Source organism: Paraburkholderia sediminicola (genome assembly GCF_046026895.1).
In the GTDB taxonomy this organism is placed as follows: Bacteria; Pseudomonadota; Gammaproteobacteria; order Burkholderiales; family Burkholderiaceae; genus Paraburkholderia; species Paraburkholderia sediminicola_C.
This window is the reverse complement of sequence record NZ_JAQQEU010000005.1, coordinates 57672-115342: the sequence shown is the minus strand read 5'-3', so window position 1 is coordinate 115342 and position 57671 is coordinate 57672. Positions and strand designations below refer to the sequence as shown.

At 63.7% G+C, this 57671-nt stretch carries 49 protein-coding genes and 1 pseudogene (1 of these 50 only partly in view); 18 read left to right on the top strand and 32 right to left on the bottom strand.

Features of this window, described 5'->3' with window-relative positions; all coding sequences use genetic code 11:
* The first annotated feature begins 68 nt into the window (after window positions 1-68).
* Together PQR02_RS05590 and dinB are read left to right on the top strand one after the other, a co-directional pair.
* Window positions 69-380, top strand: a complete 312-nt coding sequence (locus PQR02_RS05590; protein ID WP_408226669.1) for a hypothetical protein — start codon at window positions 69-71, stop codon at window positions 378-380.
* 560 nt (window positions 381-940) lie between these two features.
* Entirely contained in the window at window positions 941-2086 is a 1146-nt protein-coding gene (dinB, locus tag PQR02_RS05585; protein ID WP_408226946.1) for a DNA polymerase IV, read from the top strand.
* Between the two features lie 133 nt (window positions 2087-2219).
* Here dinB and PQR02_RS05580 read toward each other — a convergent pair whose 3' ends face one another.
* The 5 genes from PQR02_RS05580 to PQR02_RS05560 all read right to left on the bottom strand — a co-directional run bounded on the left by PQR02_RS05580 (window position 2220) and on the right by PQR02_RS05560 (window position 10514).
* Window positions 2220-3674 (bottom strand): heavy metal sensor histidine kinase, encoded by a 1455-nt coding sequence (locus PQR02_RS05580; protein WP_408226666.1) that lies wholly within the window; start codon window positions 3672-3674, stop codon window positions 2220-2222.
* On the bottom strand, window positions 3671-4357 hold the full coding sequence (locus PQR02_RS05575; protein WP_018424874.1) for a heavy metal response regulator transcription factor: 687 nt from the start codon (window positions 4355-4357) through the stop codon (window positions 3671-3673). Before PQR02_RS05575 ends, PQR02_RS05580 begins: the two co-directional genes overlap by 4 nt.
* Window positions 4358-4490: 133 nt before the next feature.
* Window positions 4491-5978, bottom strand: a complete 1488-nt coding sequence (locus tag PQR02_RS05570) for an efflux transporter outer membrane subunit (RefSeq protein WP_408226943.1) — start codon at window positions 5976-5978, stop codon at window positions 4491-4493.
* A gap of 23 nt (window positions 5979-6001) precedes the next feature.
* A complete protein-coding gene (locus PQR02_RS05565) occupies window positions 6002-7225 on the bottom strand; it encodes an efflux RND transporter periplasmic adaptor subunit (RefSeq protein WP_408226662.1) in 1224 nt (407 codons plus the stop codon).
* 37 nt (window positions 7226-7262) lie between these two features.
* Entirely contained in the window at window positions 7263-10514 is a 3252-nt protein-coding gene (locus PQR02_RS05560; RefSeq protein WP_408226659.1) for an efflux RND transporter permease subunit, read from the bottom strand.
* 947 nt (window positions 10515-11461) lie between these two features.
* On the opposite strand from PQR02_RS05560, the gene PQR02_RS05555 reads away from it, so the two are divergent.
* Genes PQR02_RS05555 through PQR02_RS05545 form a run of 3 tightly spaced genes read left to right on the top strand, consistent with a single transcriptional unit; the run spans window position 11462 to window position 12859 of the window.
* Window positions 11462-11872 (top strand): DUF6402 family protein, encoded by a 411-nt coding sequence (locus PQR02_RS05555; protein ID WP_408226656.1) that lies wholly within the window; start codon window positions 11462-11464, stop codon window positions 11870-11872.
* Between the two features lie 13 nt (window positions 11873-11885).
* Entirely contained in the window at window positions 11886-12365 is a 480-nt protein-coding gene (locus tag PQR02_RS05550; protein ID WP_408226653.1) for a DUF6402 family protein, read from the top strand.
* 14 nt (window positions 12366-12379) lie between these two features.
* Window positions 12380-12859 carry a hypothetical protein gene (locus tag PQR02_RS05545; protein WP_408226650.1) on the top strand — a complete coding sequence of 160 codons (480 nt, stop codon included), beginning with the start codon at window positions 12380-12382 and terminating at the stop codon, window positions 12857-12859.
* Window positions 12860-12968: 109 nt separating this feature from the next.
* Here the strand turns inward: PQR02_RS05545 and PQR02_RS05540 are convergent, their stop codons facing one another.
* Window positions 12969-13403, bottom strand: a complete 435-nt coding sequence (locus PQR02_RS05540; RefSeq protein WP_408226647.1) for a VOC family protein — start codon at window positions 13401-13403, stop codon at window positions 12969-12971.
* Between the two features lie 120 nt (window positions 13404-13523).
* Between PQR02_RS05540 and PQR02_RS05535 the strand changes: the two genes are divergently transcribed.
* The 3 genes from PQR02_RS05535 to PQR02_RS05525 all read left to right on the top strand — a co-directional run bounded on the left by PQR02_RS05535 (window position 13524) and on the right by PQR02_RS05525 (window position 15587).
* Window positions 13524-14396 (top strand): LysR family transcriptional regulator, encoded by an 873-nt coding sequence (locus tag PQR02_RS05535; RefSeq protein ID WP_408226644.1) that lies wholly within the window; start codon window positions 13524-13526, stop codon window positions 14394-14396.
* 197 nt (window positions 14397-14593) lie between these two features.
* Window positions 14594-15160, top strand: a complete 567-nt coding sequence (locus PQR02_RS05530) for a LysE family translocator (RefSeq protein ID WP_408226641.1) — start codon at window positions 14594-14596, stop codon at window positions 15158-15160.
* A 70-nt stretch (window positions 15161-15230) separates the two neighbouring features.
* Window positions 15231-15587, top strand: coding sequence for a hypothetical protein (locus PQR02_RS05525; RefSeq protein ID WP_408226638.1), 357 nt, complete (start codon window positions 15231-15233; stop codon window positions 15585-15587).
* Window positions 15588-15615: 28 nt separating this feature from the next.
* Here the strand turns inward: PQR02_RS05525 and PQR02_RS05520 are convergent, their stop codons facing one another.
* The 12 genes and pseudogenes from PQR02_RS05520 to PQR02_RS05465 all read right to left on the bottom strand — a co-directional run bounded on the left by PQR02_RS05520 (window position 15616) and on the right by PQR02_RS05465 (window position 31511).
* The gene (locus PQR02_RS05520; RefSeq protein ID WP_408226635.1) at window positions 15616-17328 is read right to left on the bottom strand and encodes a SulP family inorganic anion transporter; all 1713 of its coding nucleotides are present in this window, start codon (window positions 17326-17328) and stop codon (window positions 15616-15618) included.
* Window positions 17329-17841: 513 nt separating this feature from the next.
* Entirely contained in the window at window positions 17842-18897 is a 1056-nt protein-coding gene (locus PQR02_RS05515; RefSeq protein WP_408226632.1) for a LacI family DNA-binding transcriptional regulator, read from the bottom strand.
* A gap of 48 nt (window positions 18898-18945) precedes the next feature.
* Complete coding sequence (locus PQR02_RS05510) at window positions 18946-20118, bottom strand: ABC transporter ATP-binding protein (RefSeq protein ID WP_408226629.1); 1173 nt, start codon at window positions 20116-20118, stop codon at window positions 18946-18948.
* A 21-nt stretch (window positions 20119-20139) separates the two neighbouring features.
* Complete coding sequence (locus PQR02_RS05505; protein WP_408226626.1) at window positions 20140-21054, bottom strand: carbohydrate ABC transporter permease; 915 nt, start codon at window positions 21052-21054, stop codon at window positions 20140-20142.
* Window positions 21054-21989: a carbohydrate ABC transporter permease gene (locus PQR02_RS05500; RefSeq protein WP_408226622.1), complete on the bottom strand. Its 936-nt coding sequence runs from the start codon at window positions 21987-21989 to the stop codon at window positions 21054-21056. Before PQR02_RS05500 ends, PQR02_RS05505 begins: the two co-directional genes overlap by 1 nt.
* A 10-nt stretch (window positions 21990-21999) precedes the next feature.
* Window positions 22000-23238 (bottom strand): ABC transporter substrate-binding protein, encoded by a 1239-nt coding sequence (locus PQR02_RS05495; RefSeq protein ID WP_408226619.1) that lies wholly within the window; start codon window positions 23236-23238, stop codon window positions 22000-22002.
* Between the two features lie 76 nt (window positions 23239-23314).
* Window positions 23315-24718, bottom strand: a complete 1404-nt coding sequence (locus PQR02_RS05490; RefSeq protein WP_408226616.1) for a GH1 family beta-glucosidase — start codon at window positions 24716-24718, stop codon at window positions 23315-23317.
* 424 nt (window positions 24719-25142) lie between these two features.
* Window positions 25143-26357 (bottom strand): DUF2252 domain-containing protein, encoded by a 1215-nt coding sequence (locus PQR02_RS05485; protein WP_408226613.1) that lies wholly within the window; start codon window positions 26355-26357, stop codon window positions 25143-25145.
* 231 nt (window positions 26358-26588) lie between these two features.
* Window positions 26589-27137 (bottom strand): annotated as a pseudogene (locus PQR02_RS05480) (DJ-1/PfpI family protein); the annotation flags it as partial.
* Between the two features lie 152 nt (window positions 27138-27289).
* Entirely contained in the window at window positions 27290-27700 is a 411-nt protein-coding gene (locus PQR02_RS05475) for a rhodanese-like domain-containing protein (protein WP_408226610.1), read from the bottom strand.
* Between the two features lie 129 nt (window positions 27701-27829).
* Window positions 27830-30394, bottom strand: a complete 2565-nt coding sequence (locus tag PQR02_RS05470) for a DNA-binding protein (RefSeq protein WP_408226607.1) — start codon at window positions 30392-30394, stop codon at window positions 27830-27832.
* 211 nt (window positions 30395-30605) lie between these two features.
* Window positions 30606-31511 (bottom strand): LysR family transcriptional regulator, encoded by a 906-nt coding sequence (locus tag PQR02_RS05465; protein WP_408226940.1) that lies wholly within the window; start codon window positions 31509-31511, stop codon window positions 30606-30608.
* A 300-nt stretch (window positions 31512-31811) separates the two neighbouring features.
* On the opposite strand from PQR02_RS05465, the gene PQR02_RS05460 reads away from it, so the two are divergent.
* Complete coding sequence (locus PQR02_RS05460; protein ID WP_408226604.1) at window positions 31812-33104, top strand: MFS transporter; 1293 nt, start codon at window positions 31812-31814, stop codon at window positions 33102-33104.
* A 34-nt stretch (window positions 33105-33138) separates the two neighbouring features.
* Window positions 33139-34197 (top strand): serine hydrolase domain-containing protein, encoded by a 1059-nt coding sequence (locus PQR02_RS05455; RefSeq protein WP_408226601.1) that lies wholly within the window; start codon window positions 33139-33141, stop codon window positions 34195-34197.
* A 28-nt stretch (window positions 34198-34225) separates the two neighbouring features.
* On the opposite strand, the gene PQR02_RS05450 is transcribed toward PQR02_RS05455, so the two are convergent.
* The 5 genes from PQR02_RS05450 to mdlC form a co-directional block, all read right to left on the bottom strand.
* The gene (locus PQR02_RS05450) at window positions 34226-35794 is read right to left on the bottom strand and encodes a tetratricopeptide repeat protein (RefSeq protein WP_408226598.1); all 1569 of its coding nucleotides are present in this window, start codon (window positions 35792-35794) and stop codon (window positions 34226-34228) included.
* 40 nt (window positions 35795-35834) lie between these two features.
* Window positions 35835-36218 carry a nuclear transport factor 2 family protein gene (locus PQR02_RS05445; RefSeq protein WP_408226595.1) on the bottom strand — a complete coding sequence of 128 codons (384 nt, stop codon included), beginning with the start codon at window positions 36216-36218 and terminating at the stop codon, window positions 35835-35837.
* Window positions 36219-36632: 414 nt separating this feature from the next.
* The gene (locus tag PQR02_RS05440) at window positions 36633-38045 is read right to left on the bottom strand and encodes an MFS transporter (RefSeq protein WP_408226592.1); all 1413 of its coding nucleotides are present in this window, start codon (window positions 38043-38045) and stop codon (window positions 36633-36635) included.
* A gap of 154 nt (window positions 38046-38199) precedes the next feature.
* The gene (locus PQR02_RS05435; RefSeq protein ID WP_408226589.1) at window positions 38200-39651 is read right to left on the bottom strand and encodes an aldehyde dehydrogenase; all 1452 of its coding nucleotides are present in this window, start codon (window positions 39649-39651) and stop codon (window positions 38200-38202) included.
* Window positions 39652-39684: 33 nt separating this feature from the next.
* Window positions 39685-41343, bottom strand: a complete 1659-nt coding sequence (gene mdlC / locus PQR02_RS05430) for a benzoylformate decarboxylase (protein WP_408226586.1) — start codon at window positions 41341-41343, stop codon at window positions 39685-39687.
* A gap of 104 nt (window positions 41344-41447) precedes the next feature.
* On the opposite strand from mdlC, the gene PQR02_RS05425 reads away from it, so the two are divergent.
* Entirely contained in the window at window positions 41448-42365 is a 918-nt protein-coding gene (locus tag PQR02_RS05425) for a LysR family transcriptional regulator (protein WP_408226583.1), read from the top strand.
* A gap of 136 nt (window positions 42366-42501) precedes the next feature.
* Complete coding sequence (locus PQR02_RS05420) at window positions 42502-44562, top strand: putative bifunctional diguanylate cyclase/phosphodiesterase (RefSeq protein ID WP_408226580.1); 2061 nt, start codon at window positions 42502-42504, stop codon at window positions 44560-44562.
* An 84-nt stretch (window positions 44563-44646) separates the two neighbouring features.
* Here PQR02_RS05420 and PQR02_RS05415 read toward each other — a convergent pair whose 3' ends face one another.
* From PQR02_RS05415 to PQR02_RS05400, 4 genes are all read right to left on the bottom strand, one after another.
* On the bottom strand, window positions 44647-45108 hold the full coding sequence (locus PQR02_RS05415; RefSeq protein WP_408226577.1) for a bactofilin family protein: 462 nt from the start codon (window positions 45106-45108) through the stop codon (window positions 44647-44649).
* Between the two features lie 118 nt (window positions 45109-45226).
* Window positions 45227-45637, bottom strand: coding sequence for a hypothetical protein (locus tag PQR02_RS05410; RefSeq protein WP_408226574.1), 411 nt, complete (start codon window positions 45635-45637; stop codon window positions 45227-45229).
* Window positions 45630-46610 carry a M23 family metallopeptidase gene (locus tag PQR02_RS05405; RefSeq protein ID WP_408226571.1) on the bottom strand — a complete coding sequence of 327 codons (981 nt, stop codon included), beginning with the start codon at window positions 46608-46610 and terminating at the stop codon, window positions 45630-45632. Before PQR02_RS05405 ends, PQR02_RS05410 begins: the two co-directional genes overlap by 8 nt.
* 270 nt (window positions 46611-46880) lie before the next feature.
* Complete coding sequence (locus PQR02_RS05400) at window positions 46881-47300, bottom strand: beta/alpha barrel domain-containing protein (RefSeq protein WP_408226568.1); 420 nt, start codon at window positions 47298-47300, stop codon at window positions 46881-46883.
* A gap of 131 nt (window positions 47301-47431) precedes the next feature.
* Here PQR02_RS05400 and PQR02_RS05395 point away from each other — a divergent pair, with 131 nt between their 5' ends.
* Window positions 47432-48724, top strand: coding sequence for an aspartate carbamoyltransferase (locus PQR02_RS05395; protein ID WP_408226565.1), 1293 nt, complete (start codon window positions 47432-47434; stop codon window positions 48722-48724).
* Between the two features lie 22 nt (window positions 48725-48746).
* On the opposite strand, the gene PQR02_RS05390 is transcribed toward PQR02_RS05395, so the two are convergent.
* Window positions 48747-49616 (bottom strand): alpha/beta hydrolase, encoded by an 870-nt coding sequence (locus PQR02_RS05390; RefSeq protein ID WP_408226562.1) that lies wholly within the window; start codon window positions 49614-49616, stop codon window positions 48747-48749.
* A gap of 223 nt (window positions 49617-49839) precedes the next feature.
* The gene (locus PQR02_RS05385; protein WP_408226559.1) at window positions 49840-50616 is read right to left on the bottom strand and encodes an NAD(P)H-dependent oxidoreductase; all 777 of its coding nucleotides are present in this window, start codon (window positions 50614-50616) and stop codon (window positions 49840-49842) included.
* Between the two features lie 89 nt (window positions 50617-50705).
* Here PQR02_RS05385 and PQR02_RS05380 point away from each other — a divergent pair, with 89 nt between their 5' ends.
* Entirely contained in the window at window positions 50706-51599 is an 894-nt protein-coding gene (locus PQR02_RS05380; protein WP_408226556.1) for a LysR family transcriptional regulator, read from the top strand.
* Between the two features lie 37 nt (window positions 51600-51636).
* Here PQR02_RS05380 and PQR02_RS05375 read toward each other — a convergent pair whose 3' ends face one another.
* Window positions 51637-52515 (bottom strand): aldo/keto reductase family oxidoreductase, encoded by an 879-nt coding sequence (locus tag PQR02_RS05375; RefSeq protein ID WP_408226553.1) that lies wholly within the window; start codon window positions 52513-52515, stop codon window positions 51637-51639.
* Window positions 52516-52653: 138 nt separating this feature from the next.
* On the opposite strand from PQR02_RS05375, the gene PQR02_RS05370 reads away from it, so the two are divergent.
* Entirely contained in the window at window positions 52654-53556 is a 903-nt protein-coding gene (locus PQR02_RS05370) for a LysR family transcriptional regulator (RefSeq protein ID WP_408226550.1), read from the top strand.
* A gap of 49 nt (window positions 53557-53605) precedes the next feature.
* On the opposite strand, the gene PQR02_RS05365 is transcribed toward PQR02_RS05370, so the two are convergent.
* Window positions 53606-53965: a response regulator gene (locus tag PQR02_RS05365; protein ID WP_408226547.1), complete on the bottom strand. Its 360-nt coding sequence runs from the start codon at window positions 53963-53965 to the stop codon at window positions 53606-53608.
* Between the two features lie 273 nt (window positions 53966-54238).
* Between PQR02_RS05365 and PQR02_RS05360 the strand changes: the two genes are divergently transcribed.
* The 3 genes from PQR02_RS05360 (at window position 54239) to PQR02_RS05350 (ending at window position 56874) form a co-directional block, all read left to right on the top strand.
* Window positions 54239-55456, top strand: a complete 1218-nt coding sequence (locus PQR02_RS05360; protein WP_408226544.1) for a sensor histidine kinase — start codon at window positions 54239-54241, stop codon at window positions 55454-55456.
* Window positions 55457-55561: 105 nt separating this feature from the next.
* Entirely contained in the window at window positions 55562-55735 is a 174-nt protein-coding gene (locus tag PQR02_RS05355) for a hypothetical protein (RefSeq protein ID WP_408226541.1), read from the top strand.
* Window positions 55736-56157: 422 nt separating this feature from the next.
* On the top strand, window positions 56158-56874 hold the full coding sequence (locus tag PQR02_RS05350; protein WP_408226538.1) for a hypothetical protein: 717 nt from the start codon (window positions 56158-56160) through the stop codon (window positions 56872-56874).
* Between the two features lie 480 nt (window positions 56875-57354).
* Here the strand turns inward: PQR02_RS05350 and PQR02_RS05345 are convergent, their stop codons facing one another.
* Window positions 57355-57671, bottom strand: the end of a protein-coding gene (locus PQR02_RS05345; RefSeq protein ID WP_408226535.1) for an FkbM family methyltransferase. It continues 631 nt past the right edge of the window; the window shows 317 of its 948 coding nt (coding positions 632-948); its start codon lies off the right edge, out of view — the gene reads right to left on this strand; it ends in the stop codon at window positions 57355-57357.

Here is a 57671-nt window from a genome sequence, read left to right as displayed (position 1 = left end):
ACCGCTATGGAAAAATACGAATTGATCGTTTGCGTCGAAATTCCATTCCAATCAAGGAGGAACGGGTCATGAACAAGACAACCAGCACATTAATCGCGGCCGTCGCCGCACTCACGCTGTCGGTCGGCGCTCATGCACAGAGCAACAACACGCTGGCGACCCCGACCACCGTGTCGCCGGCCGCCGTATCGCCGGCCAACGCAACGAGCGGCTACGGCACGCCTGGCACTACCAACTCGGACAGCGGCATGGGCACCGGGTCGCCGAACTCGGGCTTGCCGAATAGCACGAACAATAGCTCGACGGCCGTCACCAACGCTCCCGGGAGTCACAACACGCTGGCGACTCCGAGCGTAGCGTCGCCGGCCGCCGGCCAATAACAGCTGTTGAAGATGACAACCAGGCGTTACTGACGGGCGCGTGAGCAATTCAAGCCCCAACAGATCGATACGTCGACACGCTTAGCGTGTGTGTCGTAACGGACTATCCGTAAGAATTCCGCAAAGCTGGAATTCGAGTCCCCTCATTCGCCACCCATCGTACGAAAGACCGCTGCCCTCATGAACAGCGGTCTTTTCTTTATCCCTGACCTCTTCCTGGCAGCAGCTTGTGACCGACCGATTGGGTGGATGCCCGTAGGGGACCGGATAACACCGACTGGCGCCACAGTTCGCGACTGCAGGAAAAAGTTAATGCGACTGGCCTGCCCTGCCATAACGCGCCAGATGGCCGAATTCGCCCCAACGTTGAATGACTGCTGCGCGGTCAATCGAACCAGGCCAACGCGCCTCGGCAGGTGCACATCTCGTGCTCTTTAGTATCATTCGTTTCATCCATTGTTTTTCTGAAGATCTGCAACTTGCGTAATCATTTCAAAACGGCGCCGATGCACGTCGCGTTGGCCCGACAAAACGATTGATTGCCAGTTATGTCTCAACGCATGCCAGACGATAGGCGCATAGCCCATATTGACATGGACGCATTCTTTGCGTCCTGTGAACTGTCGCAGTATCCCGAATTGCGAGGCGAGGCAATGGTGGTTGCTGGTCGTCGCTCGGATGCTCCGCGAGTCAACCCGGACGGTACGCATGAATTTTCCCGGTTGCGCGACTACACGGGCAGAGGCGTCCTGACAACCGCGACCTACGAAGCGCGAGCACTCGGGGTTCACTCCGGGATGCCCACGATGAAAGCAGCCCGGTTAGCGCCGAATGCCATTCTCCTTCCGGTGAACTTCGATTTGTACCGAACCTACTCGCGTCTCTTCAAGGATGCAGTTCGGTCAGTCAGTCCGACCATCGAGGATGTCGGAATCGACGAGGTCTACGCCGACGTCTCACTCCTGAATGACGAATCGGAGCAAATTGCGCGCGACTTGAAGTCCGCCGTCTTCGAAGCAACGAGTCTCACATGTTCGGTCGGAATCGCGCCAAACAAGCTTCTGGCAAAGTTGTGTTCTGACATGCAAAAGCCAGACGGCGTCACGATCCTGACGCCGGCGGATCTGCAGTCCAGGATCTGGCCAATGGCAGCGGGCAAGATCAACGGCATCGGACCGAAGGCGAGCGCCAGGCTTGCGTCTCTGGGCATAACAACCATCGGCGAGATTGCTGCACGCGATGAGCGATGGCTCATCGAACACTTTGGACGCAGCTTCGGGGCGTGGCTTCGAAGGGTCTCTCACGGTCTTGATGACAGGCCTGTGGTGACACATAGCGAGCCTGTCTCGATGAGCCGGGAGACCACCTTCGAGCAAGACTTGCACGCCGTGCGGCACCGGCAGGAACTAGGTGCCGCATTTACCCGCCTATGCGAACAAGTGGCGCTGGATCTGCAGCGAAAGGGTTATCTGGCTCGGAAAATCGGGATCAAGCTGCGCTTCAATGACTTCAAGACGGTAACGCGTGACGTTACCCTTCTGGAACCTATTGCGGACGCGAAAGCTTTGCGATCTGCGGCGACCCAGTGTTTGAAAAGGGTCGAACTTGCTAAATCCATCAGGCTGTTGGGAGTCAAGGCCGGGAACCTGCAACGTGCGGGCGAAACGACAAGCGACGAGTCGCCTCAATTCACGCTGGATTTTTAGTCTCCACCATACGGCATGCGGCGACCGAATGTCTGCGGCGAGTGAAATCGAATCACAAGCTGCCGCTGCTCGGCATGCGTGTGAGCGCCTTGACGCCGGCCAACACGCAAGCGCCGAAGCGGCGCGCGCCGGTTCAGGCCGACTTGCCTTTCGCCAGCGACGAGTAACCGCCCGCTTCGGCCGTCGCGCCGGCGCTCGGGCGCATCGTTTGCGCGCCGCTGTCGATCTGCGAAACCGCGACTGAAAACGCAAATGTGTTGATCCCGCGTTCGCTATGCGCCGACACGGTGCCCCGATGCATCTCCGCAATCGCCTTCACGATCGCCAGACCCAGCCCATGATTTTCGCGGCTATTGGTACGCGAGACTTCCGCGCGATAGAAGCGGTCGAACAGATGTTCGAGCACGTCCGGCGCAATCGGCTCGCCGGGGTTGGCGACCGCGACGCGCAGGTGATCGCCGTCGCGCACGATCGTCACGCTGATCCCGGCGCCCGGCTCGCAATGCTGGATCGCGTTCATCAGCAGGTTGGCGCACGCGCGGCCGAACAGCGAGCGGTTCACGCGCGCCCGCGCGTCGCCACGCAATTGCGCATGCACCCGCGCCTCTTCGAGCGGAATCTCCAGAAACTCCAGCGTATGCGCGACTTCCGCGGCCAGCGACACTTCGATCAGCCCCGTTGCGCGCTCGCCCTGATCGGCACGGGCGAGGAACAGCATGTCGTTGATGATCGCGCGCATGCGCTCGAACTCTTCGAGATTCGATTGCAGCGTGTGACGCAGATCGTCGACCGAGCGGTTGCGCGTCAGCGCCACTTCGGTCTGGCCGATCAGGATCGTCACCGGCGTGCGCAGCTCGTGCGCGACATCCGCGTTGAACGATTCGAGCCGGCCATACGCGCCGTCCAGACGTTCGAGCGCGCCGTTGAACGAGTTGGCGAGATCGTTCAGTTCGAGCGGCAGCGATGCGGTGTTCAGACGTTGCGAGCGGTTGTTCGGGCTCACTGCGGAGGCGTCGCGCGTGAGGCGCGTGAGCGGCGCGAGGCCCAGGCGCGTCACCGAATAGCTGAGCAGCAGCACGGCGAAACTGCCCAATGCGGAGAGCGCGGCGAGCGCCGAACCGAACACGCGCATCGTGCGCACATTGGGCGAATAGCTCGACGCCACCTGCAATTGCACCGGCGGGCGCGCCCCGTAGGCGGGTATGGTCTGCGTGACCGTGAGCATGTCCTGGCCGCCGCTGGCCGGACTCACGCGCGCGTAGCCGCCGGCCCAGCTCTTCGCGACCTGGCCTTCGACCGGCTTGCCGTAGTTGAAATACGGGTCCGCGCTCGACACCGAGTACACGGTGCTGCCGTCGTGCGGCGTCATGTCGGTGAGTTTTTCGCGGGTCATGCGCCACTTTTCCGGCGTGCCCGCATGAAACACGATGATGCGTGCGATCTGCGTGCGATCGTCGAGCGATTCGCGCAGATGATGTTCGAGCTGCGTGCGCAGGATGAGAACGAGCCCGGTGCCGACCAGCGTGAACACGAACAGCGCGACGAACGCGAACATCAGCGCAAGACGGCGGGCAATGGACCGGTTCATGACGTCTCCGCCTCTTCGCGCACCTCCAGCACGTAGCCCATGCCGCGCACGGTGTGCAGCAGCTTCGACGGGAACGGGCCATCGAGCTTCGCGCGCAATCGTTTGATCGCGGTCTCGACCACGTTGGTGTGGCTGTCGAAATTGACGTCCCAGACGAGTTCGGTGATGGCGGTTTTCGACAGAATGTCGCCCTGCCGCCGCGCGAGCACGCTGAGCAGCTGGAATTCCTTCGCGGTCAGGTCGAGGCGCACGCCGTCGCGCGTGGCGCGCCGGCCGATCAGATCGACGAACAGATCGCCGACCGAAATCAGCGTCGACTCCTGCGAGCGCGTGCGGCGCGCGAGCGCATGCAGCCGCTCCACCAGTTCGAGGAAGGAAAAGGGCTTGGTGAGGTAATCATCCGCGCCTTCGCGCAGGCCGCGCACGCGGTCGTTTACATGATCGCGGGCGGTCAGCATGATGACCGGCGTCGATTTGCGCATGCGCAGCGCCTTGAGCACACTGAAGCCGTCGCGCTTGGGCAGCATCACGTCGAGGACGATCACGTCGTAATCGAATTCGGTGGCCAGATGCATGCCTTCTTCGCCGTCGAGCGCCACATCGACGACCCAGCCCTGCTCTGTCAAACCCGAGCGCAGGTAGTCCACCACCTTGTGCTCGTCTTCAACGATCAGCAATTTCATGCGCGTCCCCAGTCGATCGGAGTGAGCGGTTTAGCGCTTGCTCCGGTCCCATGCCACGTAGTTGCTTGACTCTGCATTATACGAAACGCCTTTGAATGCTTTTGCGGGTGCTGCCGCACCATGGACCTGCGGCTCACCGTGCGGGAGCCATCGCTTCCTTCGTCGCGGCAGGCTGCGCCTCTTTCGGCGCGCCCGCCAGGTCGGCGCCGCCATCCCAGCCGCCGCCGAGCGCCTTCACCAGCGCCACCGACAAAGTCATCTGCTGACCGTGGATCTGCACGTCCTGGCGCTCGATGTTGAGCAGCGACTGCTGCGCGGTGATCACGTCGAGATACGCGACGAGGCCGCCCGAATAGCGGTCGGTGGCGAGCGACAGCAGACGCTGGGCATCGCCCACCGCCTCGTGCGACTGCTTCGCCGCGCCGTCCAGCACCGACAGGCCCGTGATGCCGTCCTGCACCTGCTGGAACGCGTTGAGCACGGTTTGCCGGTAGTTCGCCTCGGTGGCCTTGTAGCCCTCGCTCGCGAACTGGACGTTGGCCGCGCGGCGGCCGCCGTCGAACAGCACCTGACTGACCGTCGCGCCGAGCGTCCACATCAGCATGGGCGCGCTCAGGAGACTGGCGAACTGCGTGCTCTCCCAGCCGATCCCCGGCGTCAGCGTCAGGCTCGGAAAGAACGCCGCCTTGGCGACGCCGATCTGCGCGTTGGCCGCCGCCATCGCGCGTTCCGCCGACGCGATGTCCGGGCGCCGTTGCAGCACGTCGCTGGGCACGCCGAGCGGGATCGGCGGGGCCTTCGCGTCGAGCACCTTGGGTTCGATCGCGAACTGCGGGGCCGGCACGCCGACCAGCGCGGCGATCGCATGCTCGAATTGCGCGCGCAGGTTCAGCAGCAGTTGCGCCTGCACCTGCGTGGAGTCCAGCAGCGACTTCTGCTGCAACACTTCGAGCCCCGACACCGAGCCGAGGTCATGCTCGGAGCTTACGTAATCGAGCGCCTTCTGTTGCAGTTTCACCGACTGGTTCAGCACGTCGATTTCGGCGTCGAGTTCGCGCAGCGAGAAATAGTCGGTGGCGAGGTCGGTGGTGAGCACGAGCCGCGCATTCGCGAGATCGTCCGCCGATTGCTGCTCGGAAGCCTTCGCGCCTTCCACTTCGCGCCGTATCCGGCCGAATAGATCGGTGTCGTAGTTGATCGTCGGCCCGAGCTGCAGAGTGTTCTGCACCGTCGACTCAGTCGGCGTCGCGTAGTTGGTCAGCGGCCGGTTCTGCGAAATCCTGAAGCGCGCCGCCGTGGCACTCAGATCGACTTCCGGCAAGCGTTGCGCGCTGGTGTTCGCGAGCGTCGCCTTGGCCTGCTCGTAGTGCGCGCTCGCGGCGACCAGCGTCTGATTCTGCGCGAGCGCCTGGGTTTCGAGCGTGGCGAGCGTCGGATCGCCGAAGCCGCTCCACCAGTCCGGCGAGATCGGCGCATGCGACGGCGTGGCGAGCCGCCAGAACGAATCGGTGTGCCAGGCGGGCGGCACGTCGGCCTCTGGCCGCTGATAGTCCGGGCCGACCGTGCACGCGGCCAGCAACGTCACGCTCGCGACGCTCGCCGCGCCCGCGAGCGTCGTGATCGCCCGGCAGGGACCCGTGAACTTCACGACGCCTCCTTGCCGTTCTTGCCCGGCTGCGCGACCCGCACGTGATCGCCGTCGGCGATCGAGTCGCTCGGGTTGATGATGATCCGGTCGCCCGGCTCGATGCCGCTTTCGATTTCGAGCGACTGACCGAGGTCCCGCGCGATCACGACCTTGTGCAACTGCACGTTGCCCTTCGCATCGACCACTGCGAGACGCGGACCTTCGGCGCGAAACAGCAGTGCATTGCCGGGCACCGACAGTTCGGCGTGCGCCGTCTGCGGCACCGCGACCTGCACGTACGCGCCGGGCCGCAGCTTGCTGTCGGGATTGGGCAACGTCACTTCGATCTGCAACGAGCGGGTGGGCACGTCGATCGCGCCGGAAATGTGCGTGACCGTGCCGTTGAATTGCTGGCCCGGCAACTCCGCCTGGGTGACCACCACCTTCTGTCCGACCGACACGTTCTGCGCGTAAGCCTGCGGCAATTGCACGTAGACCCGCAGCGGGTCCGACTGCGCGAGCGCGAACAGCGCGCGGCTCGTGCCGCTGCCCGCGTCGATCAGATCGCCGACATCGACGTTGCGTTGCGTGACCACGCCCGCGAACGGCGCGACGATCCGCTTGAACGATTCGAGCTGCTGCAGGCGCTTGACGTTGGCATCGGCCGCGGCCAGGTTGGCGATGTCCTGCGTGTAGGTGCTTTGCCGCTCGTCGAGTTCCTGCTGCGAGACCGCATCGCGTTGACGCAATTGCTGCCAGCGCTCTAGCGAGCTCCTGGCGAGGCCGAGGCTCGAACTGGTTTGCTGACGCTGCGCCAATGCCTGCGCGAGTTCCTGATCGATTTCGGGCGTGTCGAGTTCGGCCAGCAATTGACCCTGCTTCACCTGCGTGCCGATGTCCGCGTACCGGTGCAGCAGATAACCGGTCGAGCGCGCGTAGATCGGCGATTCGACGTAGCCGCGCAAGGTGCCCGGCAACAGCGTGTTGCCGCCGCTTTCGGTCTGCGTCGGGCTCACCACGCTCACGTATTGCGTGGCGTTCTGTTGCGTGGTCGCCTCGACAGCACGGCTTTGCATCATGTTCGCGATCACGGTGCGCAACGCGCCCACCGCGAGCAGCAGCAGCACGATGCAGATGGCGATTTTCGCGCGCTTCCATTCGCGATGGCGTGGCGGCAGCACGTGCCCCCCTTCGGTCTCCCGCGTCGGGATCGCTAGCGATGCATGAGTTTTTTCGGTCATTTCAGTCAGCCATCTCAGTCAGCCGTCGTTTAACTTTTTACGCGGGCGCGGCAGCGCCGTCGTGATCCGGCGCGGAGCCGTCTTTGCGGTCTTTGCTGTCGTTGCCACCGTCGCCGCCGTGGTCCGGATGGTTCGTGTCGTCGTCGTTGCGGTGACGGCGCGCAAGGCGGCTATGAATGCCCGCGAACACGATCGGCACGAAGAACAGCGTGGACACCGTCGCGAACAGCAAGCCGCCGATCACCGCGCGGCCGAGCGGCGCATTCTGCTCGGCGCCCTCGCCAAGACCCAGCGCCATCGGAATCATGCCGATGATCATCGCGAACGCGGTCATCAGCACCGGCCTGATCCGGCTCGCGCCGGCCTCGAGCGCGGCGGTGAGCGGCGGTGCCCCGGCGGACAGCCGCTGACGCGCGAACGAGACCATCAGAATACTATTGGCGGTGGCGACGCCCATCGTCATGATCGCGCCGGTCAAGGCCGGCACGCTCAGATGTGTGCCGGTCAAAAACAGCATCCACACGATGCCCGCGAGCGCCGCCGGCAACGCGCTGACGATGATCAGCGGATCGACCCACGACTGGAAATTCACCACGATCAACAGGTAGACCAGCACGATCGCCACCGCCACGCCCAGGCCGAGGCCGAAGAACGAACTGCGCATGGTCTGCACCTGGCCGCGCACGGTGATCTGACTGCCGCGCGGCAGCGACGCGCGCACGTTGTCCACGAGCTTGTCGACCTGATTCGCCACACTGCCGAGGTCGCGCTTCTCGACGCTCACGTACAGGTCGATCACCGGCCTGATGTTGTAGTGCGTGACTTCCGCGAACTGGGTCTGCGGCGAGACCCGCACCAGGTTGCCGAGCAGTTGCGTCGGCCCGTTGGCCGAGCCCGACACCGGCGTGCGCAACAGTTCGTCGATCGACGACACCTGGTACTGCGGCGTCTGCACCGCGACGTTGTACTCGACCCCGTTCTTGTTGTTGAACCAGAAGCCCGGTGACGTCTGCGAACTGCCGGACAACGAAATCAGCACGTTCTGCGCGACGTTGCTCGCGCTCAGATTGAGCTGCTGCAAACGCGTGCGGTCCATCTGAAGGTTGATCGCCGGTTCGTCGAGCTTCTGCTGGATGTGCGTGTCGACGGTGCCGGGAATCAGCCGCACCTGCTTCATCAGCGTGCGCGCAACGTCGAAGTTGCCCTCCTGATTCGCGCCGGAAATCTGCACGTCCACCGCGGCGGGCAGGCCGAAGTTCAGAATCTGCGTGACGATGTCGGCCGGCTGAAAGAAGAACTCGACGCCCGGAAAGCGCTGCGGCAGGAGGGTGCGCAGCTTGTCCATGTACATCTGCGTCGGCTTGTGGTCCTCGTTCAGCGCCACCTGAATCTCGCCGTCGAGCGTGCCGATCGTGCCCGAGTTGCTGTACGAGAGGTTGATGCCGCTATACGGCAAGCCGAGGTTGTCGAGAATCGTGCCCAGCTCCCGCGGCGGCACGACCTCGCGGATCACCTTCTCGACCTCGTCGGCCAGACGCGCGGTTTCCTCGATGCGCGTGCCGGTCGGCGCGCGCATGTGCAGGCGGATGTCGCCAGCGTCGACGCTCGGGAAGAAGTCCTCGCCGAGCACGAACACGAGCCCCATCGACACCACGCAGAAGCCGAGAAACAGACTGCCGAAGCGCCCGCGCCGCACCAGCAGGCTGCTGAGAATCATGATGTACGCGGAGCGCATGCGCTCGAAGCCGCTATCGAAGCGCCGGTAGAGGCGCATGAACAGATTCGGCTTCGCATCGGGCTTGGGCTTGTGCGCGTGGCCCATCAGCATCATCGCGAGCGTCGGCACCAGCGTGCGCGACAGAATGTACGATGCGAGCATCGCGAACACCACCGCTTCGGCGAGCGGCACGAACAGATAACGTGCGACGCCGGTCAGAAAGAACATCGGCACGAACACGATACAGATGCACAGCGTGGACACGAGCGCGGGGACCGCGATTTCGCCCGCGCCGTCGAGAATCGCATCGTGCAGATTCGTGCCCATGTGCAGATGCCGTTCGATGTTCTCGATCGTCACCGTCGCGTCGTCGACCAGAATCCCGACTGCCAGCGCGAGGCCGCCGAGCGTCATGATGTTGATGGTCTGCCCGAGCGCGTGCAGCATGATCAGCGAGGACAGGATCGACAGCGGAATCGAGATCGCGATGATGCACGTGCTGCGCCAGTTGCCGAGAAACAGCAGGATCATCGCGGCGGTCAGCGCGGCGGCGATCAGCGCCTCGCGCACCACGCCCTGCACGGCCGCTTTCACGAACACCGACTGATCGAACAGCGCGGTGATGTTCAGGTCCGGCGGCAACGCGGCGCGCGCGCCCGGCAACAGCCCTTTGAGCGTATCGACGATCGACAGGGTCGACGCGTTGCCGTTCTTCAGCACCGAGATCAGCACGCCGCGATGGCCGTTCTGCCGCACGATGTTGGTCTGCGGCGAGAAGCCGTCGCGCACGTGAGCGACTTCACGCAGATAAGTCGTCGCGCCGTTGAGCGTGCGCACCGGAATGTCGTTGAGCCCTTCCACCGTAGCGGGCGAGCCGTTCATGTTGATCGTGTATTCCTTCGGCCCGATCTTGGCCGTGCCGGTCGGCAGAATCAGGTTTTGCGCGTTGAACGCGCTGACCACGTCGGAAGGCGTCAGGCCTTTGGCGAGCAGCGCGCGCGTGTCGAGGTCGACCGAGATCAAACGCGACTTGCCGCCATAGGGGTATGGCACGGCCGCGCCGGGAATCGTGACGAGCTGTGGGCGCAGGAAGTTCAGCGCGGTGTCGTTCAACGATTGCTCGGAGAGCTTCGGGCTCGACAGGCCGAGCTGGATCACCGGAATACTGGAGGCCGAGTAGCTGATCACCAGGGGCGGCGTCGCGCCCGGCGGCATCTGCTTGAGCTGCGCCTGTTCGACGGCCACGGTCTGCGCAATCGCGGTCTGGATGTTCGCGTTCGGCTGCAGGAACACCTTCAGGATCGTGATGCCCGCGAGCGATTGCGATTCGATGTGCTCGATGTTGTTGACCGTGGTGGTCAAGCTGCGCTCGTTGACCGACGTGATGCGGTTGGCCATGTCCTCGGCCGACAGACCCGTGTACGTCCAGATGATGCTGACCACCGGAATATTGATTTCCGGCAGCACGTCGACCGGCGTGGTGAACAGCACGAATGGCGTCGCCAGCAAGATCAGAATGGCCATCACGATGAACGTGTATGGCCGCTTAAGCGCTACGTTGACGATCCACATTGAAACGCGCCTGAGAAAGTGCAGGTAGGAAGATGGAGGGAATCAGCACTGATGCTAGATCGGTAGCACCAACGCCTGCATGGCGCCAAAATGGCAGAAATGTCAGGAAGCTTGATGTAAGGAGTTTGGGGGTTCAGGCGTCGAAACTTTTGGCGGTATGCAAACGTTTGTTGAATAGAAATAGCCGCTGTTCGATGCGTGTTGGTGCGCGGGGCGTGTCGCGGCGGCGGTGAAGTATCGTGAAGTGTTCGTTCAGACTGATTTGTGCAACGCAAATATTTCACGCCTGGGGTTGTGAATAAGGCCGGTCGACCTCGATGGTCGAGTTGCACCCTAAAGATTGGATCGGTGTCCAACTTGGGGGGCAGTTCATGATGGATTCGACCCGGATCACGTCAAACAACGGGCGACCGACTTCCACTAGTTCGTCGATCGGCGACACCCTTTGTGTAGCTACCGTTCGTTTCAAGTTCTCTTTCCTCGATTACAGGGGAGACTTTGATCGCGGCTTCCTTTTCGCGAATAAGCGAAAAGCATCAACCAATCCGAAACTGTCAAAATGTGTAGATCACATACAAAATCATTTCGAATGCTGGTAGCGTCGATCAATAAGCCTGTTCGCTCCTAATATCACCGCCCCAAAAATGTCTGCATCAATTGACCGAAGCATTTCCTACTACAAGATCAACAAAATATTTTGTACATGGACGCGATACGATGGCGAAGCCGGTTGTCACATCGTAAGTAACACAGTGCTGTCACTGTAAAAAGCCCCGCCAGCGCTCCGCGGTCAACCAAAACCAGGCCCGAAACCGTCCACCAAATGGCCTACTGCGGAACAGCGCGCCGCGAATACATTTTATTTGATATTGCGCTTCAAGAAATGGCTTGACACCCCTGACCCGCCAAAACAAAAAAATCCCATCTAAAAAAAAGAATCCGAAGCGGTGGCACCGTTTGATATTCAGGAGATTCCCGACGCGATGCGTGCCATGTATATGCCGACTGGGGCTAAGTTGATGGAAAAATGGTTTACGGGGGAATTGAACTGCTCTCCCGACGATGCCGCCGAACATGCAATGATAAATCAGAACGGAAAGCCCTATCCGCCTGACATGATAGATACCAAGACCATAAAAATGGATTGGATTTTAAACTTCTCGCGTGCAAAGAAGCAATACGAATTTTTGATTAACACCGCCATCTATAGCGATTTGGCAAGGGTGAAAATTCTGGAGAAGCTAACGCCCTACGCAAGGCGCGGGTATGTCGATCTGAATGCCTGGCAAGAGTGCCCCGACTTGCCATCGCTACACGAGCGCTTCCAATTTCAACTGAGCGGTCGATGGCACGCTTGAACAGAAATTCGCGATGTTCATCGCGGAACAATCGCGAGGAACGCCCGACGATCTAACAGCAGCGCTTGGTTCCTTCAATTTCTACGCGGCAATTGCGGGTGCACGCATCGAGCCCGGAATCATAACGGTGACGCATATCGTGGTGTACGTGAAAGACAACTATACTTTCAACACAAACGCAAATGAAACATCGCAATACCTTGGTCATTGGAACCGCAAAGGCGTTATCGTCGTTCCCACCTTTGTTGCGGCCCAGGTTGCGAACATTGACTGGTTGGAATTCCCGGTCGCAGTCTACACATCTGGCCCGAAGTATAGGGTCTACTATCCCGTGAAAAACAGCACGTTCAGAACGTGGCAAATGAAGCACAGGCAGGGCGGCGACTTCATCATTTACAGCGACTGTGTACCGATTCTCCTCAAGAACCCTAACACCATTTATTACAAATTAACGGTCTTGCGCTGCATACACAGTCAGTGGGAATGGGCGTGATGCTTGTGTGCATCATGATCATCGTATCGTTCTGTTTTCTATTGGTGACACGCTACGTCTTCTCCAGGAAAACTGAACGGAAGGCGAGATTAGAGAAGGCCGGAAGAAGGATCGCCATAGTGGGATCACTTTTTCTTCTACTCGTATTGGCTCTCAAATATCAGGCCGATGCCAGAGCACGCACCAACGCGCCTGTGTCGGGTCAGAGCATATCGACTCCAGACGGTGGCTTATATCTCGCGACGTACGCTTATCTAGGCCGCGAGGAAGTTTTGCTTAGGCTCTATCGAAGAAACGATATGGCATTGATTGCCGAGCGCACTTACACGGAACTCGACGAAGTTGGGCTTGTGTGGAACACGGACAAACTTATTTACGATACTTCGGCGTTTGATGGACACGGGCTATATCGACTTGCCGCCTCCGCTTTTGGATCGAATCCTTGCCCAATTCCCCTAGCGAGGGGGCAAGATGCGTCCACGTTCGGCGATTGAAAAAAATCGCCCGGTTCGTTGAGCGCGAGCCCAAGACGCGTCGCAAAGCTTCGCGACGCGCCTCGTGCCCGCGAACGCAGCACCGCAAGCTTCGCGGCGCGGCCAAAACCTACTTTGCGAACAGCGACGACATATCCGCGAACGCCTTGAACTCCAGCGCGTTGCCCGACGGGTCGAGGAAGAACATCGTCGCCTGCTCGCCGACTTCGCCCTTGAAGCGCACGTGCGGCTCGATGATGAAGTCGATGCCCGCATTGCTCAGCTTGTCGGCGGCGGCCTGCCATTGCTGCATCGACAGCACCGCGCCGAAGTGACGGACCGGCACCGCATCGCCGTCGACCTTGCTGGTCTGACGGTGGCCGATCTCTTCCGGCGCGAGGTGCGCGACGATCTGATGCCCGTAGAAGTTGAAATCGACCCACGCGTCCGAGCTGCGTCCTTCCGGACAGCCCAGCAGTTCGCCGTAGAACTCGCGGGCGGCGGCGAGGCTATGAACAGGAAACGCCAGATGGAACGGCGGCAAAACGTTTTCGGCAACGCTCATGATGGTAAGACTCGCTGGTAGTGGGAGTGGTGTACGTGTGGGGCAAATTTTAACCATGACCAAAATTGGTGGAAAGCGATATATATTTGACCTCACCATCACCAATTTCGATCAATCAAAATGTTCAGCGAGCTGAAGACCTTCATCGCCGTCAGCCAGTACGGCACCTTTTCGGGCGCGGGCGCGCGCATTGGGCTCACGCAATCGGCGGTGAGCGCGCAGATGCAGCGGCTCGAAGAGGAACTCGGTTTCGCGCTGTTCGACCGCACCGGCCGCTCCGCGACGCTCAACGACGCGGGCCGCGAAACGCTCGCGCTCGCCGAGGAAATGATGACGCTCTATGCGCGGCTCTCCGAACGCGGCGCGGTCGCGGCGGAAAGCGGCATGCTGCGGGTCGGCGCGATCGCCTCCGCGCAAGTGTCGTTTCTCCCCGACGCGCTCGCGCGATTTCGCGACGACCGGCCCGGCTGGCGGATTCGCGTCGTGCCCGGCGTGTCGCTGGGGCTGCTCGGGCAAGTGGATTCCGGCGAACTCGATCTGGCCGTCATCATCAAGCCGCCGTTCGCGCTGCCGTCCGAACTCGAATGGCGCACGCTCGTCACCGAGCCGTTCGTGCTGCTCGTGCCGAAGCAACTCGCGCGAAGCCAGCGCGGCTGGCGCGAGCTGCTCAAAAGCGAGCCGTTCATCCGCTACGATCGCACGTCGTTCGGCGGCAGGCTGGTCGACCGCTTTCTGCGGCGCTCGCGACTGAACGTGCGCGACGTGATCGAGGTGGACGAACTGCAGGCGATCGTGCAGCTGGTGGCGCGCGGTATTGGCGTAGCGTTGATTCCGAGCACCGTGGGGCTTGGCAAATGGCCGGCGAACGTCGTCGCGCTCGGACTCGGCGACGCGACGTTTCAGCGTGAGATCGGGCTCGTGCAGCGTCCGCGGCATAGCCGGCAAGCGGTGGCGGATGTCTTGGCCGATTGTATTGGGGCAGCGGCAGTGTAGGCTGACGCGCACGCATGCCTGATTGTCCTGTTGCGCGGTCCGTCAACTGTATCTGTGAGATTCGCGCGATGACGCGCAGAATCGTCGCGCGCGTATCGAACCGCACGTCGAAGCGCGCGTTCCTCCCATGTTTGTTCCGCGCCCGCGCCATCCACAAACTTGCCGCCAGCGCCAACTGCCACCCAGTGCCATAGACCATGATCGCCAGCCCCATTCTCAGCGCCGATGTCCTGATCGCCTACAGCGCCTACTTCGTCGGCACCGCAAGCCCCGGACCCAGCAATCTCGCGATCATGTCGCTCGCGATGAGCGCGGGCCGGCGCTCCGCATTGGCGTTCGCGCTCGGCGTGGTGTCGGGCTCGTTCTCGTGGGCGCTGCTGGCCTCGCTCGGGTTATCGGCGCTGCTCGCCAGGTATTCGGAGGGTCTGGTGGCGATCCGGATCGCCGGTGGGTTGTATCTGCTATGGCTCGGCTTCAAATCCGCGCGTTCCGCCTTCGGCCCCGGCAAGCTGCCCACCGGCGAGGCGCCGCCGAGCGAGCCGCTCAAGCGTCTCTATCTGCGCGGCCTGCTGCTGCATCTCACCAATCCGAAAGCGGTGCTGGTCTGGCTGTCGATCGTCTCGCTGGCCGTGTCGCCCGCAAGCGGCACGTCGCACACGTTGCCGGTGGTGCTCGGCTGCATGGCGATCCGGCGCTGGCTCGACGGCTCGCTCGCGCTGATGTTCGGCATCGCGGGCATCAAGATGCTGACCTCGAAAAGCTAGCGCGCGTTCGGTGCGCGCCGCCGCTCTGCGATACTGTCGCCGTGACGAACGAAGTGGACCAGCCAACACGATGAGCGGCAGCAACGATGTGAACCGGGCGGCGAAACGCTCGCCCTTGCAGAAGCGCTGGTATCTGGCGGGCACGGCCGTGCTGCTCGCGGCGCTGATCGCGGCGGCGCTGATCTATGCGAACGCCCCGCCGCCCGACGAGGCGATCGCCCGCTACAGCGTCGTCGATCCGCGCTATCAGATCGAATTGCAGCAAATCGGCGGCAATGCGGCGGTGCTGATGGCGCAGCTTCATCAATGGTTCGACGGTCTGTGGCACGGTACCGCGCTCGCTTACACCGTCGCCGTATTGGGCATCGCGATCGCCGGTGCATGCTTTTTCATCGGCCACTTGTTCGCCGACGACCCGCAGCACTAGCCACCGCTCCCCGCGAAAAAAATTTCCGCTACGGCGCGTGCTTCACATGCGCATCCGGCTTCTCGATACCCGTCGTGAGCAGCGCCTCGTGCAGCGTGCCGAAAATGCAGCGCTCCTCGACGATCGGCGTGATGCCATGCCGATCCATGTCCGAGCGCAGATATGGGTTCACCCGCGCGAAGATCACCTCGATGCCACCCTGCTTGAGCGCGTTGCACAGCTCGCCGACGGAGCGCGCCGCCGAATAGTCGAGATCGGTGATTGCGCTCGCGTCGACCACGAACCAGCGCACCGCGCTCGGCGCGCGAGCGACCAGACGGCGGATATCGTCGACGAAGAAATGATCGTTCGCATAGAACAGGTCGGCGCCGAAGCGGTAGACGATCAGCCCCGGCGTGGTCTGGATACCCGGCGCGGCGGGCACCGGCACCCAGATGCCGTCCTCGCCGGGGGCGAGCACCATTGTGTGAGGCCGGTAGCTGTGCCGCACGTGACGCAGCAGCGATAGCGCCACCGCGACCAGAATGCCGTGCTCGACCCCGATCAGCACCACCGCCGCCGCCGTGAACAGCGCCAGCGCGAATTCGCCGGGGCTTTCGCGGCGAATCGCAAACAGCGTCTTCAGATTGATCAGGCCGATCGCGATCGTGAACACGATGCTGGCGAGAATGCAGTGCGGCAGATAGCGCAGATAACGGCTGAAAAACAGCAACACCACGACCACCACCGCGGCGAACACGAGTTGCGCGAACTGGCTGCGCGTGCCGGCGAGATCGGCCATGGCGGTTTGCGTCGGGCTGCCGTTCACCACGAACGCGCCCGATAACGCCGCTGCCGCGTTGGCCGCGGCGATCCCGAGCAGATCGGCGTTGGTGTCGACCGGCTCGTGATAGCGCTCGGCGAACACGCGGCTCGCGGCGGCGCTTTGCGCGACGATCATTACGAAACACGAGGCCGCGACCGGCAGCAGATCGAGCATCTGCTGCCATGTCACCGAGGGCATGCTCAACGGCGGCAGTCCGCCCGCGACGGGCCCGAGCACCGAGATGCCACGGGCCGCGAAATCGTAGAGGTCGCTTGCCGCGATCCCCCCGACGACGGCGATCAACGGCACCGGCAAGCGCGGCAAGAAGCGCTTGCACGCCAGAATCGCGACGACCACCAGCAACGAAATGGCGAGCGTCGGCCGATTGATTAGCGCGGCCTCGTGCACCACGAGCAGCAGTTGATCGATGCTGCGCGCGGCGTGTCCGGGCACGCCGAACATGTCGCCCAGCATCGCGATGCCGACCTGCAGGCCGACGCCGGTGAGAAAGCCGACCAGCACGGTACGCGACAGGAAGTCGGCCAGAAAGCCCAGTTTGAAGATGCGCGCGATCAGCAGCAGCCCGGCGGTGAGCAACGCGACCATTGCGGCGAGCGCTGCGTATTCGGCGCTCGGCGCCGGCGCCATCGTCGAGAGACGGCTCGCGAAAATGGTGGCGGTCGCGGAATCGGCGGCCACCACCAGATGCCGCGACGCGCCGAAAAACGCGAACGCGACAAGCGGCAGAAAGACCGTGTAAAGCCCGGTGACGGCGGGCATGCCGGCAATGCGCGCATAGCCGAGCACTTGCGGAATATCCATCGACGCGAGCTGCACGCCGGCCAGCGCATCGTGCACCGCCCCGGCACGGCTCACAGGAAGAACGCCTTTCAGCACGCCGGCGCGCGCCACGATATTCGTCAGGAAACCCCGCATACGCGATACCGCCCCAAACTTAGGTTATCGCGCATCGTGCCGCGACTCGGCACGCGAAGGCAAGACTTGAAGGCTGATCAGCCGGGAGCAATGGCCCACGGCCTGACAATTCAACGCTTGAAGTGACCTGTTTGCGGATCGACGTGCCGCGCAAAACCGAACAGCGCCGCGATGCAAATGGGACAAGCAACCAGAACGACGGCCAACATCACACACCCCGTAACAAAATGCTACGGGCAAGTTTAAGGGTTTGCTAAGTGAATTGAATAAGGGAAAGTAGCAAAGCTCTGTTGCGGAGAATTACAACAATTTTTCGAAACGCCTGGATCTGCTTGCGCGGCAGAGGCTGAAACTCGCCGGAAAACGGCGGAAAAACCACCAATAATCAAGCGGCAAACCGTTGCGGTCCGCAGCGCACTTCGTGCGTGAAAAGCCGCGCCGTCCCTCTTCACGCGGCAATTGGAGGAATACTTCGAGCGAAGCCGTAAGCCATGCAGGCAACCTGTAAGCAGGCTACGCTCCGCCGCGCCTATGCCCCGCCTTCACCGGCGAACCCGTTGCGCCCGGCGCCGGACCCACCGACTCGCGCATCGTCACGCTCACCGGAAACTCGCGGAAGATCTCCCAAGTGGTCCGGTAGCACTGGTTGATCAGCCAGCGCACTGCGTTCTGCGTCAGCTCCGCAGTCGGAATGTGCACCGACGTCAGTCCCGGCGCCGCATAAGCGGCCGAGTAATCGTCGTCGTAGCCGATCACCGACATCTCGTCCGGCACCGCAATGCCCGCCTGGTGCAGACGCGCGAGCGCGCTCACCGCCATCGTGTCGTTCGCGCAGAAGAGGCCGGTGACGCGCCGCTTCGAATCGAGCAGCTTCTGCGCGGCGGCGTAGCCGCCTTCCGGCGAGAAGTCCGATTCGATCAGCGTGACGTCGTCGCGCGCAATGCCTTCACGCGCCAGTTCGGCGAAGAAGCCTTCGAGCCGCGCCTGGTTGTCCGACGAAGTGAACGGCCCCGAAATCACCGCGATGTCCCGGTGCCCATGATCGAGCAGCGTGCGCGCCGCCAGCTCGCCGCCGCGCGGATGGTCGGCGCAAAACGACGCCTCCGGCAACTGCTCGAACGCGCGGTTGAGAAACACCATCTTCGGATGCATCGCGTGCAGCATGATCAGATCTTCGTCATGCAGATCGTGGCTGATCACCACCACGCCGTCGCAATCGCGGCCGATCAGAAAGCGTACCGCCTCGATCGCCTGTTCGCGCGGCGACACTTCTCCGCAGCCGGTCGCCACCACCACGTGACGGTGCACCGCGCGCAGTTCGGCGTCGGTCTGCTTGAGAATGGTGCCGTAGTAGGAGCCGAAAAAGGTCGGCACAAAAATGCCGATGATGCCGAGCGACTGCGTCGCCATGGCCCGGCCGATCGACGACGGGCGAAAGTTCAGCGCCTCGATCGCCGCCTTCACGCGGGCGGCGGCATCGGCCGAGATGGGTCCTTTACCGGAAATGGCCCGCGAAGCAGTGGACATGCCTACGCCGGCCAGTGCCGCGACATCCTTGAGTGTTGCCACGCGGTTCTCCGTCATGCCTTGTTGATTGCAACCGCGCCGTCTCCAGCGCTACAAACGCGCGCCGCTCGCCTCCTCGAACAGGCAGACGTGGGCGGCTTCGAACGAGAATGTCGCGCTATCGCCGAGCGTGAGCGGCGCCCTGCCCTGGTCGATCGACGCGATCTGCTCGCCATGATAGTCGAGCCAGATGATGCGGTGGTTGCCCATTGGCTCCACCAGCGACACTTTTGCACGCTCGCTCGAACCCTCGGCGAGCCGCACGTCTTCGGCGCGCACGCCGAGCACACAGGGCACAGGGGGCAGCCCTCGCGCCGGTGTCTGCCTGAACGGGTAAGCCGACACGTCCAGTTGCCAGTGCGGGGTGCAAAAGTGCAGCGCGCCGTTGCGCTCTTCGAGCGAGCCCGTGAGCAGGTTCATCGCGGGCGTGCCGAGGAAGGTTGCGACGAACAGGTTGTCGGGGCGCGCGTAGACTTCGGCGGGCGTGCCGAACTGCTGGATCACGCCGCCGCGCATCACCGCGATGCGGGTGGCGAGCGTCATCGCTTCGACCTGATCGTGGGTCACGTAGATCATCGTCGCGCCGAGGCGTTGATGCAGCTGCTTGAGTTCGCGGCGCAGTTCGGTGCGCAGCTTGGCGTCGAGATTCGACAACGGTTCGTCGAACAGGAACACGTCGGCTTCGCGCACGATCGCGCGGCCGATCGCCACGCGCTGCCGCTGGCCGCCCGACAGTTGCGCCGGTTTGCGCTTGAGCAGCGGGCCGAGTTGCAGCATCTCGGAGGCGCGCGCCACGCGCCGCGCGATCTCCGCCTTCGGCGTGCCGTTGATGCGCAGCGCGAACGACAGATTGCGCTCGACGTTCATGGTCGGATAGAGCGCATACGACTGGAACACCAGCGCGATGCGCCGGTCTTTCGGGTCGGCCCACGTCATGTCTTCGCCGGCGATCTCGATGCTGCCGTCGCTCACGTCGATCAACCCGGCGATGCTGTGAAGCAACGTGGACTTGCCGCAGCCCGATGGACCGAGCAGCACGATGAACTCGCCGGCCTGCACGTCGAGATCGAGGTTCTCGATCACGGTGTTCGTGCCGAGGCGAATGGTCAGATTGCGCACCGCCACGTTGGCCGGATTCGTGAGATCCGCCGCGTCCGCCACGCCGGCCCCGCTCACTCCGTCGCCCACGTCAGCCGCATTTGCCACACCAGCCATGTTTGTCATGCCGTTGCCTTTGCCCTATCCCTATCCCTTGACAGCGCCGGACGCAATGCCGCGCACGAACCAGCGCCCCGAAATGAAATAGACCGCGAGCGGTACCATCGAAGTCAGAATGGTCGCCGCCATGTTGACGTTATAGAGGCGCTCGCCGGTCGTCGTATTGATGATGTTGTTCAGCTGCACCGTCATCGGCAGGTTTTTCGTGCCGGCGAACACGAGACCGAGAATGAAGTCGTTCCAGATGTTCGTCACCTGCATGATGAGCGCCACCACGATGATCGGCGTGGACATCGGCAGCATCAGTTGCAGGAAGATGCGCCAGAAGCCGCCGCCGTCGATCCGCGCCGCCTTGAACAGCTCCTGCGGAATCGACACGTAGTAGTTGCGAAACAGCAGCGTCATCACCGGCATGCCGAAGATCGTGTGAATCACGACGATGCCCGGCAGCGAACTGAACAGATGCACGCTCGCCAGCACCCGCACGAGCGGATAGACCATCACCTGAATCGGAATGAACGCGCCCATCAGCAGCACGCCGAACAGCACGCCCGCACCGCGCGGCCGCCAGAACGACAGCGCGTAGCCGTTCACCGCGCCGACCACGATCGACAGGATCGTGCTCGGCACGACGATGCGCACCGAGTTCCAGAAGCCGACCCGGATACCGTTGCAATCGAGCCCGGTGCACGCGGACTGCCACGCGGCGCTCCATGCGTCGAGCGTGAAATGCGTGGGGAACGCCAGCAGATTGCCGAGCCGGATTTCGCTCATCGGCTTGACCGAGGTGACGAGCATCACGTAAAGCGGCAGCAGGAAGAACAGCGCCGCCGTCAGCAAAAATGCGTAGATGCCGAGGCGCGCCGGCGTGAAAACCGTGCGCCGCCGCTTGCGCGCGTGGCTCGGCGCGGCGCTTTTCAGCGGAGAACCGAGCGTGTTCATCACACCTCCTGGCGCTTGGCCGCGCGGCTGCGGGCATAGAAGAACGGCGTGAGTATCGCGAGCACCGTCGCCAGCAGCACGATCGACGCCGCCGAAGCGAGGCCGATATTGGCGCGCCCGAACAGATAATCCATGATGAACTTGGCCGGCACTTCGCTGGCGGTGCCGGGGCCCCCCTGGGTCATCGCGACTACCGCGTCGTACAGCTTCACGACCATCACGAACAGCAGCACGAAGGCGGTGGATATCGACGGTCCGAGCATCGGCACGACGATGCTCGCATACACGCGCCAACGCGGAATGCCGTCGATGCGCGCGGCCTTCCACAGTTCGTCGTCGATGCCGCGCAGGCCCGCGAGCAGCAGCGCCATTACGAGGCCCGACGCCTGCCACACCGTCGCGATCACGAGGGTGTAGATCACCCAGTCCTGATCGACGATCCAGTCGAAGCGCGCGTGCACGAAGCCGAGCTTGTGCAGCACGGCTTGCGCGCCCAGCTGCGGATTGAGAATCCATTGCCAGACGAGTCCCGTCGCGACGAACGACATCGCATACGGATAGAGAAACACCGTGCGCAACGCGCCTTCGGCGACCACGCGCTGATCGATGAAAATCGCCAGCAGCAAACCGATCACCATGCACGCGACGATGAAGCACGCGCCGTAGATCACGATGTTTTGCAGCGACAGCAACCAGCGGTCGTTATGGAAGAGCCGCACGTATTGCGTGAAGCCCGCGAAGTCGCCCGAAGGAAACGTGCGCGAATTGCTGAGCGACACCCGCGCGGTCCAGACCATCGTGCCGAGATACGCGAACACGACGGTCAGGACCATCGGCAGCAGCGCCAGCCACGCCGCGATGGAAATACGCTTCCCGAGCGGCTTGTGGCGGGGCTGGTCGCCCCGCCGGGCGGCTGGCAGCTTGAGCGCGTGCATTGCCGGACGCCTAGCTCTTCAACGCGCTGGCAAACGCTTTCTGCGCATCGTCGACCGACTGGTTCTTGTTCCAGAAGTTGGTGACGACGTCGATCAGCGCGCCTTGCGTGTCAGGCGAGAGCAGCATTTCCGGATTCGGCAGCTGACGCGACTTGTCCTTCATGATCGCTATGCCCTCCTTCGCGCAGATGTCCAGACTGGCGGCGTCCACGTCGGGGCGAATCGGAATCGAGCCCTTCTTCGCGCTGAACGCGACCTGCGCGGACGGCGAGGTCATCACCGTGGCCAGCAGGTTCTGTGCCTTGATCGCATTGGCGTTGTCGGTCTTCGGGAACACGAACACGTCGCCCGCGACCAGATACGGCGAATGCGGACCGAAGCCGGGGAAGCAGCCGAAGTCCTTGCCCGCGCTCTGGTTGGCCGCCGAGAATTCGCCCTTGGCCCAGTCGCCCATGATCTGCACGCCGGCCTTGCCGGAAATCACGAGCGCGGTCGCGTCGTTCCAGTTGCGGCCGGGCGAGCCCGGATCGACGAAATCGTGCAGACGCTTGAACGACGTCAGCACTTTCTTGAACGCATCCGACTTCACCGCGTTCACGTCGCGGTCGCGATACACCTTCATGTACAGATCGGGGCCGCCCACGTCGGCGAGCACCGCGTCGAAGGTGATCTTCTCCTGCCACGGCTGGCCGCCGAATGCGAGCGGAATCACGCCCGCGCTCTTCAGCTTGCCGAGGTCGGCGATGAACTCGTCGTAGCTTTTCGGCTCGGCGGCGATGCCGGCCTTCTGGAACACCGGCTTCGAGTAGAAGAACCAGGCCGGCATGTGGATGTCGACCGGCGCGGCATAGTAGTGGCCCTTCACCTTGATGCTGTCGATGATCGACGCCGGGAACACGCCGTTCCAGTTTTCCTTCGCGGCAACGTCGTCGACGTTGTTCAAGAGGCCCTGATCGATCAGGTCGTGAAACTGCTTGGACGTATTGAACTGCGCGGCCGTGGGTGGATCGCCGCCGACGATCCGGTTGATCGCCGTGGAGCGCGCCTGATCGGCGCCCGCCACCGCGTTGTCGACCCATTGGCCGCCGGCCTTGTCATAGGCATCGGCAAACTGGCGAATCGCGGCCGACTCGCCCCCCGAGGTCCACCAGTGAATCACGTTGGCCTTCAGGGGCTCCGCATGCGCGACGACGCCATATAACGTCAGTGCTGCAACCACGCCTCGCAAGACCATTTTTCTGCTGTTCATTCCGTCTCCTCCAGGCTTTGTGCCCGTGTTCAAGTCGACATACAAACCGGCTCTCTCTCCGCTGTTGCCCACTCCACTACGCCTGTGCCTTACGCTCCTTCAAAAACCTGGCTACCAGTTCCCCGCTGCGTTTGAGCGTGCGTTTCTGCGTGTTGTAATCCACATGCACGATGCCGAAACGCCGCTCGTAACCATACGCCCACTCGAAGTTGTCCATCAGCGACCACAGGAAATAGCCGCGGATATCCACGCCCGCCTTGATCGCCTGATCGACGGCGGCCAGATGGCGTTTGAGGAACGAAATGCGCTGGTCGTCGTCCACGCGGCCGTCCGTCACTTTGTCGTCCGAGGCCATGCCGTTTTCGGTGATATAGATCGGCGGCAGGTTCGCGTAAGTCCCCTTGAACCCGGTCAGCAGATCGCGCAAGCCGTCGGGGTGCACCTCCCAGCCCATCTGCGTGCGCTCGACACCTTCGAGCGGCACGTCCTTGAAACCGTGCGCGCCGTCGCTCGCGACGTTCGTGCGGAAATAATAGTTGATGCCGAGGAAGTCGAGCGGCGTTGAAATAACTTTCATGTCGCCGTCGAGCACGAGCGGCTCGGTGCCGGGCCACAACTCGAACAGTGCCTGCGGATATTCTCCCTTGAGCAGCGGATCGAGAATCCACGCGTTGTGCTGAACCTCGAACAACTCCGCCGCGCGCTGGTCGGCGGCGCTGTCGCTGTTGGCCGTGCCGCGGCCGATGTTGGCGACGATGCCCTTTTGCGAGCGCGGATCGTTGGCGCGCAGGATCGGCAGCGCAAGACCGTGCGCGAGCAGCAGATGATGCATCGCTTGCGTCGCGAAGCGCTCGTTCGCGAGGCCCGGTGCATGGTGGCCGTTGCCGTAGCCGAGATACGCCGAACACCAGGGCTCGTTGAGCGTCGCCCAGGCGTCGACGAGACCCGACAGTTCACGGCTCATCAGGTCGGCGTAATCGGCGAAACGGTACGCGGTGTCGCGGTTGAGCCAGCCGCCGCGATCTTCCAGATGCTGCGGCAAGTCCCAGTGATACAGCGTGGCGAAGGTCGTGACGCCCTTGTCTTTCAGACGCGTGAGCAGGCGCTTGTAGAAGTCGATGCCCTTGCGGTTCGGCGCGCCCGCCGCGTCCATCACGCGCGGCCATGCGATGGACAGCCGATAGCCGTCGAGGCCGAGCCCCACCAGCATGTCGACATCCGCTTCCCAGCGATGGTAGTGATCGCAGGCCACCGCGCCGGTGTCGCCGGCCAGCACCTTGCCGGGCGTCGCCGAGAAGGTGTCCCAGATGGACGGCAGGCGGCCGTCCTCGTGGATCGCGCCTTCGATCTGATACGAAGCGGTGGCCGCGCCGAGCAGGAAATTCTTGCGCCACAGCGACGAGTCCGCAAGCGGCGTGAACGGATCGGCGAGCGATTGGGGGGAGACTGGTTCGATGACTGCGGATGTGTCGTTTGCCACGGCTTCTCCTACGCTGAGATCGGTGGAACCTGGTGGGATGGAAGACGCCGCGCCGAGCTCGTTACACGCTTGAGTGGAAGCGCTTCCACATGAACCAGCGAACGATATCAGCGGCGGATTCTTCGCAGCAATCGGGGTTTGTCTGGAGCGGCACTGGCACCGGTGGCGGCTTGATGCGGAGTGCATCCGAGTGGTGATCCGAACATGCCGACGCGATTTGTTTTGCGGCGGTTTTCGGCGGCCTCACGATGGTTTCTCTGCGGCTTCAACCATAGTTACGGCGTGCTTACGCTTCGATTACGGCTTGATTGCGCAACGCGTTCCGCCTCGTGTTACCTGCGCGACGCAGTGCGCGAATACGCGCTGCACGACGCGTTGAACGCCGACCGCCTGCTTCACGCCGCGAACACCCCAGCGAATCCGCTCACCGCTTCCCCGCCAACTGGAACGCACCGCGATCGTAAGCCTCGCAATACGCTTTCCAGTCAACCTGCACCTGTGCTTCGCAGCGCGTCGCGATCTCGATCAACGGCAACTGCCAGTCGCGGCGATTGCCGAACGCGATCAAGTCGTCGGCGATCGACGATTTCTGCCGGCCGCCGCTGCGCAGATGCGCCCACGCGCTCAATTCGGCCATGCTGTTGACCACTTCTTCGAGCCGCGGCAACTTGCCGTTCCAGTCGCTCAGCGCGACCCGGTCTTCCGAAGGCTGCAGGCTGCGCAGCACATACGAGCGCTGGTTGAAGTCGACCGCATGCAGGAATGCCTGCGACACCGCCTGATTGCGCCGCTGCACTTCGACGACGCGTTGCGCCTCGGTCTGCCACTTCGGCTGCGGCGTGTGCAGATGCGGCGCGAGCGACGAAGGCAGCGCCTCTTTCAGATCGATCAGAAAATTGCCGTCCGGAGAGCCTTTGCCTTCGACCAGAATCACGTAGCGATCCACGCCGAGGCTGCCGGTGCCGGCGATCCGCCGCGCCACGTCGAGAATGCGATAAAACTCGGGATTGGGCTCGTCCGCCGCGAAGCGCTGCATGAACTGCGTGACGGCAGAACGCTGCGCGTCGCTCACCGGCAGCGCCTTCTTGCCGTCCACTTTCAGCACGCGGGTCTTGCCCTTGAGCACCGTGCGCCGGTCGAGATGCGCGGCGCGCGTGCGGCTCGCGAGCGCGTCGAACAGATCGCGCACCATGCCGACCGACGTTTCCGGCTCGATCCAGCGCGCCTTGCCGAACGCGAGCGCCGCGCCGTAAGCCTCCACCGCGGTATGACAGAGCGCGAACGCCTGCGCGCGGCTGAGTTTGAGATCGTCCGCGCCGACCAGCACGCTCGTCAGCAGGCGCACCAGCTCGTACAGCGCGGGCGCGAGACAGGCTTCGTCGAAATCGTTGTTGTCGAAGTAGATCAGCCGATTGTCGGCCTTGTAGCTGCCGAAATTCTCCAGGTGCATGTCGCCACAAATCCACACCGGCGGCGCGTCGTCGAACACCTTTTCGCGCGGCAGGCGCTCGTAGAACAGATGACAGGTGCCGCGCAAAAACACGAACGGCGAGCCGCGCATGGCCCGGTATTTCATCGCGAGCCGTTCGGGATCGCGGCCAGCGTTGAAGCCGGCGATAATTTTCTCGATGTCGGGCATGGCGGTTCCGTTAGGCGGCTGCTTGACGGGGCTTCGAGCGTGAACTTCTTCAGTGAGGCTGCTTCAGCAGGCTCGATGCCAGTGCATCCTTCACTGTAGACCACATCGCTTTCTGCATGCTGCCGGTTCAGGCTTTCAAGGCTTCGGCCTTGCAGGCCTGTATGGGCGCCGTCAGGAACCCGTCATCAGGTAGTAACGTCCGTCGGCGCTCACGTTGAAGCCGAAACCGCAGGCCGTCGCCGAGCCGTGCGTGCGCACGTCGAGCGTCTCCGGCGCGGAGAGCTTGAACTCGATCAGGCATTTGTCGTACGTGATGATTCGCCCTTCGTCGACATACAGCGCATCCGGCTGCACGCGCAATTGCGGATAGCGCTGCTGCAATTTCGCGGCGTAACGCCAGTGGGTCGTGACGGTCTTGCCGTCGAGCACGCCAGCGGCCGCCAGCACGAACACGCCCGAGCAGATCGAACAGAGGCGCGCGCCGCGCCCATACGCGGCGCGAATCTTTTTCAGCAGCGGTTCGGGCGGCGCTTCGTCCGCATCGCGCCAGCCGGGGATGACGATCGTGTCGGCGCGCTCCAGCAGCTTCAGCGTGTGAGGCGCGGCAATCGTGATGCCGCCCGCCGCGCGGATCGGCCCGGCTTCGCCGGCGCATACCGCGAAGCGATACCAGTCGACGCCGAGTTCGGGACGCTCGAGCGCGAACAGTTCGGTCACACAACCGAATTCGAAGGTGCAGAGCCGGTCGTAAGCGAGCGCGACGACGAGATGATTGTGCATGGCGCGATGTTACCGGTGTCCCTGCATCAGAGAGGCAAGAAAAAATGCAAAAGACTCGGAAAAGGATCTGGTGTCGCTAACCGTGGACCGACAAAAATGACATGCAAACACATTCGCAAGAGGCGCATGCATCTTGCGAATCGCGCCGCGGATCAGGTTGCATTGCCAACAGCCAACGGGAAACCTTCGTCGAGCCAGCCCGTGACGCCGCCGATCATGACCTTGACCGGGCGGCCGAGCTGAGCAAGTTTCATTGCGGCGCGCGTTGCGCCGTTGCAGTGAGGGCCCGCGCAGTACGTGACGAAGAGCGTATCGGGCGGATACTCAGCAAGCTTCGACGCCACAATCTTGCCGTGCAAAAGATTCACGGCGCCTGGAACATGGCCGCGTGCGAAAAGCGCGGGGCGACGCACGTCGAGCAGGACGAAATCGACGGAAAGCGGGTCGTCGTTTTCAAGTGACGCATGTACGTCGGCGCAATCTGTTTCGAACGACAACGACGTACTGAAGTGAGCCAGCGCCGCGCCACTGTCGGCGGCCGGAACGGCTGAAACCGGGGACATACGGATCTCCTTGTGCGGGTATCGTTGCAACGCATTGTCCCGTTCTCACGTTCGATAGGCTAGCGGCGTAAATGACGTATTCCGGTAACATCACGCCACGCCGCCCCATAGTCGAACCGATCTCCATCATCAGCTTTCCACTTTGGAAATAACCGCCGTGGCCGGGTCATATCGGTAACCCTTCTGGGCGAGTCGTTCGGCCATCGTCGCGCCAATCAGTTTTTGCTGCGCGTCGCGGGATGCCAGCTCATGATCCGGCTTGAGCCGTTCAAGTTCAGCCGAGAGCCGTCGTAGCAGCGCCACCTCTCCTGTGCTGCGCGCGTCGACGAACAATATCTTCTCATTGGCCGAACCGAGTCGCTGCTTCAGATCCTTTGCATGCGCGACCCACTGTTCAGCCAATGCGCGAAGCTCGTTGAAAGCCTTCTCATGCGCTTTGGCTTCGGCCGATAGTTGACGCCGCAACGCGGCTACTTCGTCCGCTCTCGCAGACTCATCGCGTTGTACTTCCTGGAGGCGCGCAGCATTGAGTTCCGCGAGGCGTTGCTCAAGTCCGGTTGCTCGTTGCTCGGCGGCGTCTGCTCGTTGAGCCGCGGCGGTGACTTCCTGCGCGACGCGGGCCGCTTCTCCGATCGCGGCTGCCTTTGCATCGGCCATGGCGCTGACCTCTTTGCGGGTTGCCTCGAGTTCCCGGGTTACGCGCTGCAGTGCACCGAGATCGACCGACGCTTCGTCCAGACGCGCCGCAGCAGTCTGGCGCTCCAACGCGAATGCATTGCGCACATCGTCCAACTCCTGCACGCGTGCGGCGTCGAGTTCCGTGTAGCGTTGCTCAAGCCCTGCTGCTCGTTGCTCGGCCGCGTCTGCTCGTTGAGCCGCGGCGGCGACTTCCTGCGCGACGCGGGCGGCTTCATCGATCGCGGCAGCTTTCGCGTCAGCCATGGCGCTTATTTCTTTCCGCGCCTCCTCGAGGTCGCCGGCTACGCGCTGCAATTCGCCGAGATTGGCCGATGCTTCCTCCTGCCGCGCCGCCGCTGTCTGGCGCTCGACTGCCAACGCATCGCGTGCATCGTTCAGCTCCTGCACGCGCCCGGCGTCGAGTTCCGTGTAGCGTTGCTCAAGCCCTGCTGCTCGTTGCTCGGCCGCGTCCGCTCGTTGAGTCGCGGCGGTAGCTTCCTGCGCGACCCGGGCGGCTTCATCGATCGCGGCTGCTTTCGCGTCAGCCATGGCGCTTATTTCTTTCCGCGCCTCCTCGAGTTCGCCGGCTACGCGCTGCAATTCGCCGAGATCGACCGACGCTTCATCCAGACGCGCCGCAGCAGTCTGGCGCTCCAACGCGAATGCATTACGCACATCGTCCAACTCCTGCACGCGTGCGGCGTCGCGTTCCGTGTAGCGTTGCTCAAGCCCTGCTGCTCGTTGCTCGGCCGCGTCGGCTCGTTGAGCCGCGGCGGTGACTTCCTGCGGGACGCGGGCGGCTTCATCGATCGCGGCTGCTTTCGCGTCAGCCATGGCGCTTATTTCTTTCCGCGCCTCCTCAAGCTCCCCTGCCACGCGCTGCAATTCGCCGAGATTGCCCGATGCTTCCTCCTGCCGCGCCGTAGCAGCCTCGCGCTCGACCTCCAACGCGTTGAGCGCATCGTCCAACTCGGTCTGCCGCGCGGCGAGTTGCGCGCGGCTCTCGTTCAGTTGCGCCTCGGCGGCTTCAGCGCGCGATGAAGCCGCGCCCGCTTCCTCGGACCATCGCTTCACTTCGTCAGACATCGCCCGATAGGCTTCGCCCAAAGCCGCGGCCTCCTTCCACGCCTCATCGCGCTTGCGCGTGATCCGCGCTATCTCGTCGTTTTTGCTCGAAACGGCCGCGCTCAATGCATCACGCGCAGCACGTTCCTCATCAAGCGCCGCCCTGGTTTTTTCGAGTTCGGCAAGTTCCACCGACGCGCGCTGCACCATCTCTTCCACTCGCGCCTCGGCCGCATCGGCGCGGTGGGTCGACGTCGCGAGTTCCTCTTTGAGACGCGTGGCGGCGTCCTCCGAAGCGCGCTGCGCGTGCGTGAGGCGGGTTATCTCGTCATCTTTGCTGGCAATAGCCGCGCCCAACTCGGCACGCGCCGCGCGTTCCTCATCGAGGGCCGCGCTGGTCGATTCGAGTTCGGCATGATCGGCCGATGCGCGCTGCACGAGCTCTTCCACTCGTGCCTCGGCGGTTTCGCCGCGATGTGTCGACGCCGCGAGTTCTGCTTCGAGTCGCCGGGTAGCTTCCTGCGAGGCGCTGTGGGCATCCGTCAAAGCAGCGAGACGCTCGCGCCCGGCTTCGACTTCTTCCACCACCCGCTGATACTCGGCAAGGGCTTCGCGCCGCTCCGCGAGCATCGTGTCGAGATGCTGATGCACGACACCCAGGCGCTGACTGGCTGCCCTTTGCGCGTCGTCGTGAGCGGCCGACCAGAGCCGGCCGGCCGCGCTCATGATATTTTCGGCGATGTTTTCCGGTAACGCTTGAGCCTGAGGTTGCGCAAACTGTGGCTGACGCGCTTCGCGCCAGCGGTCGAGCGCCGCGGCGATGGCGACGATCGAACCGCCACGGACCTCGGTCCAGATTGTCACCGGAGATACGTTCCGACCTTCTTCGACCATGCGATCCGCAATGCCAGCGATCCGTTCATCCGTGATTGCGTCTGCGTCCGTCGACATAAGTGCCTCTAAATCCACGTGGCCCAACAAGAAAATGGAGCTTTCAAATGCATCGGCCCATTCAACGAGATCTGAAATGATAAAGGAATGGCATTAGACCATTAGATGAACGGTGTTGCCAGAATGAGTCGCGGCCATAAAAACGGTTGATGTTCGGCGCAACAGGCATGCCCTCGATTCCCGTGCGCGCCAGATTCGGGTTCGCGCCGCTTCAGTCGAGAAGCGCGGGATCATCGATCGCGCCCGTCAGCCGTTCGACGAACGCCTGCACCGCATGCGGCAAAGTCCGCCCGGCCATCGTCTGGATCTGGAGCGTGCGCTGCTGGAGTTCGGGATTGCGGATCGGCACGACGGCGAGGCCATCCACCTCCAGCCGGCTGCGCACGGTCAGAAGCCCGGTCACCGTGACGGCATCGGTTTGCAGGACGAAGGTTTGTAGCGCCGCGTGATAATTGCTGACGAACACCGGGTCGAAAACCAGGCCTGCCACGCTGCACGAAATGTCGAATAGCTGACGGATCGTCACGCCCTGATGGTCGATTGCGAGCGGCCACGGCAGCAGGTCCGCGAGCGTCACGAACTCGCGCGCCGCGAGAGGATGACCGCGCCGCACCAGCGCGAAAATCGGTGCGCGCTGCGAGTACACCACATTGATGTCCTTCTCCGGCGAAATGCTGAAACACACGGCGATGTCGGCGACGCCGTCGCGCACGCGCTGGGTTGCAACCGACGGCGCGGACACGTCGAGCTGAAAATGCGTCGCCGGGTACGTCTTCAGAAAGCGCGCGAAAACCTGCGGCAAAAAATGGGGGGCAACGCCCTCCGAACTCGCCACGCGAATCGTCGCGCGGCCGCCGTTGCTCAGTCCGCGAATCTCCTCGGTCACGCGCTCCGCATCGAGCAGCGTGCGGCGCGCATGCTCGGCAAGCAAGTGGCCGGCATCGCTCAATACCATGCCACGCGGCCGCCTCTCGAACAGCGCCGCGCCGACTTCCGCCTCCAGCTTCGCAATCTGCCTGCTCAGCGCCGACACGGCCACGTAGAGCCGCTCCGACGCCTTGCTCAGCGAGCCGCTACGCGCCACTTCAAGGAAGTAACGCAGCGCCGTGTTGTCCATTTGGGTCATGACCGTCCCGCTTTGCCGTTTCGGCAACGATATCTGCCAAATATTGTAATTGTCTACAAATATCGTCCACGCCAAGATCGCCCCATCGCTTCGAATCAGGCGCTCTCGCCCACGGAGCGCGACACCGGAGAACAACGTTGACACGTGACACGGCTATTCAATCCGCGGCGGATGCCTGCGATTCCGCGCGTTTTCCCGAAGACCTGCAACGCCGTGTCGCTTTCTGTAGGGAGCGCCAGGGAGCCGGCAACGCATCCACACGCCCGCGCAACGTCGCCCAAGGACACCGCCATGAGCATTGATTCCGCCCCCGCGGCCGGCGCGATTGCCCAATCCGCGTCGCGCCCGGGCGTGTCGCGCCTGATCCTCGCGACTTCCATCGGCAACGCGCTCGAGTTCTTCGACCTGATCGTGTACGGCTACTTCGCCACCGTGTTGTCGCGGACATTCTTTCCGGTACACGACAAGACGGTTTCGCTGCTGCTGACCCTCGGCACGTTCGCCTTGTCCTATCTGGCGCGGCCGGTCGGCGCGCTGGTGCTCGGCTCGTTCAGCGATCGCAAGGGCCGCAAGGCGTCGCTCACCCTGTCCATCGCGATGATGACGCTCGGCACCGGCATGGTCGCGCTGATGCCGTCCTATGCGGCGATCGGCCTGCTCGCGCCGATCGGCATTTTCGCTTCACGCCTGTTGCAAGGCTTTTCCGCCGGCGGCGAATTCGGTAGTTCTACGGCGTTTCTGATCGAGCACGCGCCGGCCCGCAAAGGCTTCATGGCAAGCTGGCAGTTCTCCAGCCAGGGCGCGAGCACGCTGATCGCATCCGCGTTCGGCGCGGTGCTGACCGGCGTGCTGACCCAGGCTCAGCTCGAAGGCTGGGGCTGGCGCATTCCTTTTCTGTTCGGCATGCTGATCGGTCCCGTCGGCCTGTACATCCGCCGGCGTATAGACGAAACGCCCGAGTTCGAGCGCGCGGAGAAGTCGGCGTCTCCCGTGCGGGAATTGCTGGCAACGCAGAAGGAGCGCATTCTCGTGTCGATCGGCGCGCTCGTGCTCACCACCACGGCCAACTACATGCTCCTTTACATGCCGACGGATGCGTCGCGGCAACTCGGTCTCGCGCCCTCGTCCGGCTTCATTGCCACGCTGCTGGCCGGTTTTATCATGATGGCGCTGACGCCCGTCGTCGGCCACTGGTCCGACAAGGTAGGCCGCACGCGCATCATGCTGGGCGCCGGCATGTTGTTCTTCGCGACGGTCTATCCGGCCTTCATGCTGATGAACGCGCACCCGTCGCTTGCGACGCTGCTTGCCGCGGTCGTTTGGGTCGCCATCTTGAAGGCCACCTATTTCGCGCCGATTCCCGCGTTGATGTCGGAGCTCTTTCCAACTCGCACGCGCACCACGGGCATGGCGCTCGGCTACAACGTCGGCACTACGGTGTTCGGCGGCTTCACCCCGCTTGCCGTGGCCGCGCTGATCGCGGCGACCGGCAACAACCTCGCCCCTGGCCTCTATCTGATGCTAGCGGCCGTCATCAGTCTCTTCACTATCGTATGGGCCCGTGTGCGCCTGAATGCGCATTAAACCGGAGCCCGGCTGGATCAACAGGACTTTACGCATGCAAGACGATTTGCAACAGGCAGTGCAGTTCGCAGTGGAACATGAATCGCTTTGGGATCGCCACGTCGGCGGCGCATGGGGCGTGCACGTGAACGACCCGCCGCCGTGGAACCGGCTGCTCGGCCCGGTCCATGATCGCGGCCCCGTCTCCGGCACGATTGCCGTCGATGGCCGCGTGTTGACGTCATGGGGCGAACCCGATCGGGCCGATCTGACTTTCAGCGTTGCCAAGATGTGCCTGGCTTTGCTCGCCGGTGTAGCGTTTGATCGCGGACTGCTGCCGGATGTCGACGAGGCGGTCCATGTGCGGGTGCCCGGCATTGGCTTCGATGACGAACACAATGCCGCCGTGACCTGGGCGCACCTGCTTCAACAAACGAGCGAATGGCAGGGCTCGTACTTCGGTCTCCCGGATCAGGCTGACCACTATCGAGCCGTCAACTTCGCCGCGCCGCCGGACGGAAAAAAGGGCGACCTGCGTCCGCTGCACAAGACCGGTACATACTGGGAATACAACGACGTGCGTATCAACCAGCTTTCGCTCGCGCTGCTTCATCTGTTCCGGCAACCGTTGCCTGAAGTGTTCCGAGAAACGATCATGCGTCCGGCCGGTGCGAGTGAAAACTGGCAATGGGTCGGCTACGACAATGCGTGGGTCGAGATCGACGGACGCCGCATGCAATCCGTTCCTGGCGGCACGCACTGGGGCGGCGGCATGTCGGTCAGCGCGAACGATCAACTCAAGGTCGCGCAGATGCTGCTGAACGAGGGCGTGGTGGACGGCCGGCGCATCCTGTCCCGTGAATGGATCGCACGCATGCGAACGCCGTGCGCGCTCGCACCGTTTTATGGCTACCTGGTATGGCTCAATACCGATCGCAAGATTTTCCCGAGCGTGCCGGCGTCGAGTTATTTCGGCGTCGGGGCGGGGAGCTCCTTTACGTGGATCGAGCCGGAGCGGCGCATGACGGTCATCGTCCGCTGGTTGAATCCGGCCAGTGCTGATGAGTTCTTTGGGCGGGTTCTCAAGGCCGTGGATGTCATTCGCGCGAGGTAATGCGTCGAAGCGGAACTGAGCGAACGCATCACGCGCTGCGCAAGGCGTCGATCTCGGCGCGAAGCGCAGCGACTACGTCAGTCCAGTCACCTCGGGTCGTTTGCCGAAATAGCCGCGCCTGCGAATACCACGGACTATCGCCTCTGTCGAGTTGCCATCTCCAGTCCGGCATGAACGGCAAAGCAATCCATAAGGGCTTCCCAAGCGCCCCTGCCAGGTGCGCGACAGCCGTGTCGACGCTGATGACGAGGTCGAGACGGGCGATCAGCGCAGCGGTCTCAGCGAACGTGGCGAGCCGCGTGGAAACATCGCGCAGCACCCCGCGCTGATCGAACTGCGCGAGGGAGTGTCGATCACTGTCGCGGACGTCCCGTTGCAGCGCGAAGAAATTCGCATCCGCATCTAACAACGGCTTCAGTTGTTCGAGCGATATGGACCGTTCGCGATCGTTCAGATGCGACACGCTGCCCGACCATGCGATCCCGATGTGCGGCCGTTGACGGCTACCTACGAACAAATCGTCCCACTGAGAGACGAGCGCATCGTCTGCGCGCAGATACGGACCCGGTGTCGCGAGATCGGGTGCGCGAACCTTGAGCGCAAACGGCAGACTGAGAATTGGAATATGAAAATCGAAACGTGGCACCTCTGCTGTCTCGCCGATGACTTCGGCCGCACCGGGATAATCCTGGAGAAGTGGCAGTAGCGCATCCTGAACTCGCAACACGACGCGAGCGCCGACCGCACTGAGTCGATTGACGAAGCGCAGGAATTGCAGCGTGTCACCGAACCCCTGCTCATGATGAGCGAAAATTGTCTTGCCACCTATCGGTTGGACGCCAGTCCATTGGGTACTCGCCGCAAAGCCGTGGCTTTGGGTGCCATCGCGCCAACGCCATTCGTATTCGCGCCAGCCGTGTTCGAATTCCCCGAGCAGCAGATTCGTCTGAGCTCGATTGGTGCGGGCGCCAGCGTCGTTCGGATCGAGCGAAACCGCCTTCTTGAATTGAAGCAACGCCTCATCGAAGCACCGCAGATCTCGCAAAGCGACCCCGAGATTGACGTATGCGCGCACGAAACGCGGGTTGATCGCGATCGCCTGCCGGTAGGCCTGGAGTTCGTCCTCATGGCGCCCCATCGTACCGAGCAGCGTCCCCCGGTTGTAATGCGCTTCGGCTGATTGCGGCTGGATTTTGCACAGATGCACCAGTATCCCGAGCGCGCGCTCAAGTTCGCCAAGCTGGATCAGCGACATCGCGGCGCCATGCAACGAGGCGATGTGGTTCGGCAATCGAACCAGGCAGCGCTCGAACAGCGCGATTGCATCATTGTGGCGTTGCGCCAACTGACAGGCCAACGCGGCGAAATTCAGCTGCTCCACGGACATGGACATGTGCGCCGAAGCCCGTATCAGGTACTCGGCCGCGCGTGCATGATCGCCCAGTCTGGCGGCAATGTAGCCGAGGCCCTCAAGCGCTTCGCCGTGATCGGGAACGGTCGCCACAATACTGCTTAGCAGACCTGAGGCTTCGTCGAATTGCCCGGCCGCGAAGCGCTGTTGCGCAGCGGCGAGAGCGTGTTCAATATCCTGATTCATGGCGATAGAGGTCGGCGCATTGCGGTGCCGCAACGCGTTGTCACGGGATCTGCCGAACCCATTGACTCCGCCAATCCGGCGCCTTAAACGGATCCGAAAAATACTGGGTCTCGTGAACAACCTTGCCGTTGCAGAACTCCATAATGCTTACCGTGCAAGTCGCTCGCCCTTTATAGGTAATGATGTATTCCGTAATCCAGAGATTGCCTTCTCCCTGGATTCGCTTGACGTGGAAACCCGACGGCTTTTCTGGATGATGACTGCGCAGTGCCTGCAAATTAATCCGCCCGAGGACTCGTTCACCTGATTGGGGATAGTCACAGATCGCATCGTCATCGTAGATAGCGTGTTCCGCGTCGAGATCGCCGGCCGCCGATGCACTCCAGTGCGCATTGATGACTTCACGTATTTGTTCGTTCTGCATGGAATGCCTCCGGATACCGTTCACGTCTATCTAGCTCGCAGTTGGCGGATAAAACTGGGGCCGGCGCGCCGCCCGAGCCGGTGGCTCGTTCGACGCGGTAGCCCATTGTAGATGACTTGTCTTTACCGAACCTCTAGGTCCGATTTTATTCCGGTCGTCCGAACAAATTACCGGCCGAGCCAGCCGCCTCCCAGTCGCAGTTCGCGATGTGGTGGCTGTGGCCGTTCAGTCGCATACGCGCGTCCGATCGCCGGAGTCCGTGAACGCGAACCAAGCCTTGCCGTCGTACAGGTTCGCCAACCTAGCCGCGTGACAACCACTCGTGAGACACGAGCACTGGCTAGCAGCAACGAAAATAATCAGACCATCCGGACATGCCCCTCGCGTGACGGACGCACCACGATAGACCGTCAATCAGCGCCCTCGCGCGGCGCCTCCACGCGGGATATGGCGGCATACCACCGCGAGCGCGATCAACGCCATGACCATCGCGGTGCCGAGCATCAGCAGATAGCCCGACGCACCGCCCGCGGTGATGACCGCCGCGCCCGCGAATGCGCTGAGAATCGCGCCGACGCGCCCGAACGCGAGCGCCGACGCCGTGCCTGTCGCACGCACGCTGGTCGGATAAACGTAGGCGCAAAGTGCATACATCGTCGATTGCACCGCGTTCACGAAGAGACCGTGCAGACCAAGGCCGACGATCAGCAGCGCCGTGTGTTGCTTCGCATTGACGCCTGGCAGCAGCCACGCACTCGCAACACCGCCGAGGCAACACAGCAGCAACGGCCAGCGCGAGCCGTAGCGTCCGATGGCGAGCGCGCACAGCAACGCGCCGATCACGCCGCCGAGGTTATATGCACTGAGGCCATAGCCCGCGAGCGACACGCTCAACCCTTCGCTCGTCAACATGGACGGCAGCCAGCTGAATGCGGCGTACACCGCCAGCAGGCACATGAAGAATGCCGCCCAGATGGCGACGGTGTCGCGCGCGCGGCCATCGCGAAACAACGCCGTGAAGCCAACGTGCTGCTCCGCGCTCTGCTCGCGCACATCGGTGAAACTCGCATCGACGGAGACTTCACGCGCCATGCGCCGCAGCAGGCCCACGAGTTCCGGCCAGCGGCGCGGCCGGCGCGCCAGAAAGCGCGGCGACTCCGGCAGTGCGGCGAGCAGCGCGACGGCTAGCACGAGCGGCAGCACGCCGCCCGCGACAAACAGGCCGCGCCAGCCGTAGACCGGCAACACCTGTCCGGCGAACAGTCCCGCGACCATGCCGCCAAGCGGCACACAGAGGATCGTCGCGGTCACCGCGAAGGTGCGAAAACGCGCGGGCGTGAATTCGGCGGTCATCGTGGTCGAAGTGGGCAGCGCCCCGCCGATGCCCAGCCCGGCGATAAAGCGCAGCGCCGCGATGGCCGCGACATTCGGCGCGAAGCTGATCGCGCAAGTCGCCGTGCCGAACACGAACACGCTCCCGATCACGGCCCAGCGCCGGCCGAAACGGTCCGCGAACAGACCGGCGAGCGCACTGCCGATGCCCATGCCGATCAGCCCCGACGCGACCACGGGCGCAAACGCGTTGCGTGTGATGCCCCACTCTCTGGTGAGCACCGGAATCGCAAAGCCGATCAACTGGCTGTCGAATCCGTCGACGACAATCGACAGCGCCGCGAGCAACACCGCCATCTTCTGCAACAGCGTATAGGGACCGTCGTCGAGCGCATGGCCGATGTCGACGACGCTGCCGCCGCGCGTTATTCCCGCGACGGTTGCGTCGTCGTACGCGGCCGAACCCGCTGCGCAAGCGCGAGGAACGTAACTCATGAGGCTGTCTCCGTTTTTATCTGCTGCGCACGTCTCGGTGACGTTTGCGCATGACTTCAGGGATCGCTCGACCTGGGTGATCAACATGCGAACCCAGCGCGCCCGCGCTGAGAATCGCGATATCCAATGCCTGAGGCATCGCAGCCCCTCCGGGTCAGAACGGATAGTGGCGCGGCGCCGTTTGCAGCGTGATCCAGCGCAGATCGGTGAATTCTGCGATCCCCGCCTTGCCGCCAAAATGGCCGAAGCCGCTCGCCTTCATACCGCCGAACGGCATCTGCGCTTCATCGTGCACGGTCGGGCCGTTGATGTGGCAGATGCCCGACTCGATGCGCTTCGCGACATTCCACGCGCGTGCGGTGTCACGGCTGAACACCGCGGCCGACAGGCCATACTCGTTGTCGTTCGCGCAGGCAATCGCGGCCTCTTCGCCGCGCACGCGCACGATCGCCTTCACCGGGCCGAACGATTCGTCGTGATAGATGCGCATGTCGGGGCTCACGCGGTCGAGTAGCGTGGCGGGCATCAGCGTGGTCTCGCTCTTGCCGCCGCACACCAGCGTCGCGCCTTTCGCGAGCGCATCGTCGAGCAGCGCGTTGCAGCGCTCCACCGTGCTCATGTCCACCACCGAGCCGAGCACGACCGGCCCCTTGCGCGGGTCGCCAAGCGGCAACGCGCGCGCCCGCGTGGCGAGCCGGTCGACAAACGTATCGGCAATGCTCTCGTCGACGATGATGCGTTCCGTCGACATGCAAATCTGCCCGGAATTCGCGAACGCGCCAAATACGGCTGCGTTCACCGCAGCGTCGAGGTCGGCGTCATCGAGCACGATGAGCGGCGCCTTGCCGCCGAGTTCGAGCACGGCGGGCTTGAGATGCCGCGCGCAAGTTTCGGCGATGATGCGACCCACGCGCGTCGAGCCCGTGAAGTTCACGCGGCGCACCTGCGGGTGTTCGATCATCGCGTCGACGATCCGCGCGGCGTCGGCGGGCGCGTTCGTCACGAAATTCACCGTGCCGCGCGGCAAGCCGGCCTCCTGCATCGTTTCGATGATCAGGCCATGGGTGGCCGGGCAGATCTCCGAGCCCTTGAGCACGACCGTGTTGCCGCAGGCGAGCGGCAGCGCGATGGCGCGTACCGCGAGAATCACCGGCGCGTTCCACGGCGCCATGCCGAGCACCACGCCCGCGGGCTGACGCACGCCCATCGCGAGGCTGCCGGGCACGTCCGACGGGATCAGTTCGCCGGCGATCTGCGTGGTGAGCGCCGCCGCCTCGATCAGGCCGGCCGCGGCGAGGTGCACGTTGAAGCCCGCCCAGATGCCCGACGCGCCGGTCTCGGCCGCCATCGCGGCGGCAAACACGTCGGCCTTCGCTTCGAGCGCCTGCGCGGCCTTCGTCAGCAGCGCACGACGCTCGCTCGGGCCGAGTGCCGACCACACCGGGAACGCGGCGGCCGCGGCATTAACGGCGGCCACGGCGTCTTCGACCGTCGCAGCCGGCGCGCGCGTGGCGACCTCGCCGTCGAGAGGGTTACGCCGCTCGAAGGTCGCACCGTTGCGCGCCTGCACCTGTTCGCCGCCGATCAGCATCGACACGGTTTTCATCGTCTATCTCCTTGTTGTGGTGGAAAGTGCGCGTTACGCGACCATCGCTTCGACGAGCATCGGGCCGCTTTTCGGACCGTGCATCGCGAGCGCATTGCTCAACACAGCGGCGAGTTTTGCCGCGTCGCTCACGCGCTCGCCGGGGCAACCCATGCCCATCGCGAGCGTCACGAAGTCGAGACCCGGCAGGTCCGTGCCCTGCACCGTCTCGCCCGGCGCGAACCCGAAGACGGGTGCGAAGTCCTGCAACGCGGCGTAGCGCGTATTGTTCAGGATCACGAATGTAATTGGCAGCTGCATCTGCACCGCGCTCCAGATCGCCTGGATCGAATACATGCTGGAGCCGTCGCCGATCAGCGCGATCACTCGCTGGCCCGGCCGCGCCAGCGCCACGCCGACCGCCGCCGGCATTCCGTAGCCGAGGCCGCCGCTGTCCATCGTGAAAAAGCCGCCGGCACGCGTGATGGGCAGGTAAGTTTGCAGCACGGGCCGAGCGCTCGGCGCTTCCTCGACGACGATGCCTTCGGGATCGCGCACTTGCGCGAGCGTCTGCAACGCGAACGCGACCGACATGCGCGCGCCGCTTTCCGACGGCGGCAGCGCGCGCGGCGGCACGGCGCGCGGCGCGGGCAAGTCGCGCGCTTTCGGCGCGGCGCGCGCGAGCAGATCCTGCACGCCGAGCCGCACGTTGCCGACTGCCGCCATGCCTTGCGGCGTCCACGCGGCTACGGCCGGGTCGTCGATCAACTGGCATAGCTGCGCCCCCGGCGGCACGTGCGGGCCGTTGCCTTCAACGTGATACGTGAACGCGGGCGCGCCGATCACGAAGATCGCGTCATGGCCGCCGAGCAACTCGACGATGCGCTCGCGCATAGCGGGCAGAAAGCCTGCAAACAGGCGATGGTTTTCGGGGAAGCTGCAGCGGCCCGTCATCGGCGCGACATAGACGCGCGCGTGATGGCGCTCCGCGAGCCGTACGACGTCCGCCGCCGCATCCGCGCGATCCACCGCGCCGCCGACCACGAACGCGGGCCGCTCGCAGGCGTCGAGCAACCCACCGATGCGCTCGAGCATGGCGGGCTCGGGGCGCATCGTGTGCGCGACATCGCGCAGCGGCACGGGCTCGGCGGCCTGCTCCCAGTCGTCGGCGGGAATCGACACGAACACGGGACCACGCGGCTCCTGCATCGCGATCGCGTACGCACGCGCTATCGCGAGCGGCACGTCCTGCGCGCGCGCCGGTTCGATGCTCCATTTGACGTAGGGCTTCGGCAACTCGGTGGCCTGCGTGGCGGCGAGAAACGGATCGAACGGCAGGATCGAGCGCGCCTGCTGGCCGGCGGTGATCACGAGCGGCGTGCGGTTGCGAAACGCCGTGAAGATATTGCCCATCGCGTTGCCGACGCCCGCCGCCGAGTGCAGGTTGACCAGCGCCGCGTTGCCGGTGGCCTGCGCGTAGCCGTCGGCCATGCCGACCACCACGGCCTCCTGCAGACCCAGCACGTAGCGGAAATCAGCGGGGAAATCGCGGAACATCGGCAACTCGGTCGAACCGGGATTCGCGAAGATCGACGTCATGCCGACCCGACGCGCGAAGTCGATGACCGCGTCGCGTACGGTCCATGGGCGGCCGCGGCCCGCGCCCGGTGGGTTTGCCTGGCCGTGATTCCGGTGCGGCGCGCTGCCTGTCATGCAAGGCCTCCTGTCTGGTGAGCGCGAAAAATCGAACGGTCATTATCGCGGCAGCCTGGCTCACCGGAAATTGCCTAAATCGCTAAAAGGCATTACCTTTTGGCATGACTTACAACCTCCAGCAACTTCAGGCCTTTGCGACGATCGTCGAGAGCGGCAGTCTCGGACGCGCGGCGCAAGTCCTGCACATCACCCAGCCGGCGTTGAGCCGGACCATCCGGCGTCTCGAGGAACAGGTCGGCACACCGCTTTTCGAGCGCCACTCGCGCGGCATGCACCTGACCGCGGTCGGCGAAGCGCTGCTCCCGCACGCCATTCTCCTGCAGCGCGAAGCCGAACAGGCGCGCGAGGAAATCGACGCGTTGCGCGGACTCGCGCGCGGCACGATCCGCGTGGGCGCGGTAGGCAGTATCGCGAGCCTCGTGCTGCCGCTCGCGGTGAGCGGCGTGCTCGGCAAGTGGCCGAATCTGCGCGTGCAGATTATCGAAGGCGTGTGGGACCGGCTCGCCGATGCGCTCGTCAAGCGCGAGATCGATCTCGCGCTCAGCATGGCCGTGCCCGACACCGGGGAAATCACGGCCATCGCCGATTGCCGCTGGGAAGACGCAAGCTACGTGGTCGCGGCGCCCGATCATCCGCTGCGGCGCAAGCCCAACCTCACGCTCGCCGACACGCTGGACGAGCGTTGGGCGATTCCGCCGCGCGGCACCGGACCGTTCGAGCACATGCAGCGCGTCTTCGCGAACCAGGGCCTGGGCCTGCCGAACGTGGTCGTCGAGACGCGCTCGATCACCGTGTTGAAGAGCCTCGTCGCGCGTTCCGGTTTTTTGAGCTGGATGGCGTCGACGATGTATGTCACCGAGAGCAAGGCTGGCGTGTTCGATACGCTCGGCTTGCCGGGCGTAGTCGGGCGGCGCACGCTCACGGCGTTCCGGCGGCGGCAAGGCATCCTGCCGGGTCCCGCGATGAAGTTGCTCGAACAGTTGCGGCAATTGACGGCCGAGGGGGTCAACCTCGTCTGAGGCGCGAAGCGCGCGCAGGGACACATGCGCGTAGGCGGCCAGCCAGCCATCGACCCAATATGAGAATTGGCTAAATAAAACCCACAAACGGTCGATAACATGTTGACCCGCTTCCCCTTCGGCGGTTGGACCTAACATGCAGAGTTCCTATAACTTTTGGCTCGTGGCGATTTCGTTCGTGGTCGCCACGCTGGCGTCGTACACGGCGCTCGACCTGACCGGTCGCATTTTCCTGCTGGCGTCGGCGCGTCTGCGGCACGCGTGGCGCCTGGGCGGCGCAATCGCGCTCGGCGTCGGCATCTGGTCGATGCACTTCATCGCGATGCTGGCATTTTCACTGCCGATCCCGCTCGGCTACGACCTCGCGACCACTGCCTGCTCGCTCGGGCTCGCGATTGGTGTGTCGTATCTGGCGCTATCCGTCACGACGCAGGCCCGGCTCACACCTGCCCGCCTGCTGGCAGGCGGCGTGCTGATGGGCTTCGGCATCGCCGGCATGCACTACACCGGCATGGCGGCGCTGCAGATGACGCCCGCGATCCACTATCAGCCGGCGTGGTTCGCAGGCTCGCTGGTGATTGCGATCGGCGCGTCGAGCGCCGCGCTGTGGATGGCGCAGGCGCTCAGTAACGACGAACAGCGGCACGTGGTGCGCAAGCGTTTCGCCGCGGCGCTGGTGATGGGCACCGCGATCAGCGGCATGCACTACGCGGGCATGGCCGCGGCCGGCTTCGCTCCGGGCGCCATCTGCGGCGCGGCCAAAGGCGTGAACTCCGCATGGCTCGCGACCTCGCTGATCCTGCTCACGTTCGCGATCCTGATCCTCACGCTGATGCTGTCGCGCTTCGACGCGCGCACCAGTTTGCTCACCGGCGCGGTGTCGCGGCTGAACGGACAGATCGTGCGGCTCGACACGCTGACCGGACTGCCGAATCGCAGCACGCTGACGGAGCGCATCGAACGCGCGATCAACGGCTCGCGCCGTCAGCAGACGCCGTTCGCTATCCTCTTCATGGACCTCGACGGCTTCAAGACCATCAACGATTCGCTCGGCCACTCGGCCGGCGACGCCGTGCTGTCCGCGTTCGCGCAGCGCCTGCAGCACTGCGTGCGCGCCACCGACACCGTCGCGCGGTTGGGCGGCGACGAATTCGTGGTGCTGGCGGAAAATCTCGGCTCGCGCGAAGACGCGGCCGCGCTGGCCGAAGCCGTGCTCGAACGGATGCGCCGCGGCATGTGGGCCGATTCGCAGCCGCTGCAGGTCATGCCGAGCATCGGCATCGCGCTTTATCCGCACGACGGCGACACCGTGGAAACGCTGCTCAAGCACGCGGACGCGGCCATGTACGAAGCCAAGCGCGCGGGTCGCAGCACCTACCGCTTCTTCGAGCGCAGCATGAACGAGGCCGCCACGCGCACGCTGCAGATTCAGAGCGCGTTGCACGCCGGCCTTGCCGCGGGCCTTTTTTCGCTGGAGTTCCAGCCGAAGTTTCATGGTGGCAACGACTCGCTTGCGGGCGCCGAAGCGCTGATCCGTCTGCGTCACCCGCAACTGGGCACCTTGACGCCGGTCGAGTTCATTCCGATCGCCGAACGCTCCGGCCAGATCGTGGAGATCGGCTACTGGGTCACGCGCGAGACCTGCCGGCGGATTCGCGGCTGGATCGAACAGGGGCTGCCCGCCATGAAGGTGGCGATCAACCTGTCGCCGCGTCAACTTCTGCAGCCCGACCTCGTCGCGAACATGCTGGAGATCGTCAGGGCCGAAGGCGTTGCGTGCGAACAGATCATGTTCGAGATCACCGAAACCGTGGCGATGCAGGACGCGCAGAAAACCGTCGAGACGATCCATGCGTTTCAGGCGAGCGGCTTCGAGATCGCGATCGACGATTTCGGCACCGGCTATTCGAGCCTCGCTTATCTGCAGCGTTTTCGCGTGAAGCAATTGAAGATCGACCGCTTCTTCACCAACGGACTCGACGAGCACGGCGCGCAAGGCAGCGCGATCGTGTCCGCCATCATCGCGCTCGCGCACTCGCTGGAAATGGACGTGGTGGCCGAGGGCGTCGAAACCGAGTCGCAACTCGGCCTGTTACGCTCGATGAGCTGCGACGAGATGCAAGGCTTCCTGCTCGGCAAGCCCGTCAGCGCTGACGACTTCGGCGCGCTGCTGAGGGGGCGCATGATGGCCGCGTGAGCATGCTTGCTTGCTTGCTTGCTTGCTTGCTTGCTTGCTTGCTTGCTTGCTTGCTTGCAGCATTATTGCGGTACGCAGCCTGGGCTAACCGGCCGTACGTTCGTTATGTTCGTAATGTTCGCCGCGTAAGGATTCGTCCACCGTGACCAGAAGCGGCGGCGCGGCCTGCACGACCTGCGCCGCTTCACGCCGCGTGAGTTTGCCGTCGACCGACGCGCCGCAATCCATCCTCAGCTGGTGGTAGTAGATGTTGCCGACCACATGCGCGTTGCCCTGCAACTCGACGAAGTGATCGGCAATCAGATCGCCGACGATCTTGCCGTTGACCACCACGTCGTAGCCATGCACGTTGCCCTCGATGGAGCCGCGATCGCTCAGCACCAGCAGCGCCTGGCTGCCCGGCGTGCCGCTGACGTTGCCCTTCACCTGGCCGTCCATGCGCAGGCCCTCGCTGAACTGAAGATCGCCGGTGATGCGCACGTCCTCGGCGATCAGGGTCGCGAGCCTGGTCTGTTCGATGCCCATGGTTTTTTTCCTGCTGAACATAACGGGTTCCTGAAAATAAAAAGTATCTTCGCGGGACGGCGCTGGGCCGACCGCACGGGGGGATGTGGCGGTGGCTTGTCGAGGCGGCTCGTCCCGATCGCCCCGCCGCCGCGCCCGCTCAACGTCGCGGCGTGTCGCGCCGCGCGGTGCTCTGACCGCGCAAAAACTGCAATTCCGCACTGAGCCGGGCGACCTCGGCGGCGGCGCTGTCCGCCGCCTTCTGCACCGCCGCGCGCGCGGCCGACTCCTCCGCCAGCGCCAGCCGCGCACGGGCCAGTTCCGTCTGCTGACCGCCGACGTCGACGGATTCAGCCGCGCATGCCGTCACCGCCGCGCCGCCGCGCGACGCGTGCCAGCCGGTCAGGGCCGCCGCGCCGAGCACGGCGCTGAGCAGGCACGCGCCGGACCACAAGATGATTCGCCAGGCCAATCGCCGCGCAGGCTGCAACGTATAGTCGCGCCGGCTGAGAGCCTGCGCGACGCGGCCTGCCCGGCGATCGATGCGCCGGCCGATGCGCCACTTAGCCATGACGCGGCGGCGCGAACAGCGCGAGGTAGTCGGCGGGATTGACCGGTGCGCCGTTGACGAGCACTTCGAAATGCAGATGCGGGCCCGTCGAGCGGCCGGTCGAGCCGACATCGGCAATATATTGACGCGGCAGCACCAGCTCGCCGACATGCGTGACGATCCGCGACGCGTGACCGTAGCGGGTCGTGAGCCCGTTGCCGTGATCGATCTCGACCGCGTTCCCGTAGCCCGCCTTCTCGCCGGCGAACACCACGCGGCCGCCCGCCGCCGCCAGAATCGGCGTGCCGCTCCGGGCGACCAGATCGATGCCCGGGTGAAAACTCAAACGATGCGTGAACGGATCGCTGCGATTGCCGAACGGCGAGCCGAAGCGCGCGCCGTCGACGGGCATGCGGCCGGGAAAAGCGGCGTACGCGAGCGTGTGATCGGCGGTCTGCTGCTCCAGTGCGGACAGCGTCGCGGCGATGCAATCGAGTTGCTCGCGCGTGTGCGCGGCATCGGCGGGGCCGCGCGTGGGCGGCGCCAGCTCGCTGCAGCGCCGGGGCGGCAACGCGGGACCGCCTGCGCCGTCGGTGGCGGACAGGTCGGCTTCGGACGCCGGCCCCGTCGTAACCGGTGCACCCGGCGCAGCCGATGCGCGCGGCGCCGGCCGCGGCGTATTCAGGCGCGCTTCGAAATCCCGCAACGTGTCGACTTGCGCGGTCAGCCGCGCGATGCGCGGCTCGATCTGCGCGACCGACGCGCTCAGTTTGCCGAGTTGATCGATTGCGTAATCGTGTTCGATGCGCTGGTCGCCGTGCGCGCCAGGCGCTTCATGCGCGGGCCAATGCATGCCGATCGCAACGCCCCCGGCGAGCGCCAGCAGCGCCGCGCCGCCAGCGGCGCCGAGCGCGATCGACAGCGCCGTGCGACGCGTGACGAAACGGACCGAGCCACTGGAAAGCCAGTTGCCGGCGCGGAACACGGAAGTCATTAACGGCTCCCCGCGCGCGCCGTGCCCGCTGTGCGAAGGCCTGCAAGCGCGATCCGCCGCGCGCATGGCGGCATGGACGCGGTGAACGCATGCGCGACGCGATGCGAGGAGAAACGGGACGGGAGATCGGTGAACGGGACTGACTGCATACGGCATCGACCGGGCATGGTCCGGCGGCGGATCAAGGACAAAGGGCGTCGATTATCGCCCGGTTGCGCGACGCTCCATCTCAAATACGGAGCGGCACGCGGACGTGCCGCGTGCGGTGCATCAGCAGCGTCCCGCAGGCGCCGCCGTCATTCCAGCTGCGCAAGCTGTGCGGTGGTCCGCTCGAGCCGATCGTTCGGTATCCTGCGCAATTTCGTCGAGCCCGCCGAGCATCTTGAGCCGCACGGCTAGCGTGTGGCTCGCGCGCATCATCGGCATGCGCAGTTCGTCACGAATCTGTCTCTGTGCGGCGAGCAGCGCCCTCACCGGCCCCGGGTTCGGTTCCTCGAACGCCGCCTGGATCAGCGGCGTGAGTGAGTGAGTGAGTGAAAAATGTGTCGCCCCTCGGCGAATCGCTCCGTCGGCCAGCACGCGATACAGCGCGACGAAGCGGTCCGCGCGCGCCGTCGCGCCGGCGCGACGCTTGCGCAGGCGCGACGAGCGCGGAGCGACGGACGAAGTCGGAAGGGGGCCGGAGTGCATGCGGCGCAGTGGCGCCGGGCCCCGTGCCCGCTGGCCAAGCACTTCGCTAAAAGCGCTTGACTTCTGCGCCGGGCACACTAATATACGCACCGCGTACATTTTCGCCCACTCCATCTCCGATAGGTGACTCCATGAGCGTTCCGCAACAAGCCTTCCTACGCGATGCGATGCGTCGCCTGAACATGACGCGGGACATCTTCGCGAGCCGAATCGGCGTGTCGCGCCGTGCGCTCGACACATGGCTTTTGCCGGACGATTCGCAGGAATCGCGGGCCATGCCGGAGATCGTCGAGCGCTTCGTGTCGGAGATCGTCGTACACGGCGACCCCGCCGAAAAATATACGCAGAGCGTAGATTCGCAGTCGCTTGCGAGCCAGATGCTGTTCGAAGGCAAACCACAGTTGTTGTCGGTGGATCAGTTCTCGCGCGACTCGGTGGAGGCGTTGTTCCGGGTGGCCGACATCATGCAGCCGATCGCCCGGCGCCGCAAAATCTCCCGCGTGCTCGAAGGCGCGGTGCTCGGCAATCTGTTCTTCGAGGCCAGCACGCGCACCCGCGTGAGCTTCGGCGCGGCGTTCTGCCGGCTGGGCGGCTCGGTATGCGACACCACCGGCTTCACGTTTTCGTCGATGGCCAAGGGCGAGTCGATCTACGACACCAGCCGCGTGATGAGCGGCTACGTGGACGCGCTGGTGATCCGCCATCCGGAGCAAGGCTCGGTGGCCGAATTCGCGCGCGCGACCAATGTGCCCGTGATCAACGGCGGCGACGGTCCCGGCGAGCATCCGAGCCAGGCCCTGCTCGATCTGTACACGATCCAGCGCGAATTCTCGCGGCTCGGCAAGATCGTCGACGGCGCGCACATCGCGCTGGTCGGCGACCTGAAATACGGGCGCACCGTGCACTCGCTGGTCAAGCTGCTGGCGCTGTATCGCGGCATCAAGTTCACGCTGATCTCGCCGCCGATGCTCGAAATGCCGGGCTACATCGTCGAGCAGATTTCGCGCAACGGCCATGTGATCGAGCAGACCCACGACCTGACCAGCGGGCTGCGCGGCGCCGACGTGGTGTACGCGACGCGCATCCAGAAAGAGCGCTTCACCGACGAGTCGTTCGAAGGCTATACGCCGGACTTCCAGATCAATCAGGCGCTGGTGGACAGCGTGTGCGGCGCCGACACGCTGATCATGCACCCGCTGCCGCGCGACAGCCGGCCGGGCGCGAACGATCTGAGCGTGGACCTGAATCACGATGCGCGGCTGGCGATCTTCCGCCAGACCGACAACGGCATTCCGGTGCGCATGGCGATTTTCGCGGTGCTGCTGGGTGTCGAAAAGCTGGTCCAGCATTCGATGCGCGATGCCGCATGGCGCCCGCCCGCCTATCTCGGCCCGGACGACGCGGTGTTTCACGGCATCGACTGAGCGGCGCCCGCGCGCGGCGGATTCAGCTCGCGGCGCCCGTCATGCCGCTGGCCATGTTGCTCGCCACGTGCGCGTGCCTGAACGCGCCGGCGAAGAACAGCACCTGGTATTGCACCGCGTTGGCCCAGTACTTCCAGGTGTGGCCGCCGGGCCGCTCGGCGTAGTCGTGCGGCACGCCGAGTTCGACGAGCCGCTCGTGCAGCGTGCGGTTCGACTGCACCAGCGAGTCGTTCACGCCGCAGTCGATCGTCAGCGCGAGATGCGCGTCGCCAAGACTGCGCGCGTTTTCGACGATCGCCTCGCTGTTCCAGAACCCGGCGTCGCGGTCCGGGTCGCCGAACACCTGATCGATGCCGGGCTCGTTCTCGCAGCCGCGCGGGTCCACCGCGCCGCTGATGCTGCCCGCCGCGCCAAACTGATCCGGCCGGTCCAGCGCGATGTGCAGCGCGCCGAAGCCGCCCATGCTCAGGCCGGTAATCGCGCGCGCCTGTTTCGCCGCAATCGTGCGGAAGTGTTGATCGATGTAGGCTACCACTTCGGTGCCCACGTAGGTCTCGTAGCGGCTGCGCGGATCGACCGGGCTGTCGATGTACCAGCTCTCGCGGCCGCCGTCGGGCATCACGAGGATCACGTGATAGCGGTCGGCCAGCTTGCCGATGTGCGAATTCGTGATCCAGTCGGTGTAGTCGCCGCCCGAACCGTGCAACAGGTAGACGACCGGGTAACGCTCAGCACCCTTGCCATACGTATATTGATCGGGCAGCACGACCGTCGCGTCGAACGACTGATGCATCGCCGCGCTCGGAATGCTGACCACGCGCGATTGAAATGCCCATGCGGGAGACGTGACGAGCAGCATCAGAATCAGCCAGAACGCACGAACTGGATTCATGGTGTGTCGCCCCCCTCTGTCCAGGTGTCCGAAGAACACTGTCCGGCAAACGTCGGCAAACGTCGGGACGACTGTAGCAATGGCGACTTACAACCAAATTTCAGCGAAACATACGGTCCCGTCAGCGGGAAGCGGCAACGGGTGACGCGTGTCATGGTGCGAACGTGCGCGCCTCGACACGCGGCCGATGCGTGCCGGGCAAGGCCAATCTCGCGCGCGCCGCCTATTCGACGTGCGCGGCGAAGCCCACCCGCTCCGGTGCAAGATCGGCCCGCAAGGTCAGTTCCGGAATCGCGTACGCCCCGCCGTTCTGCTGCCGGAACGGTATCGGTTGTGTCTTCCACAGATCGTCGAGCCGTTGGCCCAGCGCGTCGCGAGCTTCGCCATAGTTCGCGTCGTCGATCCGGCTCGTGCGGTACACGACGAACGGCGGCAGCACGTCGAAGCCGGGGTAGTACAGAATGCCGTGCTGGATCGGAAACAGCACGTCGTCCATCGGGCCGTTGATGCCACGCGGACTGTAGTGCGACTCCCAGCCGCCGGTCGTGACGATCAGCATCGCGCGCTTGCCGGTGAACTTGCCCTCGCCGTAGCGCTCGCCCCAGCGCGCATCGGAGTGCTCGCCGACGCCGTACGCGAAGCCGTACGCATACACGCGCTCCACCCAGCCCTTTAGAATGGCCGGCATCGAGAACCACCACAGCGGAAATTGCAGGATCACTGCGTCCGCCCAGATGAGCTTGTCCTGCTCGCGCCTGATGTCTTCGCTTTGCAGACCGTTCTCGAATGCATGCTTCGATTCGCGCGACGGATAGAAACGCTCGCTGGCTTGTCTGTCGAGACTGTCGTTCGCATCGAGCGAGGCTTTCCAGTTCATCGCGTACAGGTCGGAAAGCTGCACCACGTGTCCGGCTTCTTCGAGACGTTTGACCGCGAAGTCCTTGAGCGAGCCGTTCAACGACTTCGGTTCGGGGTGCGCATAAACAAGCAGAACTTTCATGACCGTGCCTTCCTTGGTGATTGAATGACACGACGATAGGCTTCGCTCAGGTATATTGGAAATGAATTTCCAATATGTGAGGTATTGCATTGGTTAATCTCAGAAGCCTCGACCTGAACCTGCTGGTCACGCTCGACGTACTGCTGTCGGAGCACAACGTGACCCGCGCCGCCGAACGGTTGAACTTCTCGCAGCCGTCGGTCAGCGTGCATTTGGCCAAACTGCGGGACGCGCTCGGCGATCCGCTGCTGCTGCCCGGCCCGCGCGGGATGCGGCCCACCGCGCGAGCCGAGGCGTTGCGCGAGCCGCTGCGCGAGGCGCTCGAAACGCTCGAACGCGCGGTGGCCCCGGCGCGCCCCTTCGATCCGGCGGCGGCGGCTCACACGTGGCGGGTCGCCGCGAGCGACTACGCGGAGTCGACGATCATCCTGCCCGCGCTGGCAGGCTTGCGCGCGACAGCGCCGGGCACGCGTCTGGCCGTTGTCGAAGCGGCGCCGCAGCGCATTGCGCGGCAAGCGGAACAGGGCGAGATCGATCTGGCATTCCACACCAGCGAAGGCGCCCCCGAAGGATTGCGCCGGCGGGTGCTGTTCGCGGAGCGCTATGTTCTGGCGGCCCGCGCGGGTCATCCGCGCCTGAAGCGCCGGCCGTCGCTCGCGCAATTCTGCAAGCTCGAACATGTGATCGTGTCGCCGGCGGGCGGCGGATTTGTCGGTGTCACGGACACCGTACTCGCGAGCGCGGGGCTCACGCGCAAGGTGGCGCTTTCCGTACCGCACTTCCTGTTCATGCTGTCGGTGCTGGTGAGCACCGACCTTGTGGGCATGCTGCCCGAACGGCTCGCGCGCGGCGCCGGCGCGCTGCGGGTAGTGGAACCGCCCGTGCAGGTGCCGGGCTACGAGATGGCGATGCTCTGGCATGAGCGCTCGCATCGCGACCCGGCGCATCAATGGCTGCGGGAGTTCATCGCGAAGTCGGTGTGACGCGGGGCGAGCGCCGGCAACCACGCCCCCGCGCGCGTCAGGCGCCGCCGGGCTTGCCGATCGCGTTCAGTTCGTCGAGTACCTCACCGCTCAATTTCAGGCGCCCCGCTTGCAGGTTTTCACGCAAATGCCCTGTCGACGACGTACCCGGAATCAGCAGAATGTTAGTTGACCGATATAACAGCCAGGCCAAAGCCACCTGCATTGGCGTCACGCCGAGGGTCTGCGCGATGCCCGACAGCGCCGCCGACTGGAGCGGCGTAAAACCGCCGAGCGGGAAGAACGGCACATAGGCGATGCCCTTGCCGCCCAGATCATCGATCAACGCGTCGTCGTCGCGATGGACCAGGTTGTAGTGGTTCTGCACGCAGACGATCTCCGCGATGCGCCGCGCCCCGGCGATCTGTGTGGCCGTCACGTTGCTCAGGCCGATGTGCCGCACGAGTCCACGCTGCTGAAGTTCGGCAAGCGCCGCAACCTGCTTTTCGATCGAACCTTCCGAAGGCGCATGCACGCTGCCCATGATCCGCATATTGACGACCTCCAGCACGTCGAGGCCGAGGTTACGCAAATTGTCGTGCACGCCGCGCTCGATATCCGCGGGTTCGAACGCGGGCAACCACGCGCCGTCGCCGCCGCGTGTCGCGCCGACCTTCGTGACGACCACGAGGTCCTCCGGATAAGGATGCAGCGCTTCGCGGATCAACTGATTGGTAATGTGCGGGCCGTAAAAATCGCTCGTATCGATGTGATTGACACCCGAGGCCACCGCTTCGCGCAGTACCGCGAGCGCGGCCTCGCGGTCCTTCGGCGGCCCGAACACGCCTGGCCCGGCGAGCTGCATCGCGCCGTAGCCCATGCGGCGCACCGTGCGCCCGGCCAGCGGAAAAGTATCGGTGACAGTGAAATTCGACATGACGCGCTCCTCGCTAAGTGGATGAACCGCAGTATCGCCGCGATTGCATTGTTAAATAAACGGGTCTAACGTGTACGGGTCGTTTAAAAATTTCAACAATCGCCTTTTCCCCCGCGCTATTTCCCGCGTCATCTCCCGATGGAATTGAACGACCTCGCCGCCTTCGTCTCAGTCGCCCGCGCGGGCGGCTTTCGCGACGCTGCGCGCATCAGCGGCGTGTCCGCGTCGAGCCTCAGCATTGCCGTGCAGCGGCTGGAGACGAAGCTCGGTCTGCGGCTGCTGAACCGCACCACGCGCAGCGTCGCCCCGACCGAAGCCGGGCTGCGTCTGCTCGAAAAACTCACACCGCTCTTTGGCGAGATGGAGGCGGCGCTGGACGTGCTCAACGGCTTCAGGGACAAGCCGACCGGCACGCTCAAGCTGAACGTGCCGTCGAGCGCGGCGCGCATTGTATTGCCCGGCGTCGTCGCGCCATTTCTGAAGCTGTATCCGGACATACGCATCGAAGTGGTGGTCGAGGACGGCTTCGTCGATGTGCTGTCGATTGGCTGCGACGCCGGCATTCGCTATGACGAGCGCCTGGACCAGGACATGATAGCGATCCCGATCGGGCCGCGCGTGCAGCGCTTCGCGACGGCCGCGTCCGCCGCCTATCTCGACGTGCACGGCCGCCCCGGGCATCCGCGCGAACTGCTGGCTCACGCCTGCCTGCGCGGTCAATTCGCCGGCGGCGCGACGCCGACCTGGTACTTCGAACGCGATGGCGAGGTGCTGCAGTTGAATCCGTCGGGGCCGCTGCTCGTGCGCCCCGGCGCCGCAATCGATCTCGCGGTCAGTTGCGCGCTCGCGGGCGTGGGCGTCATTCATCTGTTCGAAGACATGCTTCGCCCGCATCTCGACAGCGGCGCGCTGGAACCCATTCTCGAACCGTGGTGGCAATGCTTTTCGGGGCCGTTCCTCTACTATCCCGGCCGCCGTCACTTGCCCGCGCCGTTGCGCGCGTTCGTCGACTTCGTGAAGGCGGCTAACTCACGGGACTGAAATGTGCTCATGCATCGTTGCGGCGGGCATCCGCCGCGTGATCGGCGCGTCAACGTCTGTGCTTGCAGAGTTGCGCGACCGTCGTCAGGAACAGCGCCGTGCGTGCCGGCTTGCGCAGACAGGCAGTCCAGTTCTTCGCTTCGCCGTCAGGCGGCGGTACGGCGGAATGGATCAGAACGGGCACCCCGGCAAGCAGCGGCATCGCTTTCAAACGGCGGCATAGCTCGGCGCCGTCCATGACCGGCATCATCCAGTCGGTGATAATCAGGTCGGGAAGGTGAGATGCAGTGCGCGCGATCGCCTCGGCACCATTGCTTGCGCAACCCACTGCATAGCCCTCGCCTTCGAGAATGAGGCGCCACGCCGCCAGGATGCCCGGCTCGTCATCCACCAACAGGATCGAATGCATAAGGGACCGCCGCGTCAATGCTTCGAGGACATCTAACGGCGATGCCGCAACAAGTGTTCCTTGCGCGGCAATTGCGGCGATAATGAAGCGGACTTTCGGCTGCGGCGGCGCGCGCGCTCCGACGTGCAGCAGCGAAACGCCCGCTAGCCGGGCCTCTGATTCATTCCGGCCAACGCAGGTTTTCACCGAAGCACAGGCAGAAGATATTCATGTGCCGCCTGTCTGGTGGGTTCGAGCACACGCATGTTGTAGAAACTTCATACCTACCCCATCATGACCGACACACGCCAGAGCCCGCTGCGCCATTTCTCCGACTTCATCCGCGCGGAGCGAACCCGGTTCACCGAGCAATGGATGAATGCCGTTGCGTGCGATGTCGATCTCGTCGAAGCCGACAAGCTCACTTACCAGCAACTCGTCGATCATCTGCCGGAACTACTGGACGGTCTTTGCGCGGCGCTCGAGAGCGAAGATCTCGAACGTGTCGAACCGTCGATCGAGCGCAACGCGAAAAAACACGGCAAAGTGCGTTGGCGTCAGGGCTACCGCATCGAGGAACTGGTGCACGAACTCGATCTGTTTCGTCAGGTGCTCGCCGATGCGCTCGAAGAATTCGCCGCGCAAGACAGCACCTTCACGCGCCGTCACGAGAGCCGCGCGCGGCGGTTGATCGCCGAAGCGTTCAGCATGGTGTCGTACACGTCGATCAAGGAAGTGGTGAGTGAACGTGACCGCAAGATCGACGAGTACACCGGCAGACTCGAACGCGCGAATCACGAACTGACCTTGAAGCAACGGCTGGTGAGCGACCTCTACGAATCGCGGATGCAGATCACGCGCAGCGTGGTGCACGACCTGCGCAATTTTCTGAACGCGTTTTCGATCGCGCTGCAACTGATCGCGCGCGCGCCGTCGAAAGCGGATACCGCGTTGGCGCTGGCGAACCGGCAAGCCGCCGATATGAAACAGCTCGTCGACCAGATGGTCGAGTACGCGGTCATGCTCGGCGATGGCGCGCCGCTCGCGCTTGAACAGGTGGACCCGCGCGAGCTCTATGACGAACTCGTCGCGTCCTCGCGTCCGCTGATCGAAGCCAAAGGGCTGACATTGCAGGCGTCGTACGATCCGGCACTGCAGGCGCTCACGTCCAATCGCCTCAAGCTGAAACAGATCGCGGTCAATCTGTTGTCCAACGCGAGCAAGTACACGAAGTCGGGACAAGTCGAACTTCACTTCGCGATGGCGGGCGCCGGGCACTGGTCGTTACGCGTGTCGGACACCGGTGTGGGCATCGCGGACGCGGACGCGGACCGGGTGTTCGACGAATTCGAGCGCGCCGCGGGCGAGGATGTGCCGGGCGCGGGTCTCGGTCTCGCGATCGTCAGGGAGTTGTGCCGTTTGTTGGATGGGCAGATTCATTTCGTGTCCCGCGAAGGTGTGGGGACCACGTTCGAAATCCGCTTTCCCGTGGTGCTCGAAGCGCAGCAATGAGATCGAGCCGGCGGCGATGTCGGGCCGCACGCGTTCCGCTAAACTGCTCGAAGTCAACGCGCAGCACGCTGCTGCCGCATCGAAACAGTTGCCGGAGACGTGTGCATGATCCACAGCGAAACCGCCCGGTTCCCGGAACAGCTTGAAGCGGTCCGGACCATCTTCCGCGAATACGCCGAGACTCTGGGTATCGATCTCAGCTTCCGGAACTTCGACTCCGAACTGGCCGACTTGCCCGGCAAATTCGCCGCGCCCCGAGGCCGCGTGCTGCTCGCTTAGGACGATCAAGCCGTCGTCGGCTGCGTGGCCTTGCGGCCTCTCGATGAAACGACGTGCTGGTGAACGCCCGGCCCATTTAGCGTGATGCTTGCCCGCTTGGGCTGATCGGCAGGCATTCGTTCATTGGCCCGCGCGTATCGCTCAGTCCGCGCACGACTACCTCGGATGATTTGCCGTCACGCCTCGCCAGTTCAGCGAGATCGAGCAATGCAGCATAACGGGCGAACAGTCTTGCGATGCCTCGGGCTCGCGATCCGCGTGAAGACCGGGTGGCGGGACAAGGGACTGCCCCGTTGCATCGCATTCAGTGGCACGCGCGTGGATGCGGCAATCGCCCAGGCCGTCTTGCGGCTAGTCAAACCTGCAGCAATTGAGGCAGCTATGGGGCTCGTGAAGAACAAACCCATAAGCATGACGAATCATTGACCGCATTGCAGCGTGACCTGCAGGCGCCCCGTTATACCGCACACGGTGCGCAGAAGCAGTATGACACTGGGGATCCGGAGAACCAGTTCCTCGTCGACGAGCTGGAACGCCGATGGAATGATGCACTGCTGCGTGTGGAAGAACTCGAGTCGCGTATTGACCAGCGCTCGCACATATCTGGCCAGATACCACCTGTTCAACCCGACGATTTCAACGAGCTTGCCGCAGGGCTCGAGTTGATATGGCCGCAGGCTGACGCCCGCCTGAAGAAGCGCATCGTGCGCGCTTTGCGCCACGAGGTTGTGGTTGATCTCGATGACGCAACCAGCGAGATCGTGCTCGTCGTCCACTGGACGGGTGGCGTCCATACCGAGATCCGCGTACCACGCCGACGTCGCGGCCAATGCGCCACCCAGACATCCCCTGAAGCGATCGATGTAGTTCGCCTCCTGGCTCGCATCTGCCCGGATCTGGTGATTGCCGGCATGCTCAATCGGAATGCGAACTGGACATGCAACTTCTGGACGCAAGAGCGCGTCACCGCGCTGCGCAGTCACCGTCGAATGCCCGTCTATTCGAGCGAGCGGCAACGTACGCCGCCTGCACAACAGCATCGGTTACCGTTCGCCGCTCGAATTCGAGCATGTCAGCGCTCGAAGGCAAGCCGTGTCGCCGTGCGGGTTGTCCACCAGCGGGCAGCGTCATGGTCGTGAGAGGCGACCCGCCGCCCGCCGGTGGACAACCCCCGACTCAACGCTTAACGTCACATCAACTCGCTGACTACAAATCCGTCCGTCGAACCGGGGAAAATTCAAAATCGGCCCAGCGCTCGGGCTCTCGAAGCCGTGGCTGTACGCCGATCCATATTGACACGCGGATTCAAATCAACGATCAGAGATTGTGCCCGCAAACTAAAAAAGAGGGGCCAGTGCGGGATCGAAACCAACCCAGCTACAAGCGTTGAGCAGTTGATATCCTTGTTCTCGGGCCGGAGGCGCATTGGGCAGCGCCCGGCGGGAGTACCGGCCCCGCGCGAATGCATCCTCATATTTATCTAACCCCATGAACAGAACTGCGTTTGCAAGAAAGCCTCCCTGCGGCGGCTTCAACCCCAACGATGTCGGAGTGTCCTGAGTTGCGCGAGCAACTCCAGATTCTGCCCTAGCTTTCTGGCTGGTGCTATATGCGCCGCCTCAAACGTGGAGAAGATTTCGGAAGCGAGGAGGTACCGCTATAAGCATTGCATAATTTCCCGCTGGAACGATCTCGGCGGTAACGACTTTGTGCGTACGCCCAATAAACATCTCTTTGATGTTGAAAAGGTGACGAATCAAGGTGTTTCGTGAGCTTACTCCGCTCTGATGCCAACAAAATTTGTACCCTAAGTCCTTTAATATCGAGATAGATTTGGAATTGCCGTCCGTAAAGTCACTCTCGTGCTGCTCCAATACTATAAGTGGCCAGTATTTCGTTATCGTTCGTAAGCCGCCCTGGAGTACCTTGGGCTCGA

Bases quoted from the DNA above. Each gene is read 5' to 3' on its own strand.
- PQR02_RS05540 (WP_408226647.1), bottom strand. From the start codon at position 13,403: ATGAGCGTTGCCGAAAACGTTTTGCCGCCGTTCCATCTGGCGTTTCCT.
- PQR02_RS05510 (WP_408226629.1), bottom strand. From the start codon at position 20,118: ATGACAAACATGGCTGGTGTGGCAAATGCGGCTGACGTGGGCGACGGA.
- PQR02_RS05560 (WP_408226659.1), bottom strand. From the start codon at position 10,514: ATGTGGATCGTCAACGTAGCGCTTAAGCGGCCATACACGTTCATCGTG.
- PQR02_RS05505 (WP_408226626.1), bottom strand. From the start codon at position 21,054: ATGAACACGCTCGGTTCTCCGCTGAAAAGCGCCGCGCCGAGCCACGCG.
- PQR02_RS05470 (WP_408226607.1), bottom strand. From the start codon at position 30,394: ATGTCGACGGACGCAGACGCAATCACGGATGAACGGATCGCTGGCATT.
- PQR02_RS05420 (WP_408226580.1), top strand. From the start codon at position 42,502: ATGCAGAGTTCCTATAACTTTTGGCTCGTGGCGATTTCGTTCGTGGTC.
- dinB (WP_408226946.1), top strand. From the start codon at position 941: ATGCCAGACGATAGGCGCATAGCCCATATTGACATGGACGCATTCTTT.
- PQR02_RS05445 (WP_408226595.1), bottom strand. From the start codon at position 36,218: ATGCAGAACGAACAAATACGTGAAGTCATCAATGCGCACTGGAGTGCA.
- PQR02_RS05545 (WP_408226650.1), top strand. From the start codon at position 12,380: ATGATCATCGTATCGTTCTGTTTTCTATTGGTGACACGCTACGTCTTC.
- PQR02_RS05535 (WP_408226644.1), top strand. From the start codon at position 13,524: ATGTTCAGCGAGCTGAAGACCTTCATCGCCGTCAGCCAGTACGGCACC.
- PQR02_RS05375 (WP_408226553.1), bottom strand. From the start codon at position 52,515: ATGTCGAATTTCACTGTCACCGATACTTTTCCGCTGGCCGGGCGCACG.
- PQR02_RS05440 (WP_408226592.1), bottom strand. From the start codon at position 38,045: ATGAGTTACGTTCCTCGCGCTTGCGCAGCGGGTTCGGCCGCGTACGAC.
- PQR02_RS05590 (WP_408226669.1), top strand. From the start codon at position 69: ATGAACAAGACAACCAGCACATTAATCGCGGCCGTCGCCGCACTCACG.
- PQR02_RS05450 (WP_408226598.1), bottom strand. From the start codon at position 35,794: ATGAATCAGGATATTGAACACGCTCTCGCCGCTGCGCAACAGCGCTTC.
- PQR02_RS05400 (WP_408226568.1), bottom strand. From the start codon at position 47,300: ATGCACTCCGGCCCCCTTCCGACTTCGTCCGTCGCTCCGCGCTCGTCG.
- PQR02_RS05525 (WP_408226638.1), top strand. From the start codon at position 15,231: ATGAGCGGCAGCAACGATGTGAACCGGGCGGCGAAACGCTCGCCCTTG.
- PQR02_RS05425 (WP_408226583.1), top strand. From the start codon at position 41,448: ATGACTTACAACCTCCAGCAACTTCAGGCCTTTGCGACGATCGTCGAG.
- mdlC (WP_408226586.1), bottom strand. From the start codon at position 41,343: ATGACAGGCAGCGCGCCGCACCGGAATCACGGCCAGGCAAACCCACCG.
- PQR02_RS05405 (WP_408226571.1), bottom strand. From the start codon at position 46,610: ATGACTTCCGTGTTCCGCGCCGGCAACTGGCTTTCCAGTGGCTCGGTC.
- PQR02_RS05465 (WP_408226940.1), bottom strand. From the start codon at position 31,511: ATGGACAACACGGCGCTGCGTTACTTCCTTGAAGTGGCGCGTAGCGGC.
- PQR02_RS05550 (WP_408226653.1), top strand. From the start codon at position 11,886: ATGTTCATCGCGGAACAATCGCGAGGAACGCCCGACGATCTAACAGCA.
- PQR02_RS05355 (WP_408226541.1), top strand. From the start codon at position 55,562: ATGATCCACAGCGAAACCGCCCGGTTCCCGGAACAGCTTGAAGCGGTC.
- PQR02_RS05580 (WP_408226666.1), bottom strand. From the start codon at position 3,674: ATGAACCGGTCCATTGCCCGCCGTCTTGCGCTGATGTTCGCGTTCGTC.
- PQR02_RS05410 (WP_408226574.1), bottom strand. From the start codon at position 45,637: ATGGCTAAGTGGCGCATCGGCCGGCGCATCGATCGCCGGGCAGGCCGC.
- PQR02_RS05455 (WP_408226601.1), top strand. From the start codon at position 33,139: ATGCAAGACGATTTGCAACAGGCAGTGCAGTTCGCAGTGGAACATGAA.
- PQR02_RS05390 (WP_408226562.1), bottom strand. From the start codon at position 49,616: ATGAATCCAGTTCGTGCGTTCTGGCTGATTCTGATGCTGCTCGTCACG.
- PQR02_RS05495 (WP_408226619.1), bottom strand. From the start codon at position 23,238: ATGAACAGCAGAAAAATGGTCTTGCGAGGCGTGGTTGCAGCACTGACG.
- PQR02_RS05365 (WP_408226547.1), bottom strand. From the start codon at position 53,965: ATGCATTCGATCCTGTTGGTGGATGACGAGCCGGGCATCCTGGCGGCG.
- PQR02_RS05460 (WP_408226604.1), top strand. From the start codon at position 31,812: ATGAGCATTGATTCCGCCCCCGCGGCCGGCGCGATTGCCCAATCCGCG.
- PQR02_RS05415 (WP_408226577.1), bottom strand. From the start codon at position 45,108: ATGTTCAGCAGGAAAAAAACCATGGGCATCGAACAGACCAGGCTCGCG.
- PQR02_RS05575 (WP_018424874.1), bottom strand. From the start codon at position 4,357: ATGAAATTGCTGATCGTTGAAGACGAGCACAAGGTGGTGGACTACCTG.
- PQR02_RS05385 (WP_408226559.1), bottom strand. From the start codon at position 50,616: ATGAAAGTTCTGCTTGTTTATGCGCACCCCGAACCGAAGTCGTTGAAC.
- PQR02_RS05500 (WP_408226622.1), bottom strand. From the start codon at position 21,989: ATGCACGCGCTCAAGCTGCCAGCCGCCCGGCGGGGCGACCAGCCCCGC.
- PQR02_RS05475 (WP_408226610.1), bottom strand. From the start codon at position 27,700: ATGTCCCCGGTTTCAGCCGTTCCGGCCGCCGACAGTGGCGCGGCGCTG.
- PQR02_RS05485 (WP_408226613.1), bottom strand. From the start codon at position 26,357: ATGCCCGACATCGAGAAAATTATCGCCGGCTTCAACGCTGGCCGCGAT.
- PQR02_RS05435 (WP_408226589.1), bottom strand. From the start codon at position 39,651: ATGAAAACCGTGTCGATGCTGATCGGCGGCGAACAGGTGCAGGCGCGC.
- PQR02_RS05565 (WP_408226662.1), bottom strand. From the start codon at position 7,225: ATGACCGAAAAAACTCATGCATCGCTAGCGATCCCGACGCGGGAGACC.
- PQR02_RS05395 (WP_408226565.1), top strand. From the start codon at position 47,432: ATGAGCGTTCCGCAACAAGCCTTCCTACGCGATGCGATGCGTCGCCTG.
- PQR02_RS05360 (WP_408226544.1), top strand. From the start codon at position 54,239: ATGACCGACACACGCCAGAGCCCGCTGCGCCATTTCTCCGACTTCATC.
- PQR02_RS05530 (WP_408226641.1), top strand. From the start codon at position 14,594: ATGATCGCCAGCCCCATTCTCAGCGCCGATGTCCTGATCGCCTACAGC.
- PQR02_RS05520 (WP_408226635.1), bottom strand. From the start codon at position 17,328: ATGCGGGGTTTCCTGACGAATATCGTGGCGCGCGCCGGCGTGCTGAAA.
- PQR02_RS05370 (WP_408226550.1), top strand. From the start codon at position 52,654: ATGGAATTGAACGACCTCGCCGCCTTCGTCTCAGTCGCCCGCGCGGGC.